The 57671-nt window shown below is 46.9% G+C and carries 51 protein-coding genes, 1 rRNA gene and 2 riboswitches (1 of these 54 running past the window's edge); of the genes, 7 read left to right on the forward strand and 45 right to left on the reverse strand.

Annotation, left to right across the window (positions count from 1 at the left end):
• The 9 genes from FQV30_RS11905 to ilvD all read right to left on the reverse strand — a co-directional run.
• A 16S ribosomal RNA gene (locus FQV30_RS11905) occupies positions 1-82 on the reverse strand; the annotation flags it as partial.
• 707 nt (positions 83-789) lie between these two features.
• The gene (locus FQV30_RS11910) at positions 790-2130 is read right to left on the reverse strand and encodes an NCS2 family permease (protein ID WP_146500380.1); all 1341 of its coding nucleotides are present in this window, start codon (positions 2128-2130) and stop codon (positions 790-792) included.
• Between the two features lie 123 nt (positions 2131-2253).
• Positions 2254-2355: riboswitch (purine riboswitch) on the reverse strand.
• A gap of 183 nt (positions 2356-2538) precedes the next feature.
• Complete coding sequence (guaA, locus tag FQV30_RS11915) at positions 2539-4077, reverse strand: glutamine-hydrolyzing GMP synthase (protein WP_146500381.1); 1539 nt, start codon at positions 4075-4077, stop codon at positions 2539-2541.
• 125 nt (positions 4078-4202) lie between these two features.
• Positions 4203-4304: riboswitch (purine riboswitch) on the reverse strand.
• 32 nt (positions 4305-4336) lie between these two features.
• Positions 4337-6526, reverse strand: a complete 2190-nt coding sequence (locus tag FQV30_RS11920) for a transglutaminase TgpA family protein (RefSeq protein WP_146500382.1) — start codon at positions 6524-6526, stop codon at positions 4337-4339.
• Positions 6523-7737 (reverse strand): DUF58 domain-containing protein, encoded by a 1215-nt coding sequence (locus FQV30_RS11925; protein ID WP_146500383.1) that lies wholly within the window; start codon positions 7735-7737, stop codon positions 6523-6525. Before FQV30_RS11925 ends, FQV30_RS11920 begins: the two co-directional genes overlap by 4 nt.
• Positions 7734-8684 carry an AAA family ATPase gene (locus FQV30_RS11930; protein WP_146500384.1) on the reverse strand — a complete coding sequence of 317 codons (951 nt, stop codon included), beginning with the start codon at positions 8682-8684 and terminating at the stop codon, positions 7734-7736. The genes FQV30_RS11925 and FQV30_RS11930 overlap by 4 nt, the downstream gene beginning before the upstream one ends.
• A gap of 161 nt (positions 8685-8845) precedes the next feature.
• Positions 8846-9673: an ammonia-dependent NAD(+) synthetase gene (gene nadE, locus FQV30_RS11935; RefSeq protein ID WP_146500385.1), complete on the reverse strand. Its 828-nt coding sequence runs from the start codon at positions 9671-9673 to the stop codon at positions 8846-8848.
• Positions 9674-9687: 14 nt separating this feature from the next.
• A complete protein-coding gene (locus FQV30_RS11940) occupies positions 9688-11157 on the reverse strand; it encodes a nicotinate phosphoribosyltransferase (RefSeq protein WP_146500386.1) in 1470 nt (489 codons plus the stop codon).
• Positions 11158-11622: 465 nt separating this feature from the next.
• Positions 11623-13305 (reverse strand): dihydroxy-acid dehydratase, encoded by a 1683-nt coding sequence (gene ilvD, locus FQV30_RS11945; protein ID WP_146500387.1) that lies wholly within the window; start codon positions 13303-13305, stop codon positions 11623-11625.
• A gap of 237 nt (positions 13306-13542) precedes the next feature.
• Here ilvD and FQV30_RS11950 point away from each other — a divergent pair, with 237 nt between their 5' ends.
• A complete protein-coding gene (locus tag FQV30_RS11950; RefSeq protein ID WP_255473429.1) occupies positions 13543-14097 on the forward strand; it encodes a GNAT family N-acetyltransferase in 555 nt (184 codons plus the stop codon).
• 12 nt (positions 14098-14109) lie between these two features.
• On the opposite strand, the gene FQV30_RS11955 is transcribed toward FQV30_RS11950, so the two are convergent.
• The 20 genes from FQV30_RS11955 to FQV30_RS12045 form a co-directional block, all read right to left on the reverse strand.
• Positions 14110-14778 (reverse strand): GNAT family N-acetyltransferase, encoded by a 669-nt coding sequence (locus tag FQV30_RS11955; RefSeq protein WP_146500757.1) that lies wholly within the window; start codon positions 14776-14778, stop codon positions 14110-14112.
• A 144-nt stretch (positions 14779-14922) separates the two neighbouring features.
• Positions 14923-15093, reverse strand: a complete 171-nt coding sequence (locus FQV30_RS17985; protein ID WP_186725639.1) for a hypothetical protein — start codon at positions 15091-15093, stop codon at positions 14923-14925.
• Complete coding sequence (locus FQV30_RS11960) at positions 15084-16328, reverse strand: helix-turn-helix domain-containing protein (protein ID WP_255473430.1); 1245 nt, start codon at positions 16326-16328, stop codon at positions 15084-15086. Before FQV30_RS11960 ends, FQV30_RS17985 begins: the two co-directional genes overlap by 10 nt.
• A gap of 83 nt (positions 16329-16411) precedes the next feature.
• Positions 16412-17683 carry a S8 family peptidase gene (locus tag FQV30_RS11965; protein ID WP_146500389.1) on the reverse strand — a complete coding sequence of 424 codons (1272 nt, stop codon included), beginning with the start codon at positions 17681-17683 and terminating at the stop codon, positions 16412-16414.
• 261 nt (positions 17684-17944) lie between these two features.
• Positions 17945-18376: a VOC family protein gene (locus FQV30_RS11970; RefSeq protein ID WP_146500390.1), complete on the reverse strand. Its 432-nt coding sequence runs from the start codon at positions 18374-18376 to the stop codon at positions 17945-17947.
• A 36-nt stretch (positions 18377-18412) separates the two neighbouring features.
• Entirely contained in the window at positions 18413-19681 is a 1269-nt protein-coding gene (locus FQV30_RS11975) for a hypothetical protein (RefSeq protein WP_146500391.1), read from the reverse strand.
• Complete coding sequence (locus FQV30_RS11980) at positions 19659-20411, reverse strand: creatininase family protein (protein WP_146500392.1); 753 nt, start codon at positions 20409-20411, stop codon at positions 19659-19661. Before FQV30_RS11980 ends, FQV30_RS11975 begins: the two co-directional genes overlap by 23 nt.
• A gap of 27 nt (positions 20412-20438) precedes the next feature.
• The gene (locus FQV30_RS11985; RefSeq protein ID WP_186725640.1) at positions 20439-21824 is read right to left on the reverse strand and encodes an amidase; all 1386 of its coding nucleotides are present in this window, start codon (positions 21822-21824) and stop codon (positions 20439-20441) included.
• A 4-nt stretch (positions 21825-21828) separates the two neighbouring features.
• Positions 21829-22779, reverse strand: a complete 951-nt coding sequence (locus tag FQV30_RS11990; protein WP_186725641.1) for a M14 family metallopeptidase — start codon at positions 22777-22779, stop codon at positions 21829-21831.
• A gap of 96 nt (positions 22780-22875) precedes the next feature.
• Positions 22876-24501: an ABC transporter substrate-binding protein gene (locus tag FQV30_RS11995; RefSeq protein ID WP_146500395.1), complete on the reverse strand. Its 1626-nt coding sequence runs from the start codon at positions 24499-24501 to the stop codon at positions 22876-22878.
• An 89-nt stretch (positions 24502-24590) separates the two neighbouring features.
• Positions 24591-25418: a nickel transporter permease gene (gene nikC / locus FQV30_RS12000; protein ID WP_370512395.1), complete on the reverse strand. Its 828-nt coding sequence runs from the start codon at positions 25416-25418 to the stop codon at positions 24591-24593.
• 4 nt (positions 25419-25422) lie between these two features.
• Positions 25423-26436: an ABC transporter permease gene (locus tag FQV30_RS12005; RefSeq protein WP_146500397.1), complete on the reverse strand. Its 1014-nt coding sequence runs from the start codon at positions 26434-26436 to the stop codon at positions 25423-25425.
• A 26-nt stretch (positions 26437-26462) separates the two neighbouring features.
• Entirely contained in the window at positions 26463-27419 is a 957-nt protein-coding gene (locus FQV30_RS12010; protein ID WP_146500398.1) for an ABC transporter ATP-binding protein, read from the reverse strand.
• Positions 27373-28389: an ABC transporter ATP-binding protein gene (locus tag FQV30_RS12015; RefSeq protein ID WP_146500399.1), complete on the reverse strand. Its 1017-nt coding sequence runs from the start codon at positions 28387-28389 to the stop codon at positions 27373-27375. Before FQV30_RS12015 ends, FQV30_RS12010 begins: the two co-directional genes overlap by 47 nt.
• Positions 28390-28408: 19 nt before the next feature.
• A complete protein-coding gene (locus FQV30_RS12020) occupies positions 28409-29059 on the reverse strand; it encodes a GntR family transcriptional regulator (RefSeq protein ID WP_146500400.1) in 651 nt (216 codons plus the stop codon).
• Between the two features lie 20 nt (positions 29060-29079).
• Positions 29080-30126: a ketopantoate reductase family protein gene (locus FQV30_RS12025; RefSeq protein WP_146500401.1), complete on the reverse strand. Its 1047-nt coding sequence runs from the start codon at positions 30124-30126 to the stop codon at positions 29080-29082.
• Positions 30127-30137: 11 nt separating this feature from the next.
• On the reverse strand, positions 30138-30953 hold the full coding sequence (locus FQV30_RS12030; protein WP_146500402.1) for an SDR family NAD(P)-dependent oxidoreductase: 816 nt from the start codon (positions 30951-30953) through the stop codon (positions 30138-30140).
• 149 nt (positions 30954-31102) lie between these two features.
• Positions 31103-32719: a glycoside hydrolase family 13 protein gene (locus FQV30_RS12035; protein WP_146500403.1), complete on the reverse strand. Its 1617-nt coding sequence runs from the start codon at positions 32717-32719 to the stop codon at positions 31103-31105.
• 101 nt (positions 32720-32820) lie between these two features.
• Positions 32821-33699, reverse strand: coding sequence for an ROK family protein (locus FQV30_RS12040; RefSeq protein WP_146500404.1), 879 nt, complete (start codon positions 33697-33699; stop codon positions 32821-32823).
• Between the two features lie 69 nt (positions 33700-33768).
• Complete coding sequence (locus FQV30_RS12045) at positions 33769-34728, reverse strand: aldo/keto reductase (protein ID WP_146500405.1); 960 nt, start codon at positions 34726-34728, stop codon at positions 33769-33771.
• A 145-nt stretch (positions 34729-34873) separates the two neighbouring features.
• Between FQV30_RS12045 and FQV30_RS12050 the strand changes: the two genes are divergently transcribed.
• On the forward strand, positions 34874-35593 hold the full coding sequence (locus FQV30_RS12050) for an NAD-dependent deacylase (protein ID WP_146500406.1): 720 nt from the start codon (positions 34874-34876) through the stop codon (positions 35591-35593).
• A gap of 209 nt (positions 35594-35802) precedes the next feature.
• On the opposite strand, the gene FQV30_RS12060 is transcribed toward FQV30_RS12050, so the two are convergent.
• The 3 genes from FQV30_RS12060 to FQV30_RS12070 all read right to left on the reverse strand — a co-directional run bounded on the left by FQV30_RS12060 (position 35803) and on the right by FQV30_RS12070 (position 41381).
• Positions 35803-36630 (reverse strand): undecaprenyl-diphosphate phosphatase, encoded by an 828-nt coding sequence (locus tag FQV30_RS12060; RefSeq protein ID WP_146500408.1) that lies wholly within the window; start codon positions 36628-36630, stop codon positions 35803-35805.
• 238 nt (positions 36631-36868) lie between these two features.
• The gene (locus tag FQV30_RS12065) at positions 36869-38878 is read right to left on the reverse strand and encodes a penicillin-binding transpeptidase domain-containing protein (protein WP_146500409.1); all 2010 of its coding nucleotides are present in this window, start codon (positions 38876-38878) and stop codon (positions 36869-36871) included.
• 133 nt (positions 38879-39011) lie between these two features.
• On the reverse strand, positions 39012-41381 hold the full coding sequence (locus FQV30_RS12070) for a M14 family zinc carboxypeptidase (RefSeq protein ID WP_255473431.1): 2370 nt from the start codon (positions 41379-41381) through the stop codon (positions 39012-39014).
• Between the two features lie 301 nt (positions 41382-41682).
• Here FQV30_RS12070 and FQV30_RS12075 point away from each other — a divergent pair, with 301 nt between their 5' ends.
• Both FQV30_RS12075 and FQV30_RS12080 read left to right on the forward strand, forming a co-directional pair.
• Positions 41683-42264, forward strand: a complete 582-nt coding sequence (locus FQV30_RS12075) for a biotin transporter BioY (RefSeq protein WP_146500410.1) — start codon at positions 41683-41685, stop codon at positions 42262-42264.
• A gap of 111 nt (positions 42265-42375) precedes the next feature.
• Positions 42376-43308, forward strand: coding sequence for a PhzF family phenazine biosynthesis protein (locus tag FQV30_RS12080; protein ID WP_146500411.1), 933 nt, complete (start codon positions 42376-42378; stop codon positions 43306-43308).
• Between the two features lie 48 nt (positions 43309-43356).
• On the opposite strand, the gene FQV30_RS12085 is transcribed toward FQV30_RS12080, so the two are convergent.
• Positions 43357-43800 (reverse strand): HEAT repeat domain-containing protein, encoded by a 444-nt coding sequence (locus tag FQV30_RS12085; RefSeq protein ID WP_146500412.1) that lies wholly within the window; start codon positions 43798-43800, stop codon positions 43357-43359.
• A 317-nt stretch (positions 43801-44117) separates the two neighbouring features.
• Here FQV30_RS12085 and FQV30_RS12090 point away from each other — a divergent pair, with 317 nt between their 5' ends.
• Together FQV30_RS12090 and FQV30_RS12095 are read left to right on the forward strand one after the other, a co-directional pair.
• The gene (locus tag FQV30_RS12090) at positions 44118-44531 is read left to right on the forward strand and encodes an LPXTG cell wall anchor domain-containing protein (RefSeq protein ID WP_146500413.1); all 414 of its coding nucleotides are present in this window, start codon (positions 44118-44120) and stop codon (positions 44529-44531) included.
• 58 nt (positions 44532-44589) lie between these two features.
• A complete protein-coding gene (locus FQV30_RS12095) occupies positions 44590-45228 on the forward strand; it encodes a class D sortase (RefSeq protein ID WP_146500414.1) in 639 nt (212 codons plus the stop codon).
• Positions 45229-45249: 21 nt separating this feature from the next.
• Here the strand turns inward: FQV30_RS12095 and FQV30_RS12100 are convergent, their stop codons facing one another.
• The 12 genes from FQV30_RS12100 to FQV30_RS12155 form a co-directional block, all read right to left on the reverse strand.
• Positions 45250-45480 carry a hypothetical protein gene (locus tag FQV30_RS12100; protein ID WP_146500415.1) on the reverse strand — a complete coding sequence of 77 codons (231 nt, stop codon included), beginning with the start codon at positions 45478-45480 and terminating at the stop codon, positions 45250-45252.
• Positions 45481-45490: 10 nt separating this feature from the next.
• The gene (locus tag FQV30_RS12105) at positions 45491-46723 is read right to left on the reverse strand and encodes a cysteine desulfurase-like protein (RefSeq protein WP_146500416.1); all 1233 of its coding nucleotides are present in this window, start codon (positions 46721-46723) and stop codon (positions 45491-45493) included.
• Between the two features lie 151 nt (positions 46724-46874).
• The gene (locus tag FQV30_RS12110; RefSeq protein ID WP_146500417.1) at positions 46875-47639 is read right to left on the reverse strand and encodes a gamma-glutamyl-gamma-aminobutyrate hydrolase family protein; all 765 of its coding nucleotides are present in this window, start codon (positions 47637-47639) and stop codon (positions 46875-46877) included.
• A gap of 98 nt (positions 47640-47737) precedes the next feature.
• Positions 47738-49525 (reverse strand): S9 family peptidase, encoded by a 1788-nt coding sequence (locus FQV30_RS12115; protein WP_146500418.1) that lies wholly within the window; start codon positions 49523-49525, stop codon positions 47738-47740.
• Positions 49526-49576: 51 nt separating this feature from the next.
• Positions 49577-49954 carry a DUF3899 domain-containing protein gene (locus FQV30_RS12120; protein ID WP_146500419.1) on the reverse strand — a complete coding sequence of 126 codons (378 nt, stop codon included), beginning with the start codon at positions 49952-49954 and terminating at the stop codon, positions 49577-49579.
• Positions 49955-50072: 118 nt separating this feature from the next.
• Positions 50073-51707: a peptide ABC transporter substrate-binding protein gene (locus FQV30_RS12125; protein ID WP_146500420.1), complete on the reverse strand. Its 1635-nt coding sequence runs from the start codon at positions 51705-51707 to the stop codon at positions 50073-50075.
• 22 nt (positions 51708-51729) lie between these two features.
• Positions 51730-52716, reverse strand: coding sequence for an ABC transporter ATP-binding protein (locus FQV30_RS12130; protein ID WP_146500421.1), 987 nt, complete (start codon positions 52714-52716; stop codon positions 51730-51732).
• Positions 52716-53756 (reverse strand): ABC transporter ATP-binding protein, encoded by a 1041-nt coding sequence (locus tag FQV30_RS12135; protein WP_146500422.1) that lies wholly within the window; start codon positions 53754-53756, stop codon positions 52716-52718. The genes FQV30_RS12130 and FQV30_RS12135 overlap by 1 nt, the downstream gene beginning before the upstream one ends.
• Positions 53757-53768: 12 nt before the next feature.
• Positions 53769-54710 carry an ABC transporter permease gene (locus FQV30_RS12140; protein ID WP_146500423.1) on the reverse strand — a complete coding sequence of 314 codons (942 nt, stop codon included), beginning with the start codon at positions 54708-54710 and terminating at the stop codon, positions 53769-53771.
• Positions 54711-54713: 3 nt separating this feature from the next.
• Positions 54714-55640 carry an ABC transporter permease gene (locus tag FQV30_RS12145; protein WP_146500424.1) on the reverse strand — a complete coding sequence of 309 codons (927 nt, stop codon included), beginning with the start codon at positions 55638-55640 and terminating at the stop codon, positions 54714-54716.
• A gap of 33 nt (positions 55641-55673) precedes the next feature.
• Positions 55674-56522, reverse strand: coding sequence for a M55 family metallopeptidase (locus tag FQV30_RS12150; RefSeq protein ID WP_146500425.1), 849 nt, complete (start codon positions 56520-56522; stop codon positions 55674-55676).
• Between the two features lie 85 nt (positions 56523-56607).
• Positions 56608-57057: an Lrp/AsnC family transcriptional regulator gene (locus tag FQV30_RS12155; protein ID WP_146500426.1), complete on the reverse strand. Its 450-nt coding sequence runs from the start codon at positions 57055-57057 to the stop codon at positions 56608-56610.
• A gap of 184 nt (positions 57058-57241) precedes the next feature.
• Between FQV30_RS12155 and FQV30_RS12160 the strand changes: the two genes are divergently transcribed.
• Positions 57242-57671, forward strand: the beginning of a protein-coding gene (locus FQV30_RS12160; protein ID WP_146500427.1) for an amidohydrolase. Its footprint extends 695 nt past the window's final position; 430 of the gene's 1125 nt are visible here — the first part of the coding sequence; the start codon lies at positions 57242-57244; its stop codon lies beyond the right edge, outside the window.

The raw sequence follows: 57671 nt of genomic DNA on the forward strand, positions 1-57671 counted from the left end.
AGCTCCCCGGGTTCCGCTCGACTTGCATGTATTAGGCACGCCGCCAGCGTTCGTCCTGAGCCAGGATCAAACTCTCCATTATAGAAGCTTGATTGCTCATGCTGGCGCTCGCCGTCCCGAAGGACGCGCGAATCGCTTGATCTAGCCAGGCTTGATCAGTAGTTGTTTGCTCAAGCCGCCAAAGCGGCTCTCGCAGAAATTTGTTTCGGCGTTCGGAACGCCTCAACAATCTTTGTTGACGTTTTGCTGTTCAGTTTTCAAGGTTCAAATTGCACTGCCTTTCGCGACAGCTATAACAATATATCACTTACAGAAATCCGTGTCAACTAAAACTTTCAATAAGATGATACGGGACTGCCTGAATCTCCGACAGCTTTATCATTCTATATTATATCCAATGCAAAGTCAACTCGCGTCCCGCAATCTTATAACTTATTATTCTGGGGACACTTTCTAATATACCAGCATCAATAATAAATGTCAATTAATTATCAGAAAATAAATAATAAAACATAAAATTATTATTTCTGCTGTAAAACTAATTATAACAGAAAATTCTAATAAATAAATGACAAAGATATTACAAATTTGAAAGGGATATTTTCCTTTTCATAGAAAGCTCTGAGAATTGCAAAGGCATCTCCGGCTCCCCAGTCTTGGCCTTAACATCTCCTATAGATTGATTTCTATAAAAAATGCATGCGCCAGCCTCTCCTATTGCATCTTCCTTCTATATTAACAGGAAATCTTTGCATACAAAAAACCCGCCAGTAACTGGCGGGTTTTTTGTCATTCTACTAAGAAGATAAAATACAAAATGAAAATAATGAACAAGCCATACATAATCGGGTGCACTTGCTTCCCTTTGCCCGCTGCTATCATCGTGATCGGATAAAAGATAAAACCGATCGCGATGCCGGTTGCGATGCTGTAGCCAAGCGGCATCGCAATCATCGTCAAGAAAGCCGGAACAGCAATTTCAAATTTCGTCCAGTCAATTCTTCCGATTGCAGAAACCATAAGGACACCGACAATGATCAAAGCTGGTGCAGTTACTGCGCTAGTTATCACCTCTAGCAGCGGATAGAACAAAATAGATACTAAGAACAAAATGCCTGTAACAACAGCGGCAAAGCCGGAACGCGCTCCAGCTGCTACGCCGGCAGTCGATTCAATATAAGATGTTGTAGTTGATGTCCCAAAGATCGCCCCGCTTACCGTAGCAACTGCATCCGCCAGCAATGCCTTGCCGGCTCTCGGCAATTTGTCGTCCTTCATCAGGCGGGCTTGGCTAGCTACTGCCACTAGAGTTCCAGCAGTATCGAAGAAATCAACGAACAAGAAAGTCAGCACGATAATAAGAAACTCAAGGGTCATCAACGAACTTGGATCGTGCAGGATTGGATCCAGAGCCACGCCAAATGTCGGGGCCATGCTCGGAACGTTAAAGTCGATAACTGAACTTGGCAAGTTTACAATGCCAAAGATCATTCCGACAACAGCGGCAAGAATCATCCCGAAGAAGATTCCTCCTTTGATCCGGCGGACCATGAAAATGACTGTTACAATCAACCCGAAAATCGCCAACAGTGTAGAACCATTCGATAAGTTTCCTAAACCGACCATAGTGGCAGGATCAGCAACGATAATTCCCGCATTTTGAAAACCGATAAAAGTGATATATAATCCGATGCCTGCTCCGACAGCCAATTTCAAATCGGCTGGAATAGCATTGATGATTGTTTCACGAATTCCTGATAACGAAAGAACAATAAATATAAGTCCAGAAAATAAAACGCCGGTCAATGCAGTTTGCCAAGGAATGCCGTATGTCAGAATAACTGTATAGGCGAAAAATGCATTCAATCCCATTCCAGGAGCGAGCGCAATCGGATACTTCGCTAAAATCCCCATAATCAAACAACCAATCGCGGCAGCCAGTGCAGTTGCCATAAATACAGCGCCATAATCCATTCTTAACGATGCATCAAGATCCGGAACGGAATCTAGCGTCAACGTTAGCGGGTTTACCACTAAAATATAGGCCATCGCTAAGAACGTAGTTAGCCCGCCGATAATTTCACGGCGATAGTTTGTCCCTAGTTCATCAAATAAAAAATACTTCTTCATGTTCTTCCTCCGTGTGTTGTCGCACACATGCCTTAAAAACAGAAAAACGCACACAGCGATTTGCCGTATGCGTTCGATTTTTCCTTCCATGGTCAAACCATCTGAAAGGCATCCACTTCTTCTAATAGAATGGATAAAAATCGTAGTCAAGTCATTTACGGTAACTCGGTAGAAACTTTCGGGCCATATCCCCGACATTATACGACAACGTTATTTAATTTCTTTTGTAGGATAACATCATTCTCCCCTTAAAACAATACTAAATCCGAACAATAAAAAAAAATACCACATCAAAGTTCGTGAATTTTCAATAATATTTCACTGTTTCAAAACGAAGGATAGTTTAACCCTATTAAAAAACCCTTCCGAGATGCCAAAAGCAGTCCAGAAGGGTTTTTTCGCTTTATATTATTCCCACTCGATAGTTGCAGGCGGCTTGCTCGTGATGTCGTAAAGAACCCGGTTGATGTGCTCTACTTCATTGACTAAACGAACGCTGATTTTTTCCAGTACATCCCATGGTATACGCGCCCAATCCGAAGTCATGCCATCGATCGAAGTAACTGCACGGATGCCGATTGCGTAATCATACGTACGGGCGTCTCCCATCACGCCAACGCTGCGGATATCCGGAAGCACCGTGAAGTATTGCCAGATGTCACGGTCAAGCCCTGCTTTTTTGATTTCATCACGCAAAACCCAATCCGACTCGCGGACAATGTTCAATTTTTCTTCTGTAATAGCCCCCATAATACGGATGCCAAGGCCTGGACCCGGGAATGGCTGGCGCCAAACAATCTCGTCCGGCATGCCAAGTTCTGTTCCAAGAGCACGGACTTCATCTTTGAACAAAGTGTTCAACGGTTCGATCAGCTTGAACTGCATATCTTCCGGCAATCCCCCCACGTTGTGGTGGGATTTGATCGTTTGGGCAGTGGTTGTTCCACTTTCAATAATATCTGTATACAGTGTCCCCTGCGCCAAGAAGTCCATGCCTTCAAGCTTAGACGCTTCATCATCGAACACATAAATAAATTCGTTGCCGATGATTTTGCGTTTTGTTTCAGGGTCGGATACGCCTTCCAGCTTTTTCATAAAGCGTTCACGAGCGTCAATTTTGATAACGTTCATGTGGAATCCGTCAGCGAAAGTTTTCATGACGCTTTCCGCTTCACCTTTTCGCAAAAGCCCATGATCGACGAACATACATGTCAGCTGATCGCCAATCGCTTTATGGATCAACACAGCTACAACCGAAGAATCCACACCCCCGCTTAATGCGCAAAGAACTTTTTTATCGCCGACTTCTTCGCGAATCTTTTCGATTTCAAGTTCGATGTAGTTTTCCATCGACCAATCTGCGCTCATGCCGCAAACATCAAAAACAAATTGGCGCAGCAGCTCGTTGCCGTAAATTGAGTGGCGCACTTCCGGGTGGAATTGAACACCGTAGAATCCGCGGCTTTCATTTGCCATTGAAGCGATCGGACAGCCAGCGCTTGTTCCAATCACATCAAACCCAGGAGGGGCTGCGGTTACTAAATCGCCATGGCTCATCCATACAATCTGTTCTTCAGGCAAACCTTTGAACAGCTTTGTTTCTTTTGTCAGCTTGAGTTCCGCTTTTCCGTATTCTCGGTTTTGCGCTTTTTCCACTTTACCGTCAAGGTGCAGCGCCATCAATTGCATGCCGTAGCAAATGCCTAAGATGGGAAGACCCATTTCAAAAATCGCGTCATCTACCGAAAATGCATTTTTATCGTAAACAGAATTCGGGCCACCTGAGAAAATAATACCTGTCGCGTTCATTTCTTTGATCTCATCAGCTGTTACTGTGTGCGGATGCAATTCGCTGTAAACTCCAATTTCACGAATGCGGCGTGTAATCAACTGATTATACTGACTGCCGAAATCCAGCACGACGATTTTCTTTTGCTCTTTCAACATTGGACTAACTGGCACAACTTTCACCTCTTCTATTCAATTAAGTTCCCAAAACAACAAAAGAACGCGAAAATATTCCTCGCGTTCTCCTGCTCTACATCAAAAAAGTGAATGCGCACGCCAAAACGGCATGCAGCATCCACCTTCATAGTCAAGTCATTTCCGGGGACTTGGTAGAGACATCCGATCCATATCATCGGACATATATGAGGGCACTTGTAATTTATAATTTTCTCAATTGTACAAGCTGGACCACTCAAAATCAACCGCTTGTGCGATTGATTAAATTTTCCCAACTTTCCTTCAGTTCATGCCAATCCACAGAATCGCCGTTTCCTCCATAAACCGACCGCTCATAGGCTGCGGTTAACCGGGACATTTCATGCGTTCCAAAAAATGAGTCGATGTATGCTGCGTAAGAACGCAAAGTTTGCCCCTCCCCCCGCTTGATGCCGTACAGATCAAGCTGTTTCAAGAGCCTCAAGTAAGCTTTCTCAAAGGTTTGGGCACTGCCGCTGCGTGTACGGTAGTACGGAATCAGCACTTTCGGCAGCCATTTGCTGCGCATTTTGAACAAGAGCGCCGCAAGCAAAGCCAAGCCGATGAGGCTCCATATGATTTTCGCTTTGTTTTCAGTGAAGAACTGGTTTAGCCGCTCCCGGACTGTAGGCCCTGAAATTTCCGTTCCCGCTTCGTCCATTTCTGGTTCTTCAGGTTGAAGCGGATCTGGACGGTCTGGCATTTCGGCATCTTCCGGGGTGGTTTCCCCTGTTTCCAAATCAAATTCCACGTCCGAGGAACCCGTAAAACCGATAGTCGGTTCAAAAAGCATCCAACCGACACCCGGCATGTAAGCCTCTACCCATGAATGCGCATTGTTATTGGTGATTTCGTAAACATCCCGGCCATCAGACGCATTGATCAATTCTCCTTCATTAAAGCCTTTTACCCAGCGTGCCGGAATATCAAGCGCCCGCAGCAGCACGACCATTGAAGTAGAGAAGTTGTCACAATATCCCCTTTTTGTTTCAAACAGGAATTGATCCACATAATCCTGCCCTTCTTCAGGAATAGGGATGTCCTGCTGGCTGTACTCAAAATTATTGTTGCTGAAATACCGCTCGACCGCCCGTGTTTTATCATAAACGCTGTCGGAGCTTTCGGTTATTTCCACCGCCAAGTCTCTTACCCGCTGGGGCAACTCATCTGGGAGCTGGACAAACCGGTCAAACTCCGCAGGCAATTCTTCCAAATCTTCAACTGACGTTTCTTGCAAGGCAGTTAAACTGAACGACGGCTCCGAAAATTCGACTTCATAAAGCTCCGGTTCGAAAACTGAGCCATTGAGAAAAGTATCGAACCGCTGATCCGCAGTATCATATTCGTAATCCGGCGTTTCATTCATTAAGAACGATTTGGTTCCATATGGATACAAGACAAACGGAAAATCTTGCTCCATCGACAATAAAGCGGTCGTTTCTTGGTCTGGATCCCCTGGTGCAAAGTCTGTGTCGACTTGCTGTTCATTGCCATAGACAATTGTATCGCCAACATTCCTCGTTACCCGCCAGCCTTTCGTCGTGTAAAAATCTTTCGATTCCACTTTCCAATACTGCCCGTCTTCCACTTCCGCCCGGAACACGGGTGTATCATCACCGATAAATGATCCGCCAAGCTGTGAATCGTCGACGCCATAGCCGATTCTGCCGACTGCTCCTCCTGGACCGGTGCCCGCTTCTCCTGAAAAGGAAGTGATGTAAGGAACCGGATCCGGCCAAATAGGCCCTGATTTTGGCAGATAGAGTGCCACAGCAGTTGAAGCGGCCACCATTAGAAACAGCGGAATAACATAAGTTGCGATTTTATCGATTTTCACGGGAATGCGATGAGTTTCTATCCAGCGCGCTAAATGCAAAAGTCCTGCAAGCATGAGTCCAATGACCATGATCCGGATTATAGCGGTATCCCCGGTATAAGGGCTGAATGTATCCAATACCGCGATAAACACCACAGTAAGCAGATAAAACAGAAATATGCTCAACCGGAAACTCACCCAGTAATGGATCAAATAGACAGCCATCCATAACAAAGCAAAAAACAGAACGGTCCTAAAAACGTCTGTCGTTTCCGCCCAGTTCTGGGAAGTCAACGCTATGAAATTCGCCGTAAAATCCGACCACAGGAAGACAATTGAGCTGTTCGAAAAGAACCCCTGTCCTGTATAGACATAGACAATGAACCATAAAACATAAATGGTTTTGACAGGACCGGAAATCCACCACGGCACTTTCGCCAGCGCCATCACTAGCCCTAGCCCTATAAATATAAGAAAAAGCGGTTTATGGGCAGTAGCCGTCAAAGACATCACCGGAGTCAGCCATTCGGCCAGCAATAAAAAGACCAGCACATACAATACCGCCATAAACACTTTGTTTTTTCGGATGCTATTCACTTTCGGCTCACCTCCGTAAACACCGATGAAAAATTCTCTGGGCCGATTCTTTTGACGATAAACCCCTTAGAGCGGGCAAACTGATGCGTCACTTCATCTTCCGCAGAAATTTTTTCCCCTTTGTCCGCTACAACCAAGCACATGCATGTATTCAGATGCTTGACATTTCGTTGAATACTGGAAACCATATCCATTGTGAGACGGCTCGTGACATACAATAAACTCGAAGCTTTCACTTGCAACAGATCTTGGGCGGCCACTTCTTCTACCGGCTTTTCCAAATCGGCCTGCACTTTAGTCAAATGGTACATCGCCCGCTGCAAATGTTCTTCGGTTTGGATAACCGGAAAATAATCATGCGTTTTACCGATTGATAAATAAGCGACATTGGAATGCGAACGGACAATTGATTGGAGAATCGAAGCCACCAGTTCAACTTGGGTTTCGAACCGGTCTGATGGCAAACGGTCATCAAGCAAAAACAGATCCTGGGACTGCCGGTCTTCGAATTCTTTGGTCCGCATAGTCTGCGTGCGGGCAAATGACTTCCAATGGATCCACGAAACCCGGTCCCCCGGGGAATAATCCCTTATCCCAGCGGCTGTAGTCGTATCTTTGACAAGCGTGAAAGGAGCAGCCATCGCCCCTTGGTCATATCTCGATTCCATTGGGCGGTATGCTATCTCGACGGCATTCGGGTATACGAGGACAACTTGCCTTAATGGCAGCAGCTTCGACTTTTTCACCCATCCGAAAAAGTCGCCAATTTCAATCTGGATGCCCTCTAAAACGTGTTCCCCGCGCGGCATATTTTCAATTTCATAAGTCCAAGAGTAGGATTTCCGGAATCCCGGAACCAACATGTCTTTCCGTTCAACTTCAATGCGTTTTTTCAGAGCGGTTGACTGGGTCTTTTCACTGAGAACAGTGTACAGCAAAGGAAAAGGAAAAGAGCGACGAATGTCGATCGTAGCCGAGAAATTCCCGCCTTTCCTTATTTGGGCGGTGTGGATTTTACGAGTCACTTGAATGTCTTGCAGTGGATAAAATGTCAGCAGTAAGGAGTATAGTGCAAACGGAAGAGCCATGTAAAAAATAAACCAGCTGACAAAGCCGCCTTGAAACATGGCAAACGAAAAAGTAAGTATAAGGATGACCAGTACAAAGACCAGCCTCCCCCATAAATCAAGAAAATGTTTGGCCTGGCTCATTGGCCGACATACCTTTGGACAGGCACACGTGTCTTCGCCAGAATACGGTCTGTGATTTCTTCTGCAGTCACGCCATCATAACGGGCTTCAGAGCGCAGCATGATACGGTGGCCAAAAACGAACTTCGCCAAATGCTGCACATCGTCCGGCGTTACATAATCGCGCCCTTTCAACATCGCGTACGCTTGGGAAGCTTTCATCAAAGCGATCGATCCGCGCGGGCTGACCCCCAAATACACATAAGGTTCCGTACGCGTATGCCGTGCCAGTTCAACGATATAGCTCCGGATGGTTTCATCGACTTTCACCAATTTCACTTCTTCTTGGAGCCGGATCAGCTCTTCAAGTGTAATGACAGACCGGAGATCTTCAATCGGAGCGGAAATTTGCGAACGGCTCAACACTTCCATTTCTTCTTTTGAAGAAGGGTAGCCCATTTTGATTTTCAGCAGAAAGCGGTCAAGCTGGGCTTCTGGCAGCGGATAAGTCCCTTCATATTCGATTGGGTTCTGGGTCGCCATAACGAAAAAAGGTTTCGGGATTTGCATTGTTACACCATCGATTGTCACGGAAGCTTCTTCCATTGCTTCAAGCAGAGAGGACTGGGTCTTAGGCGAAGTTCGGTTGATTTCATCCGCCAGAACGATATTCCCCATAATCGGACCCGGGCGAAAATGAAACTCCATGTCTTTTGGGTTGTAAATCGAAACACCGATAACATCGGAAGGAAGAAGGTCTGGCGTAAATTGAATGCGCTTGAAATCCGCGCCCACCGACTTCGCCAATGCCCTCACCAACATCGTCTTTCCGACTCCCGGAACATCTTCAAGCAAGACATGGCCGTGCGATAACATCGCAACGATGCTCAATTCAGCGATATTCCGCTTACCGATAATCACTTTTTCTATGTTATCAATCACTTGCTCTAATCGTTCTTGTGCCTTCATCCTAGATTCCTCCAATGAGTAGCTATAGCTGTTTGAATATTGTCACATTATTATCATCTAGCATAACGAATTCCGGGACAGAACTCAACTTTCGCAACCCTTAAATCGTTTTTTGCAAAAATAAAAACAGAGCGCTATAAAAGCTGCTCTGTTTCAGTGGTTCATTTCCAGAAATCATCAAACACAGTGATCGGCAGATGGCGTTTATGCTGGGTTTTCAAATAATAGCCTTCCAGCTTTTCCTGTGCATCTTCTGGTATTTTTTTGCCTTCCAGGTAATCATCAATCATGTCATATGTTAGCCCTAAAGCGACTTCATCCGGAATGGCCGGTTTTTCTTCTTCCAGATCTGCAGTCGGAATCTTCATGTATAAATGCTCCGGGCTTCCAAGTTCTTTTAGCATGGAACGCCCTTGCCGCTTGTTCAACCGGAATAGCGGCGTCAAATCTGCTGCCCCGTCGCCAAATTTCGTGTAAAATCCGGTAATCGCTTCTGCTGCATGGTCTGTCCCAAGCACTATTGCTCCATGGTAAGATGCAATTGAAAATTGGACTTTCATCCGTTCACGGGCCTTTTCGTTTCCTTTAGCAAAATCACTCAAATCTATGCCCGCTTCGTTCAATGCACGGTCACTGGCATCGACCGCTTCTTTAATATTCACCGTATAAACTTTTGTCGGCTGGATAAACTCGATTGCATCCTGTGCATCATGTTCATCAAATTGTTTGCCGTATGGAAGACGGACTGCATAGAAGCCGTATTTGTCTTCCCCAGCTTCTTCATTCAGTTCGTTGACTGCCATTTGAGCCAGTTTGCCCATCAGCGTCGAGTCCTGCCCCCCAGAAATTCCGAGCACAAAACCTTTTATGAAAGAATGCTTTTTTGCATAGCTTTTCAAAAACGAAATGGTCCGTTCAATTTCTTCTTTCGGATTTATAGAAGGTTGTACTTTCAGTTCCTCAATGATTTGCTGCTGCAACGTTGACATTTGTTTTCCCCTTTCTAATCTCTTAAATATTGGTGGATTGCATCTCTAACTTCCTGGATGTTCCGCATCTTGTTGTCCCAGCATTTTTGGCTCAAGTCGACCGGGTATTCCTCTGGGTTCAGGGAGCGCTTGTACTCATCCCAAAGCAGGTTCAAGCTGTTTCGCGCATAATCCTGCATTTTCTGCAATGGCGGATTCTCGTAAATGATTTCCCCGTTTTCGACCACAAGCTGATGAATGTCGACCGCTTCAAAATTCGTCACGAATTTCGAGACATACGTATGGACAGGATGGAACATCTTCAATCGTTTTTCAGAGGCTGGATTTTCATCTTGCATCGCAATATAATCGCCTTCTGATTTTCCGTTTTCCCTATCTATAATGCGGTAAACTTTTTTCAATCCAGGCGTCGTCACTTTTTCCGCATTTCCGGAAATTTTGATCGTATCTTCCATGAATCCGTGGTCGTTTTCAATCGATACTAATTTGTAGACGGCCCCAAGCGCCGGCTGGTCATAAGCAGTTATCAATTTTGTGCCGATTCCCCATGAGTCGACACGCGCGCCTTGCGCCTTCAAGTTCAGGATGGTGTATTCGTCCAAATCATTCGAGACGACAATTTTAGTATCCGGGAACCCTGCTTCATCGAGCATCTTACGCGCTTCTTTCGACAGGAAAGCGATATCTCCGCTATCCAGGCGGATTCCTTCGAAGTTGATTTTATCCCCCAACTCTTTGGCCACTTGAATGGCAATCGGCAGGCCGGACTTTAACGTGTCGTATGTATCTACTAAAAACACACAGTTTTTATGGCGTTTCGCATAAGAATGAAAGGCCTCGTACTCGTTTTTGTACGCTTGTACAAGCGAATGGGCGTGTGTTCCGGCAACCGGTATCCCAAACTTTTTCCCTGCCCGGACATTGCTGGTCGCTTCAAGGCCGCCGATAAAAGCAGCTCTGGTGCCCCAAATGGCAGCATCCATTTCTTGGGCGCGCCTTGTCCCGAATTCCATTACACGTTCTTCTTTGACAATTTGCTTGATGCGGCTAGCTTTTGTGGCAATAAGTGTTTGGTAATTCACAATATTGAGCAGGGCGGTCTCAATCAGTTGGCCTTCGACAAGAGGAGCCTCTATTCGAAGGAGCGGCTCGTTCTGAAAAACCACTTCCCCTTCAACTACGGAATAGACATTTCCGGTAAATCGGACCGTCTTCAAGTATTCGATAAAGTCTTCTTTATATCCTACTTCTTCCCGCAAATACTCAAGATCGCTGTCTGAAAAGCGGAAGTTCCGCAAGTACTCAAGCAACCGTTCAAGCCCCGCAAAAATTGCATAGCCGTTCCCGAACGGCAATTTCCTGAAAAACAGTTCAAACACCGCTTTTCGTTCGTGCATGCCATCCGCCCAATAAGCTTCCGCCATGTTGATTTGGTATAAATCGGTATGTAGAACCAAACTATCGTCCGTGTAGCGTTTTTGCATAAACTTCACCTTCCACCATCAGTAATAAAACCAATTATACACTAGTAAGGTCTTATCAATAAACGTAAGTCCATTCTTCCTCATAATCAGCTTTTAGTTTTTATACCCCTTACTTCTTGTTGACAATCCATTTCCAGCATGGTATATTAAATCAGTTAACATCGAGGTAGCAAAGAGGTATTTTTGATATACTGGCATTCTACGTAAAGTTTTTGAGAATACTTATTCACACTGGCGCGATTTAAGGATCGCAAGGACGTAAAAGAAGGCAGGGTTTACGTTGCTTAAGTTAGAAAGCCACCAGTGGAACAATGACCGCGGCACTGAAAGATAAATCTTTCTATGGAAATTATCCCCATTAAAGTGGGTTGAAAAATTGAATCAAATCTATTTTATGTTACCTTACAAATTAAAGGGCTATCCTCACATCGAGGATAGCCCTTTTCCAATTCGTTTTCGCACCAATCAGCGGTTCAAATAGTCAGTGACGGCTCCTTTGGATGAACAAGAAACGTTGTGCGCATATTTTCCAAGGACGCCTTTACTGTGGAGCGGCGGAGCCACCCATTGCTTGCGGCGTTCTTCCAGCTCTTCTTCCGATACATCCACGGAAATCTCCTGAAGATCCGAATCGATAGTCACCATATCGCCTTCTTTCAGCAAAGCGATCGGGCCTCCCGATTGTGCTTCAGGTGCGATATGTCCAACGACCAGCCCGTGTGTTCCTCCAGAAAAACGTCCGTCCGTCAATAAAGCGACGCTTTCGCCCATGCCTTTTCCTACTAGAATGGCTGAAATCGACAGCATCTCGGGCATTCCCGGACCGCCTTTTGGACCCACATAGCGAATGACCAATACATCGCCGTCGTTGATTTCATTGGCCATAACGGCTGCTGTTGCATCCGGCTCGTTATCGAAGACGCGCGCCGGGCCTGTGTGGCGTTTGACTTTGACACCGGATACTTTTGCGACCGCCCCGCTTGGAGAAAGATTGCCTTTCAATACGATTAGCGGGCCGTCTTTCCGTTTCGGATTATCGAATGGCATGATCACTTGCTGTCCTTCAGTAAGACTAGGTGCATCCTGTAAGTTTTCAGCCACTGTTTTTCCGGTGACAGTCATGCAATCTCCGTGAAGGTAACCTGCTTCAAGCAGCATCTTCATGACAGCCTGCACTCCACCGACACGATGAAGATCCTGCATAACATATTTGCCGCTCGGTTTTAAATCTGCTAAATGCGGAACTGTTTTTTGGAGGCGGTTGAAATCGTCGATTGTTATATCCACCTCTGCCGCATGCGCAATCGCCAGCAGATGCAAAACAGCATTAGTCGATCCGCCTAGGGCCATGACTACCGTGATGGCATTTTCAAACGCTTCTTTTGTCATAATGTCTTTCGGATAAATGCCAAGTTCAAGCAAATTATGCACGGCCGCGCCCGCTTTTTCACAATCCGCCAACTTTTCCGGAGATACTGCCGGATTGGAAGAACTGCCCGGCAAGCTCATGCCCATTGCTTCTGCAGCAGAAGCCATCGTGTTCGCTGTATACATGCCGCCACAAGATCCGGCACCCGGGCAAGCTCCACATTCTACTTTACGCAACGTTTCATCGTTGATGTCGCCATTGTTATGCTGCCCGACGCCTTCAAAAACAGAAACGATGTCAATGTCCTGCCCGTTATGGCGCCCTGGCGCAATCGTCCCTCCATAAACAAAAACAGCCGGAACTTCGGAATTCGCAATCGCAATCAAACATCCAGGAATATTTTTATCACAGCCGCCGATCGCTACCAGTCCATCCAAACTTTCAGCCCCAACAACCGTTTCAATGGAATCCGCGATAACATCACGGCTGGAAAGCGAATACTTCATGCCTTCGGTTCCCATCGAAATGCCGTCTGAAACTGTTATGGTATTAAAAATAAGCGGCACTCCCCCAGCTTCTCTTGCCCCTTTTTTCGCACTCGTCGCCAAATCATCAATATGTATGTTGCACGGCGTTACTTCGCTCCATGTACTAGCGACGCCGATCATCGGCTTTTTGAAATCTTCATCCGTTACGCCAACTGCCCGCAACATCGCCCGGTTCGGTGCTTTCATCGCTCCATCGAATACTTTACTGTTAATCCGCAAATCTTTTTTCATGCTGCATCTATCCTTTCTTTTTACTTATTATAGAGAAGTTCTTACACAATTCAATGAATTTTAAAATATTTTATCCTATTAAAACAATTTATTTGGTGAAAAAACTTCATTCCGAGCCAATTACAGAGAATTTCAGCGCCCTAAGCTTTTGAGTGTTCTCTAAGGAATCCGGAAAACCCGGATCCCTCTTCGCTAAAAATAAAATACAGAAAAGCAAAGCCCCATCTTGTATAATAAGTGCAAAAGGAGGCGATCCAGCTGCTGATCAGAAAAGCCCATTCCTCTGAATATGAAACCATCCGGAACCAAAGGCTCGCTTCTTATGGACAATACGAAAATCTCATTTCTCCGGAACATTGGCGTGTTTTAACAGGGACGCTGTCAAAAGAGAGCGATAAACACCCGGACGTCAGCCTGTTCGTTGCTGTAATAGATGGCCAGATAGCGGGAAGCGTCGCTTTATTCCCCCCAAAGGCAAAAGCATACGAATGGGACACCGAAGTTTTGGAGTATCCCGAAATCCGCATGCTCGCTGTGGATTCCGGATTCCGGGGCAATGGCGTCGGAAAAGCGCTCGTTCATCATTGCATCGAAGTTTCAAAGGAACTGGGAGAAAAACGAATTGGGCTCCATACAGGAAACTTTATGGAAAGCGCCATGAAATTATATGAAAGTATTGGTTTCGAGCGGGTTCCAACACTTGATTTTGAACCATTGGACGACGGCATCATTGTCTTGGCATATCAGCTCGACCTTCAGGCAAATAAACAAGAGGCCCCCTTCACCAGCTGACGGGGCCTCTTTCTACATTTGCTGAAAAGGATTTTTCCATTCCATCAGCAAAGCGTGGTTATGGGATTCTTCATCATCCAAATAATTCGGCACTAGACAGACCGGCGTCCGGCCGCAGCGCATTAAAAATGTAATAACCGGATCACGCAATTCGCCGTCGATCACCTTATCCACGTATTGGCTTGGCGAAAGCTGGTCTGAGTGCCGATGGTATCCCGGCATCCTTGCCCCTCCAAGCACCCGCTCCAACCGGTCATGCACCACCCGTTCATATGCTGCCTGCATAAGCAGCTTTCCCAGATCCAATTGGCGAAAAGCCGGTTTGACGCAAATATCCACTATGTATAAAGTTTTGCCATTTGGGTTATGCGTGCTTATGTAGCCATTCGCAGTCACTTCCTCCCACGTATGTTCAGGATGCTCCGGATCAAAATCAATCAATAGCCCTGTCATCGACCCGACAACTTCTCCATTGACTTCCACGCAAAATGCGCCATCCGGATAATGGTTGATATGGCTCCTCAGCTGTTCTTCTTTCCACCATAAATCAGATGGAAACGGCGGAGGAAAACTTTCTTGCTGAACCGCAATCAAAGCTTCAAAATCGCTTGCCTTGTAATTTCTAACCTTAGCCAGCACCGGTTCATTCTTTTGAAAGACGAAGCACTCTTTTCGGTACAAATTAACCACTCCCTTACTCCAAGAAATTCATCTCTTTCAACTATACAATTCTGTTTTCTTGTTTGCACAGCATATTATAAAAAAGTAAAAAACCCTTTCAACGGAAAGGGTTTTGAAAATCCATCGCCGATTTTCGGATCGGCTTTAAAATGGCGGCAAAACATGCGGTCCTTTGTCCATTGGCGCCGCTTTCTGGAAATCAGATGCAGCAGCCAATGATTCTGTTTGTATAAAACCGATTAAAGAAAATAACGGGAAAGCTGCAAGAAAGCCGGTACAAAGCGCAGCAGCCAAAATCGCCTTTTTCAATGCCATGCCAATTCACCACCATTCCGGTCTTGATAAACACTGTAAAAATGCGCCTTTTCCCACTCTTTCTTCTTTTGGTAATGAAGGGCGAGCTGGAAGGCAAGCTTTTTCGCTTCCCTTATATAACCATTATTTCTGAAAAATTGGAACATTTTTTCTTCATGATGGGTCAAAAGTTTTGATTGGGAAACCCTTCGTTTTTCGAAATAGTCAATATAGATCTGAAAGTATTCTTCCTTTTTCCCAGCGTTCGCTTCCTGCAATTCGCGGATGAACCCTTTTGTATCTTGTCCCGTTTCTACTGCAGCTTCCAGTATACTAACCAGGATTGCCTTGAAAAAGTATGAATCCGATGGAATCTTGCTTTTGATTTCTTGGAGTTCTTTTACTGCTTGGCTGTTCTCCCCCTTTTTCTTAAGGAGTTCCGCCTGATTGTAGATTGCCTGATAATGCAATTCCAGCTGGCCGGTAATCAAAGAATTCCGCTTTAATATTACATATAGCTCAGCCGCCTGCACAAACATGTTTCTTCTTGTGTAGTTGATTGCCAGCAGCAATTGCGCATGCAGCAGGCGGATATAATTATAATGAAACTGGTAATTCCGCACAGCCAACTCCGCATAAAAAGCTGAACGCTCATAACGGTCTTGGAGAGTCAACAGCCGCGCTTTCTGATAATAATATTCCCCTTCGAATTTTTGCGGGATGTTTTGTATCCCTTCTTCAAGCCCATCCAACAATTGCAGTGACTGTTCGGTCCGTCCTTTCATAGTATAGTAAACAGAAAGGAAAAAGTGATAAAGCCACTTTTCAGGAGCACTGAAAGAACCCTTAAGGCGCTCAAGCAAATTTTTTTGGCTTTCCGCCTTTCCATGATCATTATCAAATGTATAAAAACGGAATTTGTAAAGCTCGTATTGGTTCACGAGCTCCGTAGACTGGATATAGTCGTTTTCCTGTTCAAGCTCTTCATACCGCTTGCGCATAGCCGCAAGATCAAAGTGTATGGAGCAGTCAATAAATTCACCAAGCTCTTGTTCAAGCCGCTTATGCTTCTCAATTTCAGTTTTCCACTGGACCCCCATCTTTGCCAGCAATGCTCGAGTGGTTGTTTCATGGGGAATATAGGAATTGGATTCAATTTTGCTTAAATGCGAGATTGAACAAATGCCTTCTGCCAGTTGCTGCTGTGTAAGCTGATGTTTCGAGCGGTAATATTTGATGACGGAACCAACGTTCATAGCCTCACCCTTTTTGTATGAATACTGAAATATTACCATAAAAAAACAGTTCCGGCATAATGCCGAAACTGTCGGACCTGCTCTTATTGAACACGGGCGAATCCGAAACCTGAAGCGTAATCGTCGCCAGTTGCAGCTCCGTACCCTGAACGGATGTCATAGAGTTTCGCACGCCGTTGCAATTCACTGCGAACCGCGGTATTCGACGCTGTCGGATTTGTTGCCCATAGTTTGGCAGCCAATCCAGCCGCGTGCGGCGAAGCCATCGAAGTTCCGCTGATGGTCGCATAGCCGCCATCATACCATGTTGAGTAAACAGCTGCTCCAGGAGCTGAAATTTCAACATCACCTTTTTGGATAATATAATCGCCGTCCGTTCTGCTGTAACCGCGAGATGAGAAGTCAGCGACGCGGTATGTGCTGTTTTGAATTACATTTTCAAGAGCGGCTACTGCTACAGCATTCTGTAAAGCGCCCGGATAGCCAATCGATCCTTGGTAAGGCCCTGAATTTCCTGCTGCCGCAATAATCAGCACGCCTTTTGAATATGCGTAATTCACTGCATTTGTTATCAAGCTGCTTTCTGCAGAAGAGCCGAGTGACATATTGATGACTACTTTGGTATTCAAAGCAGTCGCTTGATCAGCAACGTGGCGGATAGCGGTTGCGATATCGTCAGAATAACCGGACCCATCGTCACCAAGAACTTTATAGGCCCATAAATCAGCAGACGGTGCTACACCATAAACGCCGGTGCCGGTTGCTCCGCCATCCGCCAACGCCGTTCCAGCCACGTGCGTTCCATGTCCTTGGCGGTCGATGCAAGAACCGTCTACAATGCTCGATGCCGTTGTGAAGTCTTTGCACTGTTCAAGATTATTCTCCAGATCCGGGTGACTGGCGTTGACTCCAGTATCAAGCACGGCTACATTGATGCCGGCTCCTCCGGATGTTTGGGTCAATGTGCTGTTGTTGTAGATTGCTTTAATGCCCCATGGCGTCGATTGGGAGGCAGCCATTGTTGCATATGCCGCTTCCGGTTTTGAAGAAGTTTCTTCTATTGTATATTCAGGCACTTTTTCGACAGTCAAGTTTTTATTTTTCTGCAAGGCGTCAAACTGGCTGCTATTCATTTCAGTCGTAAAGCCTTCATCTGCAAAATCCCATTTGACTCCATAGCGACCTTTCAATGATTTCTTTTCTTTTTGATTGTCTGTGTCGATCAGTACGCGGAATTTTTCATTGCCATGTGTTTTTGAAGCTGTGCCTTCCCCATTTGCACTGGCAGCCATCCCTGGCACCAACAGAGTTGCAGTCAAAATGGCAGTTGTTAAAAATTTTCCCGATTTTTTCATCGTTCAATCTCCTTTTCCATTTCTGTTATTGGCGAAAAAGCAAAGCCCGGCGTCCCGAAATCGCTTTCCCTGCATCTTTTGTTGAAGGGGCCACAACTAAAAGGTATCAGAAAGAGAAGCATTGCGTAATTGGGAAAATTTTATTTATATTTTTAATCTATTGGATGAATTAGGTAATAAAGCTTCCATCTATATACCTGCTGTATGTTTTCCACATGAAAAGCCGCCCTTTCTAAAGAAAGGGCGGCTAGTTCCAGTTTCTTAACTCAGTTGATCGAGTGCGGTTGTGACTTGCCACTTGATTCCAAATTTATCTGTCACTTGGCCATATGACGGGCTCCAAAACGTTTCTTGCAGCGGCATTCCGACTTCGCCGCCCTCCTGCAGTTTGCCGAAAACCTCTTTTGATTTGCCGACCGTGCTTACCGTCAAGGCCAGTGTCACTTGGGAGCCAAGTTGGTATGGCTGGCCCGGAAATGAATCCGACAGCATCAAATCAGAAGTGCCTATTTTCAAGTGCGCATTCAAGATCCGATCTTTCACATCATCGGAGACAGATTCTTCGGAGTTGGTCTGCATATCTCCGAAAGTTTGAATGTTCACTATCTCAGCATCCAAAGCATCTTCGTAAAATTTTACCGCGTCTTTCCCATTGCCGTCTGTCACTAAATAAGGATGAATCGAGACAATCATTTTTCCACCGCCTTATCAGCAAGGCCGCTCGTTTCGTCACAACACAAAATCTTCTTTCGCTTTTTTTTCTTGGTCGAACGGCCGGAAATCGGTTCCCGTCATTTGGCTGATTGCGTCGATAAAAGTATTTGTTGTATGCGGAGTGTCGTACAACTGGGCAAAAAAAGCCGCTCGCTTTTCTTTAGCGATAGCGTCATAACCTTTGCCTACCATCCAGCGGCCATAATAATAGGACGGATAATAGGTTTTTTGGATCGGATCCGAGAAAAAGCGGAAGCAGTTGGCTGCTTCGACTTCACTAAGATTGCCTTCTGTTTTCATATATTCAATCGCTTCGGTTTTGTCGATATCGCCATCATTGAACAAGAAACACGCATTTGTCTGCGCCATTCTTTGCATGTCGATATAGTCCCGGGCAAGCTTGTATTGCCGTTTTTTTTCAAGCGGAACCCCTTCCGCCTCTTCTTCATCGCGGTCCCATCCCAAAAAATGCAACGCGCTTTCAGGACCCCCTTCGAACAGCGCGTTTGTCGGACTGTTGATCAAGTAATAGGAAGCTTCTATCGGCAATTTTCCTTGCTGGAACAAATAATCCCATCGGCAATAAAATGCCTGATGCCCCGGATATCCTTCATGCGCCATAATTTGGGCAAGCACCGGTTCTGTCCATGGACGGTCGATGTTGAAGGTTAAGTTGCCCCGGTAATTCCCTGTGTACTTTGAATATCCGCTCCAAAAAACTCCTGTGATCGGCTTGATCCAATCGATCCCATCTTCTTCGGGCAATGAAATAATCCGGTTCAAGGTTCCTTCCTTGCTTTTTTCTCTCATGGATTCCGCCACTTCAACAACCCGATCCGGTGGAATCAGCGTTTCTTTATGCCACTGTTCCGCTTTTTCTTTCAGATTTCCTTTATATCCGAGATTGGCCAGTCCTTCTTCGACCACTTGTTTTTGCTTCCTCATCGTTTCTTCCGCAATCAACGCTGAAGGCAATTGCTGGATATTAAGGACATATTCCGAATAAGGGAGTGCATCGCCTTGAAGGCTGCGGGCAAAATAACGGTAGGCATTAACCATTGCCCGCAGGTAACGCCCCGGATGTCCTTCAAGCTCCTGGATTTCCCGTTCCACTTCCTCGATTTTCCGTGCGATTTGATCCAAATCCATTAACGATGACTGTATGCGGCTGTAGCTTGCTGTAGCCACTTCCTGCTTATGAAGTTTCAGCGCCTGCTTGTTCAAACTCAGTACGATATCGACAATCGCATCTCCGGCCGGTTCAGAAGTCCACCGCAATACCATCCGCTTCTCCCCCTTGTGTCCGCTCAAGTTTCCACAGCTTTTGAATATCTTCCACAATCAACTTCATCATCATGTCGTATAATTGCTCTCCTTTTTCTGCAGTAGCCGCTTCTGCATTTCCGGAAAAAGCTTCCGGATAAAGCGTCTTGCCTCCGTCTTTGAAACGGAAACGCTTCGGAAGCGGAATCTCGTGGCTGCCGACGCCTTCCGTATAGGCGTATGATTCATCGATGGCGAGCACTAAAGCAGTTTCATCTTCGCCAGCATGTCCTGGGTCCGGCGTAATCTGTTTAATATCTTCCCGGTAATCCAAGTACCAGTTGATGGTCAGCGTCCGGACATTCAAATCCGCCAGTTTTTCCGTGACAATATCCAGGCTCGAAATATTGCCGCCGTGGCCATTGAACAAAATGATATTGGAGAATCCATTTTTTTGAAATCCTTGGCAAATGCTAAAGACATAATCGGAAAAAGCTTCCGCAGACACATCGATGGTTCCGGCAAAAGCGGCGAGTCCCCAGGAATGGCCATAAGCCACTTCCGGCGCCATCAAAATTTTATCGCCCAGCGCTTCCTCCAGGCGCCTGACAAATTCCCGCGGAATCAGCACGTCGGTGCCAAGCGCACAATGCGGTCCGTGGGCTTCAATCATCCCAATTGGCACAAGGACGGTGTTTGCTGTTTTTTGGAAGTCCTTGAACTGGTTCAAATTCATCGTCATCATATCCATACCTAATGCATTCTCCTTTTCCGCTGCTCATTCTGCCCCTACCAGAATAGGCGGCAATATTTTCGCTTGCGTCTGTTCCAATTGATAAGCGGTTTGCAGCAATTCCATATCGCCGAAATGCGGCCCTGCCAGCTGCATGCCGACGGGCAAACCGTCACGGGTAAAGCCCATGTTCAATGAGACAGCAGGATGTCCGGAAATATTGAAAGGTCCGGTAAACAGCATTTCATCCATTTCTTCGCTGCCGATTTCCGGATCTTCAGCAGGAGCCGGAAAGGCGACAGTCGGCGTTAAAATAACGTCAACTTCTTTGAATAGCGTTGAGACGGCATCGGTATAGCGCCGCAAATCTCTCAGGCCAGCCAGATAATCGACCGCTTTTTGCCCCATGCCCGCTTCAATTTGCCGGTGCGTCATTTCCGCATAGTCATCTTTTCTGTGAACCCATTTCCGGTGGATATGGGCAGCTTCCGGCAACAGTACCTTCAGCACAATTTCTTCAGTTCGGTCCCAATCCCGGACTTCGAATTCAACCAGTTCCCAGCCAAGTGCCCGCATCAGGTTTAACGTATGTTCATAAATTTTTTGAACGTCGGGTTCGAGCATTGTCAATTTATGGTCCGGCAGTATGCCGACCCGTTTCCGGCTTGAATGTCCAAAGCGGTCCAGGTCAAAAGCTGTAATTTTGCCGGAGGCCGAATGGGGGTCTTTCGGGTCGTAACCGGCAATCGCATCCAGCACGACTGCAGTATCTTTGGCGCTCCTTGCAATCGGCCCTGCATGATCAAGCGACCACGACAATGGAAAAACGCCATAGGTACTGACCAATCCCCTTGTCGGTTTCAACCCGACAGTTCCACAATAGGATGCCGGGATGCGGATCGATCCGCCCGTATCAGTTCCGAGTGAAAAATACCCAATGCCGCTTGCAACGGCCGCCACCGATCCACTGGAAGAGCCGCCAGACGTTTTAGACAAGTCCCATGGATTGTTCGTCTGGCCAAAATCGGGATGCACCACCCCATACGCAAACTCCAGCATATTGTTTTTCCCGATCAGGATGGCGCCGTTTTTGGTTAATTTGCTTAGCGCAGATGCCGTATAATCCGGAATAAAGTCCTTTAGAATTCTGGAGGCGCATGTGGTCAATGAATCCTTCTTATAGAACAGATCTTTCGCCGAGTATGGGATTCCTGCCAAGAGGTGAAGCTGACCATTTTGCATGAAGGCTGCTTCCGCTTGGCGGGCTTTTGCTAATGCAGCTTCTTCCATTAATGTAATAAACGCATTCAACCGGGGTTCCAGTTTTTGCAGCCGTTCATACGTTTGTTTCGTCACTTCCACTGGCGATACTTCTTTTCGCCGATAAAGTGCAGCTGCTTCCAATAGGGATAGGTCCAATACGGAGGCCATATTTTCACGCTCCCACTGCAAGCAACGGATCGTTATCATTGATAGCGAGTGAGCTGACCAAAAAAAGTACAACCCCTTCTGTATGAGAAGTGATTTGTTTGACCGCCTCGCCGAATTCATTTGTCAATTCGCCCAGAACCTGCCCTTTTTTTACTGTATCGCCGATTGAAACAGCCGGATACCATAAGCCTTTGAAATCCGACCGGTACCAATCAAATACCGAAATGTAAGTGGATCCGCTTTTCTTCACTTCTCCTGCGAGAACGCCCAGCGACACTAAAATATTTTTCACGCCGTCCTGGAGAAGCGCCGAATGTTCTTCGCTCAAAATCCCTTGCTGGCCCGCCTCGGCAATAATGGCGGGAATGCCTTGTTCTGCTGCGCAGCCATATGTAGATCCTGGAACTTGGCCGCTGCTCCCGATAACATATTCGATATCAAATAGCGACGCCATTTCTTTTGAAGCTTCCCGTACTTTTTCGTCTTTGGTGACGTGATAAATCGAAAACGGCACCAGCGCTTCGATCATATCGCCGCCATGCAAATCCACAATATAGTCCACTTGCTTGAAAACCAGTTCGTTCAGCCAATAGGCGAGCCGTTCTGCATCTGTTCCGTTTTGGTTTCCCGGAAACATCCGGTTCAAGTTTTTTTGGTCCCGCGGATGAACATAAATGCTGCGCGCGTAAAAAGAGGCCGGATTGGCGATCGGAAGAACAATGACCTTTCCCTTCACTTGATCAGGATCGAGTGCTGCACCAACCTTTTGGGCAGCATCGATTGATGTATATTCGCAGCCATGGATTCCGCCTAGTACGAGTACTTTCGGACCCTCCTCAGAACCATTGACCAAAAAAGCCGGCAGTTTTTCTTCTATTGACGGGAGTGTCAAATAGTCTTTGTTTTTTTCTCCAGGAGCAACAGACAAAGATCCGATTTCCCATTCAGTTCCCATCCTTATCATCCCTTCATCTCTTTATAACGGAGCTTCCGCTTGCCTATTCTTAAAAAGGGGGATGCGGCTGCATCACGCAACCGCTCCCGCTCGGTGTTATTGTTCTTTTGTGATTTTATGGAACGGCACGTACCAAACATTCATCGGATTCAATTCATAGCCTTTCACCCAAGTTCTTGCAGCAGCCTGCAGGTTCGGTTGGGCAACGAAAATATACGGCACTTCTTCGGCCATGATATTTTGGATTTCCTTATAGTTGTTTTCGCGCAGGCTTTCGTCTGTATTGGTTCTTGCTTCTTCCAGCAGTCGATCCACTTCGCTGTTTTCATAAAAAGCCAAGTTGAATCCAGGGCCTTTGCTGGATGAATGGGCAAAGTACCAAAGGTTGTAGTCCGGGTCTGGATAATCCGGAGTCCAAGAAACCAAACCGAAGTCATGTTTTCCGCTTGTTACAAGATCCAGGAATGTCGGCCATGCATAAGTTTTGATATCTAATGTCACGCCCACTTTTTCAAGATCCGATTGCAGGAGCAGCGCCGTATTGCTGCGCACTTCATCATTTTCAGAAATGGCGATTTCTAATGTGAGGCCTTCAGCTTGGCCTGCTTCTTCCAACAGCGCTTTCGCTTTGTCCAAATCATATTCGTAAAGTTTCGCATCCGGATTAAAGCCGAACATGCCTTTCGGAACCGCCCCGACAATGCGTTCAGCTTGTCCTAGATAAACACTTTCAAGCAAGGCATCATAGTTGATGCTGTGGGCAATTGCTTGGCGGACCCTTACATCAGACAAAGGGCCGCTCTCGATGTTCATCGGCATGTAATCGATTTGGTAGCCGGTGGCTTTGACAATTTCCACGCCCTCCGTCCCTTCCATTTGGCTGAGAACTTCCGGTGAAATCATGGAGTTGTCGATCAAATCGATTTCTCCTTTTTCAAGCATCAAGCGTGCCGTAGAAGCTTCAGAAACAAAATTGATGTTTACCGTCTCCATTGTAGGTGCTCCACCCCAATACTCCGGATTGGCTTTCATCACCAATTTTTCTCCCCGATCCCAGCTTTCAAGCGTGTATGGGCCTGAACCCACCTCTGCTTCAGCAAGGAAACTCTCGCCCAAATCATCTCCGTGGTTTTCTTCCAAGTTGGGATTCAAAATGCTGGCATAAACTGTACCCAATGTGCTGATAAATGGCGCAAATGGCTGCTTTAACGTGATTTTAATCGTATGGTCGTCGACAATTTCAAAACTGTTTTCATCGATGACTTTGTTGAAAATACCAGCTGCAGATTTTCCGACATCAATAGCGCGAGTGAATGAATACTGTACCGCTTCTGCGGTTACAGGCGAACCATCGTGGAAAGTGGCATTTTCCACCAAGTGGAACGTATATTCTTTGCCGTCTTCTGATACTTCATAGCTTTCCGCCAACATTGGCTGCGGTTCTGTGGAAGAACCTTCGAATGTAAACAGCCGGTCATACAGCATGTACATGGCACGGAAAGCCGTGTTTGCCGCTGATCCATGCGGATCAAGCTGCGGGATATCTTCATTGGTCGCAAAATTGAACACTTTATCATCGAAATTTTCGTTTGCCGCCGGCGCCTGAGTATCTGAAGACTGTGTTCCTTCCGTTTCTTCGCTGTAATTTTGGCATCCTGCCAGCACAAAAGCCGCCATTATTAAAAATGTCATCAGTTTGAACCATCGATCTTTGATTTTCATTCTACTTCCCCCTTAGTTTTGAATGAATGGTTGGCAAATTTAAAGTGAGCCGCTGCTGCAATCCTCCTTTCAATGGGCTCATCGGAATATCAGCGTTGTTTCGGATCAAGCAAATCGTTCAATCCATCCCCGAGCAAATTGAATCCCAGCACAGTGAAAAGGATCGCCATTCCTGGGAAGGTTGCCGCCCACCAGGCTTCCCGCAATATTTCACGGCTATTGGACAGCATCGCTCCCCATTCCGGAGAGGGCGGCTGCGCCCCAAGGCCGATAAAACTGAGTCCGGCTGCCGATAAAATAACAAAACCCAAATCGAGTGACGCTTGAATTGTGGCTGGCGCCATTGCGTTCGGCACGATTTCCTTAAAGAGAATACGGAACGGATTAGCGCCAAGCGCCCGGTTCGCTTCAATGTATTCCGAATGTTTGATCGAGAGGACAGACGACCGGACAATCCGCGTATACCAAGGCCACCATGTTGCAGCAAGCGCCAGCATGACATTTTCGATAGACGGTCCAAGAGCCGCCGCAATGGACATCGCCAAGATGATTCCTGGAAATGATAAAAAGATATCTGTAATCCGCATGATGAACTGATCTACCCGCCCCCCGATATAGCCGGCAATCGCGCCTAAAATCGTGCCGATCGGAAACGAGATGGCTACTACCAGCAAGCCAATGCGCAGCGAAATTCTCGTGCCGTAGACAATCCGGCTGAAAATATCGCGGCCGACTTCGTCCGTCCCGAAATAATGTTCGGCGCTCGGCGCTTCCAATTTGCTGAGCAGGTCCACTTCTGTCGGGCTGTGGGTGGCAATGACTGGAGCAAAAGCAGCTGTTACTAAAATAATCAGTACAATGATGAGCCCAAGCAAAGTTAATGGGCTGCTTGTTATTCTACGGACCAAGCCAACCACCCCCTCAATCGTGTTTTAAGCGCGGATCGATGAAAAAGTAAAGCGTATCAACAATCAAATTGACCATAATGAAAATTATCGCTATAAGGAGCGTTACCCCCATGACTGCCGGAAAGTCCAAATACGTGATTGCGTTGACCGCGTATTGCCCGAGGCCTGGCCAGGAGAAAACGGATTCTACCAGGACGCTGCCGCCGAGCGCATGGCCGAATGCCATCCCGAGCAATGTAATGACCGGCATGACCCCGTTTCGCAAAGCGTGGCCATATAACACGCGGTTTTCCGGCGCCCCTTTTGCATAAGCTGTCCGGATATAGTCACTTTTCAATACCGACAGCATACTCGACCGGGTCATCCGTGTGATCATGCCGATGGTCACCGCGGCAAGCGTGATTCCCGGCAAGATCAAATGCATGACTGCCGCATAGAACACCGGCCAATTCCCGGTCAATAATGCATCAACCGTATACATTCCGGTAATATAGTCGGGTGGTGCCATGCCCCCGTCCAGACGACCGGATCCCGGAAGTATCCCTAATTTCAAGTAGAAGAAAAGCAAGAACAGCAGCCCTAGCCAGAAAGCCGGCATCGCCACTCCCAGCAGGGCGAACACCCTCGTGAATTGATCCGCAAGTTTATCCTTCCTGCTCGCGCTGATCACACCGAACGGAATACCGACCAACAATGTCACAATCATTGCAAACATCGTCAATTCGAAAGTGGCCGGTGTATATCTCAGCAAATCATTCAGGACCGGCCGCTGGGAATAGGTGCTTTCCCCGAGGTCGCCTTGAAGAATCCCTCCCATGTAGCGGCCATATTGGACATAGAGCGGATCGTTCAGGCCCATGTCTTCTCGAAGTTCTTCTATCCCTTCAGGCGTCGCTTTCGGTCCCAAGATCAAGCGGGCAGGATCACCAGGAATGGTATTGGAAATTGCAAAGGTCAGAATACTAATGCCGATCAAAATCGGAATCATCAACAATAAGCGTTTAGCGACAAATCTTAAGGCATGCATTCAATCGCACTTCCTTCCTGGCAATATTAAGTATGGATACAGGCAGCAAAATGGCCGGGCGTTTTTTCTTCCAATGGCGGAACGATTTCCGCACACTCTTTTGTCGCCATCGGGCAGCGCGTGTGGAAAGGGCAGCCGGATGGCGGATTTGATGGGCTTGGCAAATCGCCTTGCAAAATAATCCGCTCTTTTTTCTGCAGTGGATCCGGCACAGGCAAAGCCGATAAAAGCGCTCGGGTATAAGGATGTTTCGGATCCGCATAGACTTTCTCCACATCGGAAATTTCAACAACTTTCCCTAGATACATAACGGCTACTTTGTCAGAGATATGCTGGACGACTGACAAATCGTGGGAGATGAACATATAGCTCAGATTCATCTCCTGCTGCAGTTCCAGCATCAAGTTTAAAACTTGGGACTGCACCGAAACGTCCAGAGCGGAAACCGGTTCGTCTGCAATGATCAAGCGCGGTTCCAGCATCAATGCCCGGGCAATGCCGATCCGCTGCCGCTGCCCACCGGAAAATTCATGCGGGTAATTATTGAGCTGGTCCCTTCGCAGGCCGATCTTCTCCACAAGCAGTTCAACTTTCTCTCTCCGCTCGTTGCGGGTGCCAATGTTATGAATAATCAAAGGAGCTTCTAAAATTTTCCTCACGGTATTTCTCGGATTCAAAGAAGCGTATGGATCTTGAAAGACAATCTGCATTTCTTTGCGAAGTTCCTTCATCTGTTTCGCATTCATTCCGGTTACTTCTTCGCCTTTGAATTTAATGCTGCCTTCCGTCGGTTCGGCGAGGCGCAAAATGGAGCGGCCAAGGCTGGACTTTCCGCATCCGGATTCCCCCACAATGCCTAAAGTCTGCCCTTCCTCGATAGTGATGCTGACGCCGTCCACCGCTTTCACAATGGTTTTCTCACCCATAAACCCTTTTTTAATGGTGAAGTGCTGTTTCAAGTTCGTCACTTCTAACAACGCCATCTTGGTCTCCCCCCTTCTCGTCAAAAAGCCAGCAAGCCGATTGGTGGCCGGCTTTTATATCGAACATGGGGGGAACTGTCGTCCGGCAAATATCCATCGTATGGCGGCACCTTTCTGCAAAGCGGCATCCTGCCGGCATATTCCCGGGAGCGGGAACTGTTCCAGGAATCGATCCCAATTTCTGCTTGCGCTGCCCGAGTTTCGGTATAGAGTCGAGCAGTCCGATGGTGTAAGGGTGTGTTGGGTTTTGGAACAATTCCAGAACCGGTCCTTCTTCAACTATCTTTCCGGCATACATAACAATGACGCGGTCGCAAACTTCTGCGACAACTCCCATATCATGGGTGATCATAATGATGCCCATCTGCGTCTGCCGTTTGATTTCACCCATCAATTCCAGAATCTGCGCTTGGATTGTAACATCGAGCGCCGTTGTCGGTTCATCGCAAATCAGAAGCTGCGGTTCGCAAGCCATCGCAATTGCAATCATGACCCGCTGCCTCATTCCGCCGGACAACTGGTGCGGATATTCGTTGACCAGTTCTTCAGCGCGAGGAAGGCCGACGTCTTTCAACAGCTTCAGCACCCGTGTCCGCCGTTCCTCTTTTGTCATATTGCGGTGCAGGATCAGCGATTCTTCAATTTGGGTTCCGACAGTCTGCAATGGATTGAGCGATGTCAACGGGTCCTGGAAAATCATCGATACTTGGTTGCCCCGGATTTTTTCCAGCTTTCGCTTCGAATAGGCGGCTATGTTTTCATCCAGCAAGTTGATATCTCCGTCCAGCCGGGCTTTTTCGGGCAGCAAGCGCATCAGGGAGAGGGCCGTCATGCTTTTTCCGCATCCTGATTCGCCGACAATCCCAACCGTTTCCCCTTTTTCCACCTGGAAAGAGATCCGATCTAATATCGTTGCGTATTTCCCGTTTTTCTTTAGGGATAAGGAAAGATCTTTTACATCCAATAGCATTATCAAAACCCCCTTTGATTTATGATCGGGCTACTTTGGCCAAGTCTTTCAGCGCTGCCGTATAGTGATCGGAAAAAGTTTTCTGGATCATTTGGCGATTTTTCGTACGAAGCGCATCCAGCAGAACTTTATGGTTATGAACCACTTGTTCCACACGGAGAGGCACTTGGTTGGCGATTGTCAGAAACATGGCCCCTACTTGGGTGTCCATATGTTTATGGATGTTGATCAACCGGTTATGCTTTGAAGCACTGACAATGGTTCCATGAAACAGGATGTCACATTGGGCTTGTTTTTCTAAATCCTGTTCCATCATCGCCTGATGGAATTTCTCCAATAACCGCTCCAGTTTGGCAAAGTCTTTGTCAGTTAAATACTCTACCGCCAACTGTGCCGCCTCTCCTTCCAGCAAAGCGCGGAGTGTATAGATTTCAAAAGCGTCCTGTTGGGACAGCGTAGCGACAAAAGTTCCCTTGTTCGTTTCATGCTTGATCAATCCCTCATTTTGGAGAAGCTTCAACGCTTCCCGCACCGGCCCTCTGGAAATTTGGAGCTTTTCTGCCAGCCTGGCTTGATTGATGCGCTCTCCCGCAAGCAATTCCCCGTTCAAAATCATTTTCCTTATTATTTTCGCAACATCGTCTGACAGTGTCCGTTGATCGAGAATCATCCCATCCTTCCCCTCCCCCTTCAGCTTGCTTTTTCAGGCAGCGATTCATAGATCGCCTTTAGTTCATATAAGTTGTTCCAGCTCATTTGCCGTTCGCCTGTTTCAATCTCTTTGATGGCTTTTATCAAGGCGTTGAGCAATGGCGCTGCAACCTCATGGCTTTCGGCAATTTCCAGAATCGGCACCAATTGGGCATCCACTTCTGTTTTTCTTTTCCGCACAGCCAAATCCCGCCATATGCCGCTTTTCGTCTTCTTATTGGAAGCCATCCTTTCGGCCAACTTATCAAGCTGGACAGCCAGTTTTTCTTCATTTCGCAGCGCTCTTGGATAAACGAGAGCGGGATCCCAATCGTCAAAACCGAGCGGCGAGACTCCTTCTTTAGCTGCCGTCTCCAGAATTTCCGAACACAATTCCATTAACATGCCGCGCAAATCTTTTTTCCTGACGACAGCGGCCATTGTTTCGTCGACCAAAGCGGTCGCATAGAGAAGACCCGCATAAGACAGTTTCCCCCATAAATATCCCCAAATATTTCCGGTGACTTCTGCCGGCCCCCAGCTTTTCAAAATCTCTTTCAACCGAAGGACGCGATTGGAAACCGTCCCATCCAGCTCCCCGAGATATAAAGAAGCCACACCGCCGTAAAGGATGCGCCCAGGTTCCAAATAGTCAGCTGAAAAGTTGACAAAACAGCCAATGGTCCGTTCGGCGCCAATCATTTTTGAAATTTGGCGTTCACACAAGCCATTCTGCAGCGAAACCACTTGGGCATCGTTGGCCAATAAAGGGATAAACGGTTTTAACGCAGCTTCGGTATGATGGGCTTTCACACAAAGGAAAACAATGCCAAGAGGCTCGTTTCTTTCCACTAATTGTTGGGGCGTATAAGCTTTTCCATGGATGGTGAACGTTTCTTCAGGCCCTTCAATTGTCAAGCCGGCCTCATTTATTTTTTCGACATGATCTGCGGCAATGTCGCAGAAAGCCACTTCTTCGCCCGCACGGACCAAGTATGCTCCCAAAACTCCGCCGATGGCTCCGGATCCGATAATTGTGATTGCCATAGTGCCGCCCCCTAAAAAAGTTGTAGTCCGCCATCTGCGGAAATTACTTGGCCGCTCACATACTGAGCAAAGTCAGATGCGAAGAACAGCACCGGATAGGCAATATCTTCCGGCGACCCTAACCGTTTAACCGAGATCGCCTCTATCAGGTTCGCTTGCGCATCTCTTGTCATGGCGTCCCATTGTTTTTGGGTAGAAGGATTGGATAACACAAAACCCGGAGCCACATTGTTGACCGTGATGCCAAACGGCCCAAGTTCACGCGCCATCTGTCTCGTAAAACCGATTTGCCCAGCTTTGGCGCTCGTATAGGCTTGGATGCCGGTCAAGCTGCTGCTTCTTCCCGCACCGCTGGAAATATTGACGATTCTTCCATAGCGGTTCTTTTTCATATATGGAGCAACCGCCCGCACCATGTAAAAAGCAGAAGTCAAATTTATATCGATAACCTTTGCCCAGTCATCGTCTGTGACTTCTTCAATCGGCTGATGCACTTGCCCGGCCACACCGCCTGCGGCATTGACCAGAATATCGATCTGCCCGAAATCGGCCGCCACTCGGCCAAGCAATCGGCCAACTTCTTCCGAATCGGTTGCATCGCATTGATAGGCATGTATTTTTCCGTCTGCCCCAGCAGCTTCGATAGCTTGTTCCACTTCCTTTTTTGATTGTGCGAGCGGTTCGCTCAATATATCGATTGCTGCCACTTTTGCTCCTCGGATTGCAAACTCTTTGCAAATAGCCCTTCCAATGCCGTGGGCTGCTCCTGTTACGATCGCTGTCTTTTCTTCAAAAGTTAACTGTAAACTGTTAACACTTTGTCCCAAAACAACATCCCCATTTCGCAATTTTTTCTTATTATATGTGCGTTTTTTTTGAAAAGCAATATGTTTTTTGAATATTAAATAAATTCAGTATTCTCGTAGTTGTTGAAACAAATAAAAACGGCAAGCCGTTGAATGGCTTGCCGTTTTTATCAAAGAAGGCGATAGACCCTCGCTTCAAAAGGCTGGATTTCCGTTTCGTTGATCATTTCATAGTTTCCGAGCATCAGCACTGCATCTTTTTGCGCCTGCCATATGCAGTGCTCCTCTTTCAGATTGGCGACAACCAAAAATTTATCGTGTTCGTCTTGACGCATGTAGGCATAGACAGTCGGGCAGCCGGTGTCGACGAGCTCATAGGAGCCATACACGAGCACTTGCCATTCTTTGCGCAAAGCGATCATTCGCCGGTAGAAAGACAGTATGGACAGCGGATCTTTTTTCTGCGCTTCGACGTTCAGCCATGTGTAGTTCGGATTGAGGCTGAGCCATGGTTCTGCTGTTGAAAAGCTGGCGTAAGGGCTGCTGTCCCACTGCATCGGCGTCCGGGAATGGTCACGGCTCGTTTTTTTGATGATCCGCATGATGGTGTCATGCGGCACGCCTTCTTTCAGTTTGTAGTGGTACAGCGTTTTTGTCCGCACATCGTTGTAGAGTTCGATGTCGTGAAAAGGCGCATTGGTCATGCCGATCTCCTGGCCTTGGTAAATATACGGCGTCCCCTGCATCAAAAAATACATGCAGCCGATAGCTGTGGCGCTTTCCCGCCAATAGTCCCCATCATTCCCCCATGTCGAGACGATGCGCGGCTGATCGTGGTTCTCCAAGTATAAAGCGTTCCAGCCGATCCCTTCCATCCCTTTTTGCCAGCGGGTCATAATGGCTTTGACTTCGTCGACATCCAAATCCGTCTCGGCTTCGGTATCCCATGCCAGCCAATTTTCAAAATGGAACATCATATTGATTTTGCCGCGTTCTTCGCTAATCCATTCGTACGCATCCTCCACAAACACGCCATCCGCTTCCCCGACTGTCATGATATCGTATTTTGAAAACGTCTCATCGCGCAGTTCCGTTAGAAATTCGTGGATGCCTTCGACATTTTTCATCTTCTCAAAAGCTTGTACATAAGGCGCGTTGAGCGGATTGGGCATATCCGAAAAGTCTTTCTTGATATAGCTGATAACATCCACCCGGAACCCATCGATGCCTTTGTCGAGCCACCAGCGGATCATTTGGTATAAGGCCTGCCGGACCACTGGATTTTCCCAGTTCAAGTCCGGCTGTTTCTGGGCGAATAAATGCAGATAGTATTGTCCGGTTTTTTCATCATGGGTCCACGCCGGGCCGCCAAAAATGCTTTCCCAATTCGTCGGCTTGTCGCGCCAAATATACCAGTCACGTTTTTCGTTGTCGCGCGAGGAGCGGGATTCGATAAACCATGGGTGCTCATCGCTTGTATGGTTGATGACCAAATCAATGATCAGCTTCATGCCGCGCGCATGCACTTCGTGAAGAAGGCGGTCAAAATCCTCCATCGTCCCCATTTCTTCCATGATGTCCTGATAGTCGCTGATATCATATCCGTTATCGGCATTCGGCGATTTGTAGACCGGACAAAGCCATATCACATCGATGCCGAGCTCTTTCAAATAATCGAGTTTCTCTGTTACGCCATTAATATCACCGATTCCGTCGCCGTTCGAATCATTGAAGCTGCGGGGATAAACTTGATAGACGACCGCTTCTTTCCACCAAACTCTTTTCATGGTTGATCCCTTCTTTCAGACGCCGGCATGATCATCCCAGGATTATTCCAGAAGTCGCAATCGCCCGATCTTGTTGCCAGCTTTTATTTTTCTTCGACCTTCTATTTTATGTCTTCCAGCACTAATAAAGCGGCTCCAAGAATTCCTGCCTCGTTTTCAAATTGCGCGACTTTGATGTCCAGCGGATTCAGCAGCAACGGTTCTAAATGCCCGATGAGGCGGTCCCACCAAAGTTCCGCCGATTCCGATACGCCTCCGCCGATGACTACAATATCCATATCGAATGCCGCCTGCAATGAGCTGATGACAAGCGCCAGATCTTTTGTAAAACCATCCACCACACTTTGTGCTGCTGGATCGGTTTTCGCCTGGATGAAAAGTTCCTGCGGTGTGATGGGCAAACCGGCTTCTTTGATTCGGCGCACGAGCGCAGTTCCGGAAACGTATTGTTCGGAACAGCCTTCACGCCCACAAGAGCAAAGCACGCCGTTCGGATGCAGAATCATATGGCCGACTTCCCCTGCCCCCCCGTGTTTGCCTCCGCTCAGCAATTTACCATCCCAAATAATGCCGCCGCCAAGCCCCGTTCCAAGTGTCAGACAAACCGTTCGGCCAAAGCCTTTTGCTGCTCCAAACTTCGCTTCCGCGAGTGCTGCGGCATTGGCGTCGTTTTCGACTTCGACGCGCTTGCCCGTCGCGCGTTCCAGTTGTTCTTTGACAAGAGTGCCGGTCCAGCCGGGCAATGTTTCAGTGGCATAAATGACTTTCCCTTGAGTCGGATCGACAAAGCCATGAGTCCCGATGCCGATCGCTTCAATTTCAGGATCAAGCGCAAGAAAACGCAAGACCTGTTCCTCCAAATACGGATAAAGCGGAAACTGCGTCGGCAATTTTTCGTCCAGCGAAATGTTCCCCGCATTGTCCACTACGCTCATCCGTACTTTCGTTCCTCCAATGTCCACCCCTAATACTTTAACCATGAATACCCTCTTTTCACTGTTGACGTTTTGATAGTTTGCTTTCTGTTTTGGTTCTAATAACAATATACCTTATATAGATGCTGCTTGCTTTTGCAAATTTTCAGTCCATTCCCAATCGCTGATTTGCACCGCATCCGTTACATGATGAAGCTTGCTTGCACCGACAATTGCAGACGTTACCGCCGGCTGGTTGAGGATCCAGGAAAGCGAGAATTGCGATAAATTCACTCCATATTCTTCAGCCATTCCTTTGTATCTTTCCACCCGTTCGAAGTTTTCGTCTGTGAAATAGTTTTGGATCAGCTGCTCGCCTTTTGCCGCCCGGCTGTCTTCCGGCAGCTCGTGGCGGGACTTGTATTTCCCAGACAGCATGCCGCGCGCCATCGGACTGTACACCAAGAGTCCCATCGACTCGAACAAGCAGAACGGCACCACTTCATTTTCCAGTTCGCGGGACAGCAAATTGTATTGGGACTGGGATGAGACGAAAGATTCCAAGCCCAGCAAATCGCTGATGCCATTCGCTTTGGCCATTTGCCAAGCCGCATAATTCGAGCAGCCGATATAGCGGACTTTCCCTTGCTTGACCAAATCGTTCAATGCCGCCAAGGTTTCCTCCAGCGGGGTTTCGTTGTCGAACCGGTGTACTTGGTACAAGTCAATATAATCGGTTTGAAGCCTTTTCAGCGAACTTTCCAATTCCCGCATGATATGGAAACGGGACAAACCGAAATCATTTGTGTCTTGCCCCATCGGCAACCCTACTTTTGTCGCCAGGACGACTTTGTTCCTCCGTCTTTTCAAATTGCGGCCGATAATTTCTTCTGACTCGCCCGTTCCGTATTTGAATGATTCGTCTTGGCCTTTGCCGTAAAAGTTTGCTGTATCGATCAGGTTAATGCCGGCGTCAAGGGCAGCGTCCAATATTTCCACAGACGACTTTTCATCGATCCAGCGGCCGAACGCCATCGTTCCAAGACTTAGATTTGAAACCCGCAGGCCGGTTTTCCCTAAATTCTTATAGTTCATCCAGTTGCCTCCTCCGTAAACTTTGTTCATAAAAGATTCCTTTAGATTAATTCGCTGTTTCAGATGGAACTCCTTTATTCTTCCAAGCCGTTAAAGTTCTTTGAATCGGGTATAGGTATTCCATATTGTTCTAGGAGGTTGGCACATGATCAAAGAGTGGTTGAAGGATTCGTCTTATACGGTGGTGTTTACAGGTGCCGGCATGTCGACGGAAAGCGGATTGCCCGATTTCCGCTCAGCGAACCAAGGATTGTGGGAACAGAAAAACCTCGCTAAAATCGCCAGCATCGGGTCGCTTTATCACAATCCGGAAGAATTCACTGAGTTCTACCGGAGCCGGATGGTGGGCTTGCGTGAATACGGTCCGCATAAAGGGCATTACTTATTGGCCGAATGGGAAAAACGGGGACCGGTAAAATCGATCATTACACAGAACGTCGACGGTTTTCATCAGTTGGCAGGCAGCAGCCAAGTCGCTGAACTGCACGGCACACTGCAAAGCGTCTATTGCCAGGAATGCAGCAGGACCTACAGCAGCGATGAGTATTTGGAAGGCACCAGCCATTGCGTTGTCTGCGGCGGCGTCTTGCGCCCTTCGATTGTGCTGTTCGGGGAAATGCTGCCGGAGAAACCGTTCGAATTGGCGCTGCAAGAAGCAAGCCGGGCAGATTTGTTCATTGTCCTCGGTTCTTCTCTCAGCGTCTCGCCGGCCAATCAATTCCCGCTTATTGCAAAAGAAAACGGCTCACGGGTCGTAATCGTAAACCGGGAGCCGACACAGCTTGACGGATATGCCGACGAAGTGGTGCATGACCGCAATATCGGGGACGTGCTGGAAGAGTGGGACAGGTTTTTGAAACAATAGGATGAATTGGCTCATCCACGTAAGAGAAGGGGAACTTCATGTATGGAGTTTTGTTTGTCGGGATATAAATTTCAAGGTTCATATAGAAACCTTGAAACTTCATGAAGAAAATATCAACACTCCCTCATCACCGCTTTTCAGCAAACAAAAAAGAGGATGCCTCCCTGCACGCTGCCAGACAGCAGACAAGGAAACATCCTTTTTTCATTTTACATAAAGACAATAACGGCCAGCACTGCTGCCAATACAATTCGGTAAATCGCAAATGGCATAAGCTTGATGCGTGAAATCAATGTCAGGAAAAAGCGGATCGAAATCAAAGCGAAGACGAATGCGCTGATGAATCCGACCACGTAAAACGATAGATAGTCCATCGACATCTGGTCCAAGTTTTTCATAACTGACACCAGGCTGGCACCGAACATGATCGGAACCGCCATGATGAACGTGAAGTCTGCAGCAGTACGGTGATTCAATCCGAACAGGACGCCTCCCGAAATGGTTGCGCCGGAGCGCGAGAATCCCGGCCATAAGGACAAGCACTGGACCAAGCCGACCGTAAACGCCTGCCGGTATGAGATTTCATCCAACGAATTTACAGTTGGATTTTTTGGGCCGAATTTATCGGCGATGATCATAAGGACCGCCCCGACCACAAGTGCATAGATGACGGTTTCGACACCAAACAAATGGTCATCGATGAAATCTTTGAAGGCAAATCCAAGAACAACTGCCGGCAGCATGCCGACGATGACATGCAGCAAGTTGAAGCGGCCGCTCTGCTTCTGCCCATCTATTTTATACAAGCCGACTAGGCTGAAAAGGCGTTTCCAAAACACGACGACAACCGCTAAAATCGAGCCTAATTGGATGACAATCTTAAATGTGTTCGCCGGATATTTCCCCAGAAACTCCTGTGATTTCAGCCACATGTCATCGACAATGATCAAATGTCCGGTCGAAGATACGGGCGCAAACTCGGTCATTCCTTCTACAAGCCCTAAAATCAATGCTTTTAATAAATCGAATAATTCCATATGCCTTCTTATCCCTCTTTCTGCGGAAGCGGATTTTTCGTTGCCGCTAGTCCTCATTATTACATAAATAGGAGCCATTTATAAGGCTGCCGACATTTTTTTAGAGAAAATCTTTGCTTGCTTATGCCTGCTTCTGATGCACCTTTTTAAAAGACGCCAGAGCTGGCGTTCAGGATGCGCCATTTTTGAAATTCACATAAAAAAGCCGTTTCCGGTGAAAGAAACGGCTTTTCCCAGTTTATTCTTTGAAGACTTTTGCGACAAATCCTGCCACGTAATCACTGCCGCCGTTGTCTTCGACGCCTTCGATCATCATTGCCATGATAAAATCGGGATTTTCGGAATCATAAGCGACAAAAAAGCCGTTTTGTGCGCCTTCCTCATCTTTGCTGGCCTTCAGTTCCGCTGTACCGGTCTTCCCGGCTAACGGGACATCTTTCAGATTGGCTGATTGGGCATAGCCATCCACTACTACATTGCGCATGCCTTTCCGAAGAATTCCTGCATTTTCTGCACTCACCAAACCTTCTTTCCAGACTTGCTGGTCTTCCTCATCCAAAAACAGAGTCGGCTTGTACATCGTGCCATCCGTTATCAATGGCTCGTACAGCGAAGCAAGATGCAAAATATTCGTCAGCATCTGCCCTTGGCCAAACGACGTATCTGCCAACTGCCCTTCTGAACCGATTGTGCCTTCATTCGAAATCTGCGGCATTTTCATGCCGTAGGCAAATTCCATTTCCTCGCCAAAGCCGAATTTTTTCAATCCGTCAGTGAAGGTTTCTTTGCCCATTTCGAGCGCTTGGCGGGCAAAATAAATATTGTCCGAATAAACGAGCGCTTTGTTCAGATCAATAGGATTCGGCGCTTCAGGATGAAGGCGGGTGACACGGTAATCGCCCCACGACTTGTCTTTTTGCCAAGTTTCCCCGTTGATTTCCAAGCCTTCGGAAGGATCTAATGTACCGGCTTCCATACCGATCGCTGCAGTGATCGGCTTGATCGTCGAGCCAGGTGCATATCCTGCCGTGAAGCGGTTGAACATCGGGTTTCGCGGATCTTCCTCAAGTTCTTTATAGCGGTCGCCGCTAATGCCGAGCATGAACTCGTTCGGATCAAATCCCGGAGAGCTGACAAGCGCGAGTGTTTCACCGGTATTCGGATCCACAGCTGCACTTGTTCCCGGCTCTCCTTCCATTGCCTTGTATGCCGATTTTTGCAGCTCCGCGTCGATGGTCAGTTTCACCGTCTCACCGTCAACTGCCGGCTGTTCAGCTACCGTGATCGGTTCTGCGCCTTCCGTGGCTTTTTCGATATAAATTTTCACGCCCCCCGTTCCGCGCAAACGATCTTCAAGCAGCGCTTCAAGGCCTTGGCGGCCGATAAGGTCATTTGCGGTATAGCCGTCAGCTTTCCGCTCTTCCAGTTGTTCTGCCGTAATAGCGCCAATATAGCCGGACAAATGGGATAAAGCTGCTCCGTATGGATATTCCCGCATGTCGGTTCCTTGATGGGTGACTCCCGGGATTTCATCGGCTTTCTTCAATAGCTCTTCTTCAGTTTTCGCAGCTTTGGCAATTGGCACAAAATAATCCGGCTGCACCCAGCTTTGTTCTAATTGTTTGTCGATAAAGTCGGCCGTTACACCAAGCAGATCGGCAAGCTCTTCTTTTTTCGACTCGTCCGTAAACAGTTTCGGGACAATGCCAATGTCGAAGCCGCTGCCATTTGCGGCAATTTTGTTATTGTTGCGGTCTATAATTTCCCCGCGTGCCGCTTCTGAACGGGAAATCCGGATATTGTCTCCTGCCTCAAGCTGTGGGAAGATGAATGACGGATCCCATTCGACATACCAGTTTTCCTCCTCTTCCTGCGTCTCGTGAAGCAAAGTAAGCGTCTTCTCGAATTCTACAGGCCCGGCCAGCGTCTCCATTTTCACTTGAACCGGGAAGTCGGCCGGATTTTCCGGATCCCATTCTGTATCTTCCGCTGGTTTTGTGTAGGTGACCTCCACATCCTTAATGCCCAGATCTTCCTGCAATTTCTCTTGCCGTTCAACAAAATCTTCTGTGCTATACGCCTCTTTTGTTCCTTGGTTCAAATAAGCGCTGTACATTTCAGCGAAATTCCCTTCATTCCACTGGCCTATGTATTCTTTCAGCCGGTCCTCAGGAGTCGCTTGCTGCTGGCAAGCGCCGAGAAGAAAAAGACATAACAGGGAAATGATCCCGAGCAATCGTTTGTTCATTGGATAACCTCCGTTTCCTTCCTTTATTTTACCAGTTTGCACCTCCGTGCAACACTGAAATGTTCGGCGTTCCTGTGCCAATATAAAGGACGAAAAAAAGAGAGGCCGGTTTCGGCCTCTCTTTTGCTGCGGCTTATTTTGTATAAAGCGCGTTTGAAATCAAGCGGAACAAGTAGTCCGTATGGTCACGGAAAGCCGGTTCCATACCGATCAACGTTACGTCTTTATTGCTTTCGCGGATGATGACAGGCTGGCCGGTCGCCGTCTCATTGCCTTTCCAGTGTCCGGCAACGAAGAAATCACTTTCATCGTAAGCCGCCAGCACTTCGCCGTCTTCCACTCCGCTATACCAAGCTGGACGGTAAACGAATCCGATATCATCTTGGCCGTATCCTGCAGTGATTCCGGTGCCGTCATAATCAATATTGACAATTCCGTTGCTGTTCGATCCGCCGGTCTGAACCGTTGCGTCAGTCAAGCCGAGTGTCTGCGCTGCTTTCGAAGCTCCAGCTCCTGCTGCAATGAATTTGCCGCCTTCTTCAACAAAACCTGTGACATTTGCCTTGAATGCTGCAAGCTGCTCTTCGTTTTGCAAACCAAATTCTTGGTTTGCTTCTCTTTCATGTTTTGTTAAAATCAAGCTTTCTGTGCCATTGTAGATGAACGCGTCATAAGACGTTAAGCCTGATTCCGCCACTTCCACAGGTGACAGTTCAGTTACTTCAAAGCCTAAACGCTCTAAAGCCAAGTTCATGCCTGAATGCGTCTGCTGTTTGTTCATGCCGCCATCTTCAAGAAGTGCAACTTTCAATTTTGTGAGTTTCTTCGCATCTACCGGTGTCACACCGCTTTCAATGTGCAAGCCGGATGCTTTCACAGTTGAGCTGATAGTCTTCGGTGATCCAGTGACATAGAAATCGCCTTTGCTATCGCGTCGGACGGTCGTTCCTTGCTGAATCAGCGTGTTGACCAGCTCTACCGCTTTCACCGAAGAGTTCGGGATGACAAACGGCCCTTTTCCTGAAAGAGTCCCGTGGCCATCAGCGTGATTGACTTTTGCAGTCGGTACGTCGAATTTCGTCTTGACCGGATTTGCTTCAAAGCCCCATAGTTTCGGCAAGCTCCATGCAGAGATGTCATACATCGAAGGCGTGTCATCGGTGATATCTTCACCGTCCCACAGCATCGTGTTGGCAAGGCCCGCTTTTGCTTGGCTCATATCGACAATGTACGAACCTTTCGCGTACTCTACGCCATCAACTATAAAGCTCTTCGCCGCACGAACGACGTCAATATCGTTGTCGATCAAATGGTTGACCGCTTTTTCCGTGACCGTCGGATCTTTTTCATCTACCGGCAGGATATACGCTTCCGGGAAGAAGCCTTCCTCGTGGTATGGATGGTCAAAATTGATGCCGCGCTTGAAGATTTCGATCTGATCATTCAGCATTTCCTGCTTGTTGTCCGTTGCATACTGAAGTGCGCCCATGATGGCATCGTACATCCACTTCACGCCGTCTTCATCGTTCGTCGGCGCTTCTAGCGTGTGGCCATATGCCCCGTGGTACATGGCATACATCGGTGTGAAGATCGGCGGATAATCGTCCCAGCCAGCTTCATCATCGCGCTGCGGCACATAAGTCCCTGTCATGGTCTTATACAGATCGCCTTTATATTCGCTTTTATTCTTCATGATGGAACTTTCCATCGCTTCTGCTTGGCCGTATGCCCACTTATTATACAAATCATATTCATAGTTCGGGTTGTGCGGCGGTGTACATGGCTCGATCAAGCCTTGCTTGTTGGGCGCGTAATTTTTCACATAGCCGTGGGTATCCAAGAACACCATCGGATTCCATTCGGTTATCAAGTCTACCGTCTGGCGCGTTTCCGGCTGCGACTGCGTAATAAAATCGCGGTTCAAATCAACGCCTTCGCTGTTGAAACGGGTCGCATCCACACGGCCATCCGGATTTGCTACAACATTGAAAATTAGGATGTTGTTATCAAGAATTGTTTTGGTCTCTTCATCATTGCCAGTGGCAAAACGTTCGATCAATTGCATCACCGCATCACTGCCAATAAATTCCGTTCCGTGGATCGATCCGTTAATCATGATCGGCACTTTGAAATCAGTGTTTTTCTGAATCCATTCCTGTGCCTTTTCGGGATCTTTGATCATCTGTTCGCGAAGTGCTTTATTTTCGTTCACTTTGCCTTGCGACTTAGAGTCCGAAATTGTTACAACATATAAAGGCAACCCGCTGGCTGACTTGCCCGTCACTTCCACTTTCATGCGATCGGATGACTTCGCAATTTTTTGAAGTTCGGTTCCGATTTCGGAGAACTTGAGGAAATCATAATTCTCTGTATTAAATTTGCTGCCATCTTTTTCTTCAATCGGGTTTACATATGTAGGGTTTGAAGATTGCGCTAAAGCAGAAGACCATGGAGCTGATGCAAGCAAGCCTATCGCCAATAAGCCACTGACTGTTTTTTTCATTTGGATATGCCTCCAATATTTTTTTAATGTATAAATATTTACCATTAATAATATTAATTTAAATTCCGCTCAAACGCTATAATTCCTTTTATCTATTATCCATCGGAATTTATAGGTGAAAATAGCACATTTTCACGCAGTATTCCGTCCATACTTTATGCAACTAGTAAAATATTCATAACAATTTGATTAAAGGAATCTATTTTGTATTCGAATTTGTGTTAACTTAATTTTAAAATCGGTTGACTCAAAATATATGCTTGATTATACTTTTCTTATATTGAAATTTGGAGGAAACCATATGACCACTTCAGCGACAAGATCGGAAAATCATTCACGCACACTGCAGCTGGTGCAAATCGCCATGTTTGCGGCATTAATGGCAATAGGAGCCAATATTTCAGCTTTCCTTGTAATTGGCGGAGTTCCAATCACTCTCCAAACGTTTTTCGCAATTTTGGCTGGCATTCTGCTTGGCAGCCGCCTTGGCGCAGCTGCAATGGTTGTTTATGGATTGATCGGTTTGGCTGGCTTGCCCGTGTTTGCCGGTTTTTCCGGAGGCATGGATACGCTTGTCTCTCCAACATTCGGATTTATTGTATCGTTTGTATTTGTCGCCTTAATTGCCGGTGCCATTGTCCAGCGCTTTCCTTCCCGAACAGGATTTATCGCAGCTGCACTGGCGGGCACCGCAGTCAACTACCTGATCGGAACCAACTGGATGTATGCCGCATACAAATTGTGGTTTTCTGCCCCAGCAGGCTTCGACTACAAGATGGCTTGGGCATGGATGGCAGTGCCGCTTCCGAAAGATCTGATTCTTGCTGTACTGGCCGGGATTTTCGGCTTCCGTTTGAAACCGCTTATCCAAAAATACAAATAAGCAAAACCCTTCCGCGGTCGCCACGGAAGGGTTTTTTGCCAATTCAGCGATGGACTTTTCCCCTTCTTCCTGCTAAAAAGAAGAAGAAGGCAAAGTTGAAGGAGGAACATGATGAAGGTCTTAAACTATTCATTGCTTGACGTGTTTACAACAACGCCATTCGGAGGCAACCAGTTAGCTGTTTTCCATGAAGGCGAGTCCTTATCGACTGGGATGATGCAGAAAATTGCAAGGGAGCTTAATCTATCGGAAACGGTTTTCCTCTCCCCTCCAAACGACTCGGATAACCAAAGGAAGCTGCGCATTTTCACTCCGCAAATGGAATTGCCGATGGCTGGCCATCCGACCATAGGCGCCGCTTTTTTAATGGCTGACCAGGACCTGGTCCAAACGGGTGAAGGCATCAGCGAATGGACGCTGGAAGAAGCTGTAGGCGACATTCCCGTTATCGTCTATAAAGAAGAGGGATTGATAACAAAAGTGGAAATGACGCAGCCCCTGCCTTCTTTCGGAGAGCGATTTTCCAAAACCGAACAAATTGCCAAACTGCTGTCGCTGGCACCTGCAGACCTTCATACTGAATTTCCGATTCAAACAGTGTCGACCGGCGTGCCGTTTTTGTTCGTTCCTGTCCGGTCGCTTGCCGCCATCAATAAAATCAATTTTCGCTCGGATGTCTGGGAACAGCACTTCAGCAAAAACGAAGCGACTCAGCATCTTTTCGTTTTCACTACAGAAACCGAAGATTCCGCTTCCACTGTCCATAGCCGCATGTTCGCTCCTGCCATGGGCATTCCTGAAGACCCGGCCACCGGTGCTGCAAGCGGGCCGCTTGGCGCCTATCTGGTCGAGCATGCCGTCATTCCCGCAACTGAAAACGGCGTTTATGCAATTCGGAGTGAACAAGGGATCGAAATGGGACGGCCGAGTTTCATCGATATTACAATCGTTAAAAAGGGCCAGGAATTCCAGCAGGTTAAAATTGGCGGTACTGCTGTCACTGTCGGAAAAGGGCAGTTGTATCTGGAAGACACTAAAAATTGAACAAAATAAAAAAGCCGTGGCGGCCCCAAATTGGACCGCTACGGTTTTTTATTTGCTTGGCATAGACTTCCACTGATCTTCCAACCATTGGTCGAAATCAGCGCCTTTATCGCCTTTGTACGTGTCGTAAATATCAACACGCGTTTTTTGCAGCTTTGTTTTGAAATCTTCAAACGAGTGGTCTGCCGGCAGGCTTTTTTTGATGCGCAGCAAAACTTTCGAAGTATCTTTTATAAGCTCGCGCGTCTTGCGCTCAGGCAAGTGCACGTTCTCCCCGAAATTTTTCAGTGCATCGTACGCAGCTTCTTGCACTTGATATACAGGATCATGTTCCATTCGATGCGTCAAAAGATCGATTGTCTGCTCGCTTTTCCACTTTCCAAGTTCCTCGACTGCAGCCAGGCGCTCTTTCCAGTTGGCTGTCCGATTGGCAGCTTTTTTCAACTCTTCGTAATTCGGCGGTAGATTGTTTTTCTTGTTTTGATAAGCCAAAATTTATTCTCCTTTTTTCCATTTCCCTTTTCGGAAAATGAATCGTTCTATTCCATTCACGGAATTCGCTCCTTATATTGTACCATCATCCGAATGAAAAAGAACTTAAGCAGAATTATGAAACTGCTCCAATGCATTTATCGGACTGGTTATAGAAGGAAAAATTGTTTTTTAAAAGGAAGAGGAGAAGGGCTTGTATGGGATTCTTTGATAATAAGTAAAAATTGTTAAAATTCTAATAAATACATTGTAATTTTGCTTTAATAGTTATATTATGGAATTGCGCTTCAAATAAAAGGAAAAGAAAGGAGATTATTATGAAAAAAGGTATGTTGAGTATGGTTACTTTCTCGGTTTTATTTGTAGGTTCTTCTTTAAGTGTTGGTGCAGAGAATCACGACAAAGACTGTGGGGATTTTGGAAGCCATGAAGAAGTATTGGAGTTCTGGTTTGCAAATGACTATAGTGCAGAAAACGATCCGCATCGGCTTGATGCAGATGCGGACGGCTTGGCTTGCGAAGTCAGCCAAAGCGAATATGACACTTACGCGGCAAGCTATGAAAGCGATGATTCCACCGAAAATGCAGCTGATGAAGAAACTGAAAGTGCAGAAGAAGGCGGCGAACTGCCGGATACCGCTTCTAACGGTCCATTGATGATGTTGTTTGGCGCAGGCCTTGCGGGAGCAGGTTCACTCCTCTTTTTCCGCCGGAAAAGCCAGAACGCGTAAAGTATAAATCGAAACGGCGGGATTTCCTCCTGCTGTTTTCACTGTGAGGTGAAGCTTCATGAGACGGTGGTTTGGCTTGCTCCTTCTCCTGGCTGGGCTAATTATCGGGCTCTCCAGTTTTTTCGAATGGCACAGCGGAAAAACCGCAGCCCAAGATCTGACCCATGAAGAAATAGCGGATTTTGAAGAAATTCAACAAGAGGTTGCAACAGAGGCAAAAGTAACGCCGGCCCAGCCAAAAGCGGTTCCTCCCCCTCTTCTCACTTCCGGCATTGAACGCAAGCTGGGCGAAAAAACCGCAACCTTGCTGATTCCTGAAATCGAACAAAAGTATTCGGTTTATTGGGGAGCTGATGATGCTACATTGAAAAAAGGGGTCGGTATGTTCGTCAGCGACCTGACCACTGTTCCTGGCGGCTATGGCCATACCGTATTAAGCGGGCACCGGGATACCGTCTTCACAAGGCTTGCCGAACTGGAAGAAAAGGATAACTTGATGGTCGAATATGAAGGCAGAATATATGTCTATGAAATTTTTAAAATGTGGGTCACCGACGAAGACGACCGCTCGGTCATCGTCGAAAAAGATGAGTCGATTTTGACTTTAACGACCTGCTATCCTTTCGACTTTATCGGCTCAGCCCCGGACCGTTATATCGTCCAGGCCAGACTCGTTTCAACCCAGCCGGCCAAGTAAAGCAAATTAAAAGGGCAAAAGCTAACGAATCAGCTTTTGCCCTTTTTTGATTCTTCTATTGACCCTGTCGATTTTTTGGTTCCTCATCCAACCGTATATGGCAAGGATGGCGAAAAAGATACCGAGTACGCTCAGCGCAACTCCATACCCTGCATTATCAGCACTGAAATTTCCGTACGCCCGCATGCCTATAATAGCCGAGCTTATTCCCACACCCAAAAGAATCAACGGATGTATTTTGAGCTTATTCATAGAACTCTGCCTATAAAGCTGCAACCGCTTGAATGAGCCGGTCCACTTCTTCTTCCGTATTATAAGGGGCCAATCCTGCGCGGATCCAGCCGCCGCTTTTATTGATATCCAGCCGTTCAGCCAATGTCGAGGCGTAGAAATGGCCGGATGCGATGAAGATGCTGTGTTCTTCCGCCATGGTTTTGCAAACTTCTTCCGGCGTTCTGCCTTCCACCTGGAAAGCGATGGTCGGTGTTTTCGGAACTTCGGGCCCCGCTTCGAACAACTTGACGCCATCAATTGCCTTCAGGCCATCCCGGAGCTTTTTGGCCAGGCTGTTCTCATGAGATTCAATCCGCGAGATGCCTGACTGAATGCGCTCCCTTCTTGTTGGCCCTTCCCCAAGCCCTGCAAAAAATTCGATCGCTGGCGTGATGCCCGCAATTCCTTCATGATTTTGCGTACCGGTCTCCAGGTTGTCCGGATAATGGCTTGGCGCCGGCACCAATTTATAAGGCTCCAGTTCCTTGAAAAGTTCTTCCTTAATCGCCGCGATCCCGATATGCGGGCCGAAGAATTTGTAAGCGGAACACAATAAGATGTCAATTCCTTGGCGGTCGCGGTCAAGTGCAATGTGCGGCGCGGCATGAACCGCGTCGGCAGCTACCAAAGCTCCGACTTCTTTTGCCCGTTTCACAATCGGTTCCAAGTCTACAATGGTTCCGACCGCATTTGACGCCATGCCAATTGCCACAAGACGGGTGTTTTCGTTAATAACTTCTTTCATATCCGCTGAATCGAGTGTCAGCGTTTCAGTGTCCACTTTAATCCACCTTACCGTCAGGCCTCGGTCTTCTGCCATCAATAGCCACGGGTCCACATTAGCCCGATGGTCCATTTCCGTTACCACAATTTCATCGCCCGCTCCCCATTTTTTCCCGAGCGCCCGGGAAATAGCCAGTGTCAAGGTGGTCATATTCGCACCAAATGCCACCTCATTCACCTGAACTCCCAAGAAATCGGCAACCGCCAATTTTGCTTCTTTGATAATCTTTTCCGTTTCCCAACTGGATGGAAAGCAGCCATGCAGATTCGCTCCGCCGTTTTCCATGTATTGCGCAATGGCCCGAATAGCAGATTTTACAACCTGCGAACCGCCGGGACCGTCAAAATAAGCCGCTTTCTTCCCTTTGTATGTTCTTTGTAAGGCAGGAAATTGTTCTCTCACTTCACTGATTGGAAACGTCGTTTCTTCTGTTTTCATCAAGTCGGCTCCTTTTGTCTCTGGAATAGAGGAATGCATTGCGGAAACTAAAGCTCTACCATTGTCATTATAGAGAGAAGGCGGATTTTTTTTCAATATTCGGATTCATGGAACCCTTCCACTGCCACGATGGAAAAGCCTGCCCCTTTTATCATTTGCTTATGTGCCCTTTTGCGCATTCTTTGACGAATGCAGTGAACAGCGGCATGACTTCCGGCACTTTCTCCACCATCATTTCTGGATGCCATTGGACAGCGCAGACAAAACGGTCGCCTTTCCATTCCATGCCTTCGATCAAACCGTCCGGCGAAATAGCAGTCGCTACAAAATCAATTCCGAGGTCTTTTACCGCCTGGTGATGAAAACTGTTGACCGCCAAGGTATCAGACTGATAAATTTCATGGAGCTTTGAATCAGGATCTACCGTGACATCATGGACGGGATGATGCATCGGCGCTCCTGCGACCGAGTGATTAAAGCAATCCGGCTGCTGGCGCTTCAAATCCTGGAACAGCGAGCCTTCCGCCGCGACATTCAACAATTGCATGCCGCGGCAAATACCTAAGATAGGTATATCGCTTTGAAACAACGCTTTTTTGGCTAATGACACTTCGTGCAAATCGCGCTTCGGTTCAATCGGCCCTAAATCGTAGCTCGGATATTCTCCGTATAATTGCGAGTCAACGTCAGATCCTCCGCTAAACAAAATGCCATCCAGTTTGCCAAGCATCATTTCCGCTGTCTCCACATTTTCTGTCACCGGCAAAATAACGGGAATGCCTCCGGCGCGCTCGATGGAAGTGACATAGTCCGCCGACAGCAACTGCCATTCCTGCCCCATCACACCCAATCCTGTGACAACGCCCGGCACGCTGTCAGTCGAGTAGTTTGCGCATATTCCGATCAATGGTTTCATCTTCCCCGCTCCTGTCCCAAGCAAAAGGATTTGCTTGACTTAGTATCAGCTTTTCTCCCCTTAAAGTATAAATGGGATTCAGTAAGCTGCACATGCTCCTATAGAAACTTTTGCATAAACTCGACAATCATCGTATTCATTTGAATATGATTTTCGATTTTTTCAGTCTGATGGCCTTCATCTTCGAAAATGACCAGTTCGACTTGTTTCCCTTGCTGCTTCAGGTCTGCCGTCAACTGCTCCGCTTCACTCACCGGCACACGGGTATCATTCCGTCCATGGAAGACCAGCAGCGGGGCCGTAATATTGGCGGTATGGTTCAGCGGCGCAATTTCTTCGAAAAAGTCCCCATCCTCTTTTAAGGAACCATATTCGAATTCGCGGAGCGCACGGCGCCACGACCCCGTATTTTCCAAAAAGGATTTAAAATGGGAGATGCCGACAATATCGACTCCGGCTGCCCAGACTTCCGGATAGTGCGTCAACGCAGCCAATACCATGAACCCGCCGTAGCTGCGCCCCATTATCCCGATTCTCTCCGGATCCGCTCCATGGTTCGCAGCCAAATCAGCCGCAAGCTCTTTCAAATCCGCCACTGAATCCATACGTTTCCGGACATCGTCCAATTTCACATAAGTCCGCCCATATCCCATGCTGCCGCGGACATTCGGCGCAGCTACCGCAAAACCGTTTGCCGCTAAAAACTGGATGACTGGATTGAATTCAGCCTTGATTTGATATTCCGGTCCGCCGTGGACATAAATGACCACCGGCTGGCCATGCTCTTGTTTGCCATACAAAAAGTAAGGAACTTCAAGACCATCAAATGATGAAAAATGGCAAAGTTCCGGCTGCATCCACAAGTGTTCCACTTCTTTGGCTTCACCGACAAACGTCAGCCGTTCCACTTTCCGGCTATCCAGCGAAACTTTCCAAATATCTCCCGGATGCACCGCGCTTTTAACGCCTACCGCTAATTCCTTCTCGTTTAGCCAAGAAAGCGAATCTAAAACACCCGTCGGCATTTCTTCTATTGTAAAGTTCCCGCTTTCTTTTAATCCATAAATGCCAAGCCGGGATATGCCGCCTTCATTGACCGTGTATGCGAGTTTGGAATGGTCCGGCGAAAGCTTGATTTCTTCAATATCCCAACTTTCAATCGCCAGCAGTTCGTTCAATTCGCCTGGATGACTGAACGCAAACTGCTGGATGGCCAACGTTTCCCGTCCCATGTCTGTTACCAAGAAGCCGCCTTTCCCGTCATCGCTTAATTGAATTGAATGATATCGGGCCAATGCGTTTTCTTGTCCGAGCTTCGTCAGGTTTTTTGAAGTCAAATCGAACACATAATAAGATTGGTCAATATTCGTATCCGGCATGCTTAAAACAAGCTGTTTTCCATCTTTCGTCCAACACACTGGTGTGCAGTTTCCATCCACCCGTAAAGCGACTTGTTCTTCTTTTTCTTCTATATCCAGTATGTATACATCAAAAAAACCGGGATGGCGGCGATTGCTTGAAAAAGCGATCTTTTTTTCATCCGGCGACCAGCCGCCGAATTGGTGGAAGTGTTCCCGTGAGATAACAAGTTCTTCCGCAGTTCCGGTTGTTCCATTCAATATATACAATTGCTGTTTTTCATTTCCTTTATGGTCCATGCCGACAATGGTTTTTTTGCCGGTTGGAGAATGGTGGACTTCCAGCACCCGGTCAGGCAGCTCAGCCACTTGTTCGATTTGACCATCCTCCTGCCATTTCCAGACTTGAGGAAGGCCGGTCTTCTTGGATAAAAACGTGAATGCGTGCTGCCCAGGCAGTACGCTTGGCCGGGAAGCCCCAGTGACGTTCAAATAGGTATGCAATTGGTGTCCAGCAGAAGTTTCCATGGTTCGGTCCCCTTTCAAATATCTCGTTCAGTTTTGAAAAAGCCACTCATTTCAATAGAAAACGAGCAGCCCGATAAGCGATACCAATATGGAGGAAGTTGACAAACTCGACATAAACAGCAAAAGCCAAGCAGCAATGGATTGCTTGAATTGCTGCAGGCCCTCATCTTCAGCAAGCTGTTGGTTTGTGCGCTCGAGCGACCTGGATTTTGCCATGGGCATGAAAAAAGGGCCCATTTGGCGGAAACCGCTGGCGAACAGATCCAGAAACTTCGTCTGCCAAATTTTAATGCAGGCAGCAATGATGGCAGCCACCAAGCCGAACAGAAAGGCGTAATTGATCCATTCGACAAGCGACCAGCTCCAAATCAGTTTACAGGCAATCCACAGTACTATAAGACAGCTATTCAATCCGATAAATCGTTTCATCTTCTCACCTCATAAAAAAATACGGCAGCACCTGATCTTCTCAGCCATCCATTAAAGCTGGATTGCTGGAGACGGGACACTGCCGATTCAACTCCAATTCCCATCAGGAATTTCTAGCTTATTTTGTTTTCTCTGCCCATTTCAAGTAAGGGTAGCGGTTCACATAGTAAGCGATATTTTCATAATCTTGGGATACCATATACGTGTTTTTATAGAAATAAACAGGCATAAACGGCATGTCCGTCATTAAGATTTCTTCTGCTTGGTGAAGCATTTCAAAACGTTTGTTTTCGTCTTGTTCCACTTTAGCATCAGCCATCAAAGAATCGAATTCTTCATTTACCCAACCTGTGCGGTTGTTCGGGCTATCGCCAAGGTAGTAGTCCAAGTTGACAACAGGATCAACAAAGATTCCGATCCAGCCCATACGCGCCATTTGGAAGTTTCCTTGTTTGGTTGTCTCCAAATAAGTTCCCCATTCTTGGTTCGCCAATTTAACGTTGACATCCAAGTTAGCAGATAACATTTCCTGTACGGCTTCCGCCATTTTCTTGTTGCTTTCCAAAGTATTGTACATCAATGTCACTTCCGGCAATGTATCCCAGCCTTCTTCAGCCATACCTTCTTCAAGAAGTTTTTTCGCTTCTTCTGCGTTTTCTTCAAAGTAGTCCCCGCCAGCTTCACGGAAATCACCTTCAGCTGTTTCAGCTCCAGTTGGAACCATTGCATATGCTGGAGTTTCTCCGGCTTGCGTCACGTTCTCTACCAAGGCTTGGCGATCTACAGCCATTGCAAAAGCTCTTCTGACTTTCGCATTTGTAAACGGCTCTTTTTCAACATTGAACATGTACATATACGTTCCGTAATAAGGGACTTCCATGTATTCCGGATTTTCTTTTTCAGTAGCAATTACATCAGTCGGCAATGTCATAACCAAATCCAACTCGCCTGTTTTGAACATTTGATAATAGGTTGAAGCTTCGTTTACCAATTCGAACGTCACTTTTTCCATTTTCACTTCATCTTTAGCATAGTAGTCGTCGTTTTTCTCGATGACCACATTGCTGTCATGCTGCCATTCAGTCATTTCGAACGGCCCGTTACTCACATAAGTATCCGCTTCTGCCGCCCAGTTTTTGTTTTCTTCAACAGCTTTTTGTTGAACCGGATAGAATGTCCACAATGTCAAAAGACTGTCAAAATACCCTAGCGGAGCATTCAATTCAACTTCAAATGTCGTATCATCAACTGCTTTGATTCCTACATCTTCCACTTTGCCTTCGCCTTTATTGTAAGCTTCGGCGCCTTTGATATAGTAAAGATAAAAAGCGAATGCACTCCCTGTCTCAGGGTTCAATACGCGCTCCCACGCATATTCAAAGTCTCCTGCTGTTACCGGAGAACCATCTGACCATTTTGCGTCTTCACGCAATTTGAAAGTGTAAGTTTTTCCGTCTTCAGATACGGAAACATCAGAAGCCGCCCCTAAAACCGGATTCCCTTCCTTATCGCGTGTGTATAACCCTTCAAAAATATGATCTAAAACCCAGCCGGATGTCGTATCTGTAGCAAGTGCCGGATCGATTGCGGGCGGTTCAGACATTGCATTGACTACCATTTCTTGTTTGATGTCCGTGCTTGCCCCTCCCTCGCTTGATGAGGAAGTTTCTCCTTCTCCTCCGCCGCCGTAGCAGCCTGCTAGTGCTGTTGAAGTTGCAAGCAGCACACTCATCGGTAATAACCATTTTTTCATCTTGTTCTCCCCTTTTAATTTATTAGTATAAATGACAAGCAACCCAATGCTCGTCTTCTACTTCTTTCCATTGTGGTTCTTGTAATGCGCAAATTTCCATAGCATGCGGGCATCTTGTCCTGAATCGGCAGCCGCTTGGAGGCGCTGTCGGACTCGGCGGATCGCCTTGAAGAACAATGCGTTCTTTTTTGACGGCTCGCGGGTTCGCTTTTGGAATGGCCGATAACAGGGCCTGTGTGTAAGGATGCAGCGGATTTCTGAACATATCATCGCTATTGCTCAGTTCCATCATTTTCCCAAGATACATGACGCCGATCCGGTCGCTGATATGTTTCACCATGCCAAGGTCATGGGCGATAAACAGATACGTCAAACCTTCGGATTCTTTCAATTCTTCCATCAAGTTGATGACTTGCGCCTGGATTGATACATCCAATGCGGAAATCGGTTCATCGGCGACAATGAATTTCGGTTCCACAGCTAACGCCCGTGCTATTCCAATCCGCTGCCGCTGCCCTCCGCTGAACTCATGAGGAAATCGCTTGGCGTGTTCGGGGCGCAGGCCGACCTGTGCCAACAACTCATAAATCCGGTTTGTGCGATCTTTTCCTTTGAAAAGTTTGTAGGCATCAATTCCTTCTGCGATGATGTCACCAACCCGCATTCTCGGATTGAGCGAGGCATGCGGATCCTGGAATATGATCTGCATTTCTTTGTTGACGTTTCGCTGGGCCTCTTTATCAAGTTGCAGGACATTCTGCCCGTTATAGATAATGTCTCCTGAGGTCGGCGACTGCAGCCCCACGACAGTTTTCCCTAATGTGGACTTGCCGCTTCCGCTTTCACCAACCAGGCCGAACGTTTCACCTTTTCGGATCGAGATGGTGATATCATCCACCGATTTGACAGTGACATCTTTTTTAATGTTGAAGTATTTTTTCAAGGAATGGATTTCGACAAGATTTTCTGCCGTGTTTTTCTTTCCTGCCTCTTCGATTTTTTCCACCATCACTTCTCACTCCCTACTGCAATGGCTTTTTCTTCTTCTCTCGCAAAAACATGCTCCACTTGCGGTGCGCGGGAATCATTCAGCCAGCATTTGGCAAGATGGCCTTCTCCGATTTCAAAATTACCAGGCATTTCTTCTACACAAATATCCATGGCGAATTTGCAGCGAGGAGCGAATGGACAGCCTTTTGGCGGCGAAAAAAGATCTGGCGGCGATCCTTCGATCGGGATCAATTTCTTTTTCTCCGGCCCCTCTACATCCGGAATAGAGTTCAACAGCCCCCAAGTATACGGATGCCGCGGATTTTCAAACAACTCGTAAACAGTTCCGCTTTCAACCATCATTCCGCCGTACATGACGATCACCCGCTGAGCGGTTTCAGCTACAACACCCAAATCATGGGTGATCAAAATAATCGCTGTATCGGTTTTTTTCTGGATATCTTTCATTAATTCCAGCACTTGTGCCTGGATGGTTACATCGAGCGCCGTGGTCGGCTCGTCGGCAATCAGCAATTCCGGATTGCATGCAAGCGCGATGGCGATCATTGCCCGCTGACGCATCCCGCCGCTGAATTCATGGGGATACTGGTTATAGCGTTCTTCAGCATTTGGTATCCCGACCAATTTAAGCATTTCAATCGCTTTTATCTTTGCTTCTTTCTTCGATAATTTCTGGTGGGCAATGACGCCTTCGGCAATTTGTTTGCCGACAATCATCGTTGGATTTAAGGAAGTCATCGGATCCTGGAATATCATTCCGATCTTGGATCCTTTTACTTTTCTCAATTCCCTTTTCGAAGCACCCAGTATTTCTTTTCCTTGGAACTTGATGCTGCCGCCTTTGATGATTCCTGGCGGCATTGGAATCAGGCCCATAATGGTTTGGACAGTAACACTTTTGCCGCTTCCGCTTTCACCGACGATGGCGACCACTTCCCCTTTATCCACGTGGAAAGAAACGTCGCGGACGGCTTTTACTTCGCCGCCGTATGTTTTAAAATTCACTTTTAAATTGTTTACATCCAATAAACGACTCATCGCTTTTACCTCCTACTTACGGGCTCGTGGATCGAGAGCATCCTGTATCCCATCACCAAATGCATTGAAAGCAAACATTGTCATCGCAATCATGAATGCCGGGAAAAATAATCTCCACCACTGTCCGCTTAAAATGACGCCAAGTGCATCATTTGTCATCGTTCCCCAACTTGCAAAAGGAGCTTGAACGCCAAGGCCTAAGAAACTCAAGAAAGCTTCCGCAAAAATGGCGGTCGGAATGGTGAACGTCAAATTGATAATGATAATTCCCAACGTATTGGGCAATAAATGGCGTGTAATGATTTTTGTGTGCGATGTTCCAAGCTTTTCTGCAGCCAGAACATATTCTTGCGATTTCAATTGCAGTATCTGTCCACGGATGATTCTTGCCATCCCTACCCAGCCTGTGATGGACAATGCGACAATGATTGTCGTAATCCCCGGCTCCATGACGACCATCAAAAGAATAACAACCAATAGATAAGGAATGCCGTATAAAATTTCAACAATTCGCATCAAAACATTATCAACACGGTCCCCTAGTTTCCCTCGCCCGGCCATATAGCCGGATACTCCCCCAACAATAACGCCGAGCAGCAAATCGACGAATGCGGCGACAAAACCGATTGTCAAGGAAACTCGAGCTCCTTGCCATGTACGGCTCCACATATCCCGCCCTAAATCATCCGTGCCAAACCAATGTTCGGAAGAAGGCGGCTGGTTAGTGTTGGTCAAGCTTTGCTCAGATGCGCTATAAGGCACCATTGCAGGCCCGAATAATGCTAGAAAGATAATCGACAGCAAAAGCACAAGCCCGATAACTGCGAGTTTATTTTTTATGACACTTAGGAATGTTTCTTTCCAAATGCCTAAACTTGGACGTTCAATGACATCTGATTGCTGCTTGGCCGGATCTAGTGGCCGAAACAATGAATCGTTCGCTACTTTTACCACCTGTTAATCCCCCTTGCTCGTCAGTTTAATTCTCGGATCAATAAATCGATAAGAAATATCGATCAAGAACAACGTAACAACCAAAATGGTGCTGAAAAATACCGTTGTTCCCATGATGACTGGATAATCACGATTGAATATGCTATCCACAAAATATTTCCCGATCCCTGGAATCGCGAATATTTTTTCAATAACGAATGTCCCTGTGATCAATGCGACAAACAATGGGCCGATAAACGATACAACCGGCAAAATCGCATTGCGGATTCCATGGCTGACCACAATCTTGAAAGAAGACAACCCTTTAGCGTCAGCTGTTTTAATGTAATTCTGATTCATGACTTCAAGCATGCTTGATCTCATGAACCTCGCAACAACGGCAAGCGGCGTGACTGCCAGCGCCAATGTCGGCAAAACCGAATGCTGGAACGTTCCCCATGAAGCTACCGGAAGAAGGCCCCACTTGACCGCAAAAAAGTTGATGAGCAATGGCGCCAGGATAAAGCTTGGAACAGAAATTCCGACAATCGCAAAAACCATAGACACATAATCAAGCAATCTATTATGATTCAGCGCAGCAATAATTCCGAGCAGCAAGCCGAAAATCAGTGCTACAACGATTGCCTGGATGCCCAATGTCGCAGATGCAGGAAATCCATCTGCCAGAAGGTCATTTACAGTTCTTGTTTCTGACTGGATGGAAGGTCCTAAATCCAGCATGGCCAAGTTCTTCAAATACAATATATATTGAACAGGTATAGGTTCATCCAAATTGTATTTTGCGCGCATGTTCTCTACAACTTCTTCTGGGAGAACATCTGCATCCGAGGCAAATGGGTCGCCCGGAATCAATTTCATGATCAAAAACGTCAACGAAGCGATTACCCAAATGGTAACAAGCATCGTAATAAAGCGTTTTACAATATACATTCCTTCAACACCTCAATTCAAATTGGTTTACACTCAAGCATTCACGCTGCCAAGCACGCCGTTCGTTGCGGTTATCGCAATGATTACACATCCCCACATATGCTTATAGGCCGTGACCATGTCATCGCATGTAAAGCGGATTTGTTTCGGCCCGATCAACTCGACGCTTGGAATGGTCGTTGTCATCTTCGCTTGCTGTGATCCTTTGAATTGAATTTCAAACGTAATAGGGCCTTCCAGCACCACAGGTTTTTGGTTTGCCGCATTTTTTACGGCAGCTTCGGCTTTTTCCCGAATAATTTCTTGGGCAACTTCCGGATGAAGGAGTTCTGCAGCAAAACGGTCTACTGCACGTTTTGTCACTGCCGCTTCCACATGGGGCAGAGTTTCCTGAACTTCCCGGACATAGGCGTCATCCCCGCTTATAAAAATTGGCGGAACACCGAAAGCACCCGCTACATATGTGTTCATCTCTGTTTCTCCAACAACATGTCCATTGATCTTTAGCTCATTGACGCAAATCCCCGCCAGTGAGTGGCTGATCACCGCAACATCTGAACCTCCTTCGCGGCCATGGTGGCCAACAAATAAGATTCCGTCGAACGTTTCATCCAACCCTTCAAGCTGGCACATAACCCGGTTGTTCCCGGAAACAAGGCGCGCGCGTTTATCCAATTCTTCAATGATGATATTGGACATGTTGCCATGGCCATCTGCAACCACGATTTCCTTCGCTCCTCCATTGAATGCTCCTTCTATTGCCGCATTAACGTCTGCCGTCATCAATTTGCGGAAACGCTGGTACTCGGAAGGCGTTTTAAGCTGCTGGTTCGTAGCTACACCAGAAATCCCTTCCATATCTGCTGAAATGAAATACTTCATTGTGTCCCGACATCCTTCGCATTATATTTTTGTTCTTGCACATAATATTTTGACAAAAAATTTTGACTATTTAACATATGGATCTTTAACGTATGTATTCGAAAGTATTTTTGTATACATCCAATTGGATTATCGTATTGATGTCTGTCACTTCTTCTATTGAATTGATTGCGTATAATACTTCGGTAATTTTTTCTTGATCTTTCACTGTTATTTGAACAAGAAGAGGATATTCTCCGGATGTCACAGTAATATAACGGATTGGAGGAATTTTCTTCAGTTCTTTGATGACTTGCTGCAGGGACCGGGATTGCGCTTTGATCTGGATAATAGCGCCAGCTTTGAGCCCAACAGCAATCGGATTGACAATTCCAACCACGTTGAGAATTTCTTTATCAATCAGGTTTTTGTAGCGCAAGCGAATCGTTTTTTCGGTGACATGCAAGCATTTTGACAACTCGGCGAATGATACGCGCCCATCTTCTGATAACCGTTTGATGATGCCGTGATCCAGTTCATCTAGTTCATAAACCATGAAACACCTTCTCTCTGCCTTGGCGCTCCTTCGTTACCGGAATAAGGTCTTTTTTTCGATTTCAGTAACGCTTTACAATATTCTCAATATATTTTATTATCTAAAAAAGGAATATTAATGAATAGTTTATAATATGTATTTTTATAAAGCAATGCTTTTTTTTATCAAAATTGGAGGTTTTTATATGTTAGCGATTTCAAATGCAAAAGTTTTCGATGGCATTGGCAAAGTGCTGGATGGCCATGTCATCTACGTGAAAGATGGGAAATTCGAAGCGATTGAACCACAGAGCGACATTCCGGCAGGCTATCGGATCATAGATGCTTCCGGAAAAATAGTCACACCGGGACTGATTGACGTCCATACCCACTTGGGCATTTCAGAAGAAGGCGTTGGCAAAGAAGGCGCTGATTTCAATGAGACGAGCTCCGCTGTTACTCCGCAAATACGGGCTATCGATGGCATCAATCCGATGGAAACAGGATTCGAAGATGCCCGCCGTGCAGGTGTCACGACAGTCCAAGTCATGCCGGGAAGCGCCAACGTGATCGGAGGCGAAATGCTCGTTTTGAAAACAGCCGGCCATATTGTAGACGATATGGTTTTGCGGTCTC

Source organism: Planomicrobium sp. CPCC 101110 (assembly GCF_007859395.1).
GTDB lineage: Bacteria > Bacillota > Bacilli > Bacillales_A > Planococcaceae > Planococcus.

Coding starts and splice junctions, on each gene's coding strand:
- FQV30_RS11940 (WP_146500386.1), bottom strand. CDS start 11,157: ATGCAAAAACGCTACACGGACGATAGTTTGGTTCTACATACCGATTTA.
- FQV30_RS12090 (WP_146500413.1), top strand. CDS start 44,118: ATGAAAAAAGGTATGTTGAGTATGGTTACTTTCTCGGTTTTATTTGTA.
- FQV30_RS12035 (WP_146500403.1), bottom strand. CDS start 32,719: ATGAAAAGAGTTTGGTGGAAAGAAGCGGTCGTCTATCAAGTTTATCCC.
- FQV30_RS12105 (WP_146500416.1), bottom strand. CDS start 46,723: ATGAAAACAGAAGAAACGACGTTTCCAATCAGTGAAGTGAGAGAACAA.
- FQV30_RS12040 (WP_146500404.1), bottom strand. CDS start 33,699: ATGGTTAAAGTATTAGGGGTGGACATTGGAGGAACGAAAGTACGGATG.
- FQV30_RS11995 (WP_146500395.1), bottom strand. CDS start 24,501: ATGAAAATCAAAGATCGATGGTTCAAACTGATGACATTTTTAATAATG.
- nadE (WP_146500385.1), bottom strand. CDS start 9,673: ATGTCAACGTTGCAGCAGCAAATCATTGAGGAACTGAAAGTACAACCT.
- FQV30_RS11925 (WP_146500383.1), bottom strand. CDS start 7,737: ATGAGCCAGGCCAAACATTTTCTTGATTTATGGGGGAGGCTGGTCTTT.
- FQV30_RS12095 (WP_146500414.1), top strand. CDS start 44,590: ATGAGACGGTGGTTTGGCTTGCTCCTTCTCCTGGCTGGGCTAATTATC.
- FQV30_RS12110 (WP_146500417.1), bottom strand. CDS start 47,639: ATGAAACCATTGATCGGAATATGCGCAAACTACTCGACTGACAGCGTG.
- FQV30_RS12115 (WP_146500418.1), bottom strand. CDS start 49,525: ATGGAAACTTCTGCTGGACACCAATTGCATACCTATTTGAACGTCACT.
- FQV30_RS12015 (WP_146500399.1), bottom strand. CDS start 28,389: ATGCTATTGGATGTAAAAGATCTTTCCTTATCCCTAAAGAAAAACGGG.
- FQV30_RS12130 (WP_146500421.1), bottom strand. CDS start 52,716: ATGGTGGAAAAAATCGAAGAGGCAGGAAAGAAAAACACGGCAGAAAAT.
- FQV30_RS11985 (WP_186725640.1), bottom strand. CDS start 21,824: ATGGCCTCCGTATTGGACCTATCCCTATTGGAAGCAGCTGCACTTTAT.
- FQV30_RS11975 (WP_146500391.1), bottom strand. CDS start 19,681: ATGGTATTGCGGTGGACTTCTGAACCGGCCGGAGATGCGATTGTCGAT.
- FQV30_RS11965 (WP_146500389.1), bottom strand. CDS start 17,683: ATGAAAAAATCGGGAAAATTTTTAACAACTGCCATTTTGACTGCAACT.
- FQV30_RS12005 (WP_146500397.1), bottom strand. CDS start 26,436: ATGCATGCCTTAAGATTTGTCGCTAAACGCTTATTGTTGATGATTCCG.
- FQV30_RS12120 (WP_146500419.1), bottom strand. CDS start 49,954: ATGAAACGATTTATCGGATTGAATAGCTGTCTTATAGTACTGTGGATT.
- FQV30_RS12150 (WP_146500425.1), bottom strand. CDS start 56,522: ATGAAGTATTTCATTTCAGCAGATATGGAAGGGATTTCTGGTGTAGCT.
- FQV30_RS11980 (WP_146500392.1), bottom strand. CDS start 20,411: ATGGATATGATGACGATGAATTTGAACCAGTTCAAGGACTTCCAAAAA.
- FQV30_RS12075 (WP_146500410.1), top strand. CDS start 41,683: ATGACCACTTCAGCGACAAGATCGGAAAATCATTCACGCACACTGCAG.
- FQV30_RS12145 (WP_146500424.1), bottom strand. CDS start 55,640: ATGTATATTGTAAAACGCTTTATTACGATGCTTGTTACCATTTGGGTA.
- FQV30_RS11970 (WP_146500390.1), bottom strand. CDS start 18,376: ATGATTGTCTCGATTCATCCTTATTTAGTGACAGACGGCAATGGGAAA.
- FQV30_RS12080 (WP_146500411.1), top strand. CDS start 42,376: ATGAAGGTCTTAAACTATTCATTGCTTGACGTGTTTACAACAACGCCA.
- FQV30_RS11990 (WP_186725641.1), bottom strand. CDS start 22,779: ATGGGAACTGAATGGGAAATCGGATCTTTGTCTGTTGCTCCTGGAGAA.
- FQV30_RS12125 (WP_146500420.1), bottom strand. CDS start 51,707: ATGAAAAAATGGTTATTACCGATGAGTGTGCTGCTTGCAACTTCAACA.
- FQV30_RS12020 (WP_146500400.1), bottom strand. CDS start 29,059: ATGATTCTCGATCAACGGACACTGTCAGACGATGTTGCGAAAATAATA.
- FQV30_RS11960 (WP_255473430.1), bottom strand. CDS start 16,328: ATGAACGTTGGTTCCGTCATCAAATATTACCGCTCGAAACATCAGCTT.
- FQV30_RS11930 (WP_146500384.1), bottom strand. CDS start 8,684: ATGAAGGCACAAGAACGATTAGAGCAAGTGATTGATAACATAGAAAAA.
- FQV30_RS12065 (WP_146500409.1), bottom strand. CDS start 38,878: ATGAACAAACGATTGCTCGGGATCATTTCCCTGTTATGTCTTTTTCTT.
- FQV30_RS12135 (WP_146500422.1), bottom strand. CDS start 53,756: ATGAGTCGTTTATTGGATGTAAACAATTTAAAAGTGAATTTTAAAACA.
- FQV30_RS12025 (WP_146500401.1), bottom strand. CDS start 30,126: ATGGCAATCACAATTATCGGATCCGGAGCCATCGGCGGAGTTTTGGGA.
- FQV30_RS12100 (WP_146500415.1), bottom strand. CDS start 45,480: ATGAATAAGCTCAAAATACATCCGTTGATTCTTTTGGGTGTGGGAATA.
- FQV30_RS12050 (WP_146500406.1), top strand. CDS start 34,874: ATGATCAAAGAGTGGTTGAAGGATTCGTCTTATACGGTGGTGTTTACA.
- FQV30_RS12155 (WP_146500426.1), bottom strand. CDS start 57,057: ATGGTTTATGAACTAGATGAACTGGATCACGGCATCATCAAACGGTTA.
- FQV30_RS17985 (WP_186725639.1), bottom strand. CDS start 15,093: ATGGCATTGAAAAAGGCGATTTTGGCTGCTGCGCTTTGTACCGGCTTT.
- FQV30_RS12010 (WP_146500398.1), bottom strand. CDS start 27,419: ATGGCGTTGTTAGAAGTGACGAACTTGAAACAGCACTTCACCATTAAA.
- ilvD (WP_146500387.1), bottom strand. CDS start 13,305: ATGAAAAAAGATTTGCGGATTAACAGTAAAGTATTCGATGGAGCGATG.
- guaA (WP_146500381.1), bottom strand. CDS start 4,077: ATGTTGAAAGAGCAAAAGAAAATCGTCGTGCTGGATTTCGGCAGTCAG.
- FQV30_RS12070 (WP_255473431.1), bottom strand. CDS start 41,381: ATGAAAAAAACAGTCAGTGGCTTATTGGCGATAGGCTTGCTTGCATCA.
- FQV30_RS12045 (WP_146500405.1), bottom strand. CDS start 34,728: ATGAACTATAAGAATTTAGGGAAAACCGGCCTGCGGGTTTCAAATCTA.
- FQV30_RS11910 (WP_146500380.1), bottom strand. CDS start 2,130: ATGAAGAAGTATTTTTTATTTGATGAACTAGGGACAAACTATCGCCGT.
- FQV30_RS12060 (WP_146500408.1), bottom strand. CDS start 36,630: ATGGAATTATTCGATTTATTAAAAGCATTGATTTTAGGGCTTGTAGAA.